This window comes from Pseudomonas sp. B414 (assembly GCF_055408445.1).
In genome coordinates this window covers 1-57671 of sequence record NZ_JBUZTQ010000026.1, presented here as the reverse complement: position 1 = coordinate 57671, position 57671 = coordinate 1, and the positions used below count along the sequence as shown (strand labels likewise).

Annotated in this window: 47 protein-coding genes and 10 tRNA genes (1 of these 57 running past the window's edge); 38 read left to right on the top strand and 19 right to left on the bottom strand. The window is 57.9% G+C overall.

Annotated elements, in window-relative coordinates; all coding sequences use genetic code 11:
• The 7 genes from cobT to ACZRMH_RS19450 form a co-directional block, all read left to right on the top strand.
• A protein-coding gene (cobT, locus tag ACZRMH_RS19480; RefSeq protein WP_464014816.1) for a nicotinate-nucleotide--dimethylbenzimidazole phosphoribosyltransferase crosses the window boundary here: on the top strand, positions 1-1003 show its 3' portion. Its footprint begins 53 nt before the window's first position; 1003 of the gene's 1056 nt are visible here — the last part of the coding sequence; its start codon lies beyond the left edge, outside the window; the stop codon is at positions 1001-1003.
• Positions 1000-1578: an alpha-ribazole phosphatase family protein gene (gene cobC / locus ACZRMH_RS19475; protein ID WP_464014815.1), complete on the top strand. Its 579-nt coding sequence runs from the start codon at positions 1000-1002 to the stop codon at positions 1576-1578. The genes cobT and cobC overlap by 4 nt, the downstream gene beginning before the upstream one ends.
• Positions 1578-2309, top strand: coding sequence for an adenosylcobinamide-GDP ribazoletransferase (locus ACZRMH_RS19470; protein ID WP_464014814.1), 732 nt, complete (start codon positions 1578-1580; stop codon positions 2307-2309). The genes cobC and ACZRMH_RS19470 overlap by 1 nt, the downstream gene beginning before the upstream one ends.
• Positions 2310-2476: 167 nt before the next feature.
• On the top strand, positions 2477-2890 hold the full coding sequence (locus ACZRMH_RS19465) for a MarR family winged helix-turn-helix transcriptional regulator (RefSeq protein ID WP_464014813.1): 414 nt from the start codon (positions 2477-2479) through the stop codon (positions 2888-2890).
• Between the two features lie 52 nt (positions 2891-2942).
• Entirely contained in the window at positions 2943-4151 is a 1209-nt protein-coding gene (locus ACZRMH_RS19460; RefSeq protein ID WP_464014812.1) for an MFS transporter, read from the top strand.
• Positions 4148-4273, top strand: coding sequence for a hypothetical protein (locus tag ACZRMH_RS19455; RefSeq protein ID WP_464014828.1), 126 nt, complete (start codon positions 4148-4150; stop codon positions 4271-4273). Before ACZRMH_RS19460 ends, ACZRMH_RS19455 begins: the two co-directional genes overlap by 4 nt.
• A gap of 54 nt (positions 4274-4327) precedes the next feature.
• Positions 4328-4879, top strand: a complete 552-nt coding sequence (locus ACZRMH_RS19450) for a glutathione peroxidase (protein ID WP_464014811.1) — start codon at positions 4328-4330, stop codon at positions 4877-4879.
• Positions 4880-4965: 86 nt separating this feature from the next.
• Here the strand turns inward: ACZRMH_RS19450 and ACZRMH_RS19445 are convergent, their stop codons facing one another.
• The 3 genes from ACZRMH_RS19445 to ACZRMH_RS19435 form a co-directional block, all read right to left on the bottom strand.
• Positions 4966-6267 carry an OmpP1/FadL family transporter gene (locus ACZRMH_RS19445; RefSeq protein WP_464014810.1) on the bottom strand — a complete coding sequence of 434 codons (1302 nt, stop codon included), beginning with the start codon at positions 6265-6267 and terminating at the stop codon, positions 4966-4968.
• A 146-nt stretch (positions 6268-6413) separates the two neighbouring features.
• Positions 6414-6893, bottom strand: a complete 480-nt coding sequence (locus ACZRMH_RS19440; RefSeq protein ID WP_464014809.1) for a hypothetical protein — start codon at positions 6891-6893, stop codon at positions 6414-6416.
• Positions 6894-7160: 267 nt separating this feature from the next.
• On the bottom strand, positions 7161-7385 hold the full coding sequence (locus ACZRMH_RS19435; RefSeq protein WP_019407963.1) for a hypothetical protein: 225 nt from the start codon (positions 7383-7385) through the stop codon (positions 7161-7163).
• Positions 7386-8375: 990 nt separating this feature from the next.
• Here ACZRMH_RS19435 and ACZRMH_RS19430 point away from each other — a divergent pair.
• Both ACZRMH_RS19430 and ACZRMH_RS19425 read left to right on the top strand, forming a co-directional pair.
• Complete coding sequence (locus tag ACZRMH_RS19430; RefSeq protein WP_464014808.1) at positions 8376-8699, top strand: sel1 repeat family protein; 324 nt, start codon at positions 8376-8378, stop codon at positions 8697-8699.
• Positions 8700-8871: 172 nt separating this feature from the next.
• Complete coding sequence (locus ACZRMH_RS19425) at positions 8872-10236, top strand: DNA recombination protein RmuC (protein WP_464014827.1); 1365 nt, start codon at positions 8872-8874, stop codon at positions 10234-10236.
• 114 nt (positions 10237-10350) lie between these two features.
• On the opposite strand, the gene ACZRMH_RS19420 is transcribed toward ACZRMH_RS19425, so the two are convergent.
• Entirely contained in the window at positions 10351-13821 is a 3471-nt protein-coding gene (locus ACZRMH_RS19420; protein ID WP_464014807.1) for a PAS domain-containing hybrid sensor histidine kinase/response regulator, read from the bottom strand.
• Positions 13822-14061: 240 nt separating this feature from the next.
• Here ACZRMH_RS19420 and ACZRMH_RS19415 point away from each other — a divergent pair, with 240 nt between their 5' ends.
• On the top strand, positions 14062-15213 hold the full coding sequence (locus ACZRMH_RS19415; protein ID WP_464014806.1) for a TDT family transporter: 1152 nt from the start codon (positions 14062-14064) through the stop codon (positions 15211-15213).
• Positions 15214-15614: 401 nt separating this feature from the next.
• Entirely contained in the window at positions 15615-17489 is a 1875-nt protein-coding gene (locus ACZRMH_RS19410; RefSeq protein ID WP_464014826.1) for an MFS transporter, read from the top strand.
• Positions 17490-17674: 185 nt separating this feature from the next.
• Here ACZRMH_RS19410 and sugE read toward each other — a convergent pair whose 3' ends face one another.
• From sugE to rdgC, 3 genes are all read right to left on the bottom strand, one after another.
• The gene (gene sugE, locus ACZRMH_RS19405) at positions 17675-17989 is read right to left on the bottom strand and encodes a quaternary ammonium compound efflux SMR transporter SugE (RefSeq protein WP_464014805.1); all 315 of its coding nucleotides are present in this window, start codon (positions 17987-17989) and stop codon (positions 17675-17677) included.
• A gap of 117 nt (positions 17990-18106) precedes the next feature.
• Positions 18107-19072 (bottom strand): bile acid:sodium symporter family protein, encoded by a 966-nt coding sequence (locus ACZRMH_RS19400; protein ID WP_464014804.1) that lies wholly within the window; start codon positions 19070-19072, stop codon positions 18107-18109.
• Positions 19073-19239: 167 nt separating this feature from the next.
• Entirely contained in the window at positions 19240-20160 is a 921-nt protein-coding gene (gene rdgC, locus ACZRMH_RS19395; protein ID WP_464014803.1) for a recombination-associated protein RdgC, read from the bottom strand.
• Between the two features lie 160 nt (positions 20161-20320).
• On the opposite strand from rdgC, the gene ACZRMH_RS19390 reads away from it, so the two are divergent.
• The 6 genes from ACZRMH_RS19390 (at position 20321) to ACZRMH_RS19365 (ending at position 21224) form a co-directional block, all read left to right on the top strand.
• Positions 20321-20396, top strand: a tRNA-Val gene (locus ACZRMH_RS19390).
• A gap of 19 nt (positions 20397-20415) precedes the next feature.
• Positions 20416-20492: transfer RNA gene (locus ACZRMH_RS19385), tRNA-Asp, on the top strand.
• A gap of 216 nt (positions 20493-20708) precedes the next feature.
• Positions 20709-20784, top strand: a tRNA-Val gene (locus tag ACZRMH_RS19380).
• A 19-nt stretch (positions 20785-20803) separates the two neighbouring features.
• Positions 20804-20880: transfer RNA gene (locus tag ACZRMH_RS19375), tRNA-Asp, on the top strand.
• A gap of 172 nt (positions 20881-21052) precedes the next feature.
• Positions 21053-21128: transfer RNA gene (locus ACZRMH_RS19370), tRNA-Val, on the top strand.
• A 19-nt stretch (positions 21129-21147) separates the two neighbouring features.
• Positions 21148-21224: transfer RNA gene (locus ACZRMH_RS19365), tRNA-Asp, on the top strand.
• 247 nt (positions 21225-21471) lie between these two features.
• On the opposite strand, the gene ACZRMH_RS19360 is transcribed toward ACZRMH_RS19365, so the two are convergent.
• The 8 genes from ACZRMH_RS19360 to rloA all read right to left on the bottom strand — a co-directional run bounded on the left by ACZRMH_RS19360 (position 21472) and on the right by rloA (position 31190).
• The gene (locus ACZRMH_RS19360) at positions 21472-23877 is read right to left on the bottom strand and encodes a TonB-dependent siderophore receptor (RefSeq protein ID WP_464014802.1); all 2406 of its coding nucleotides are present in this window, start codon (positions 23875-23877) and stop codon (positions 21472-21474) included.
• A gap of 82 nt (positions 23878-23959) precedes the next feature.
• Positions 23960-24940, bottom strand: coding sequence for a FecR family protein (locus ACZRMH_RS19355; protein WP_464014801.1), 981 nt, complete (start codon positions 24938-24940; stop codon positions 23960-23962).
• A gap of 6 nt (positions 24941-24946) precedes the next feature.
• Positions 24947-25465, bottom strand: coding sequence for a sigma-70 family RNA polymerase sigma factor (locus ACZRMH_RS19350; RefSeq protein WP_464014800.1), 519 nt, complete (start codon positions 25463-25465; stop codon positions 24947-24949).
• A gap of 215 nt (positions 25466-25680) precedes the next feature.
• The gene (locus ACZRMH_RS19345; RefSeq protein ID WP_464014799.1) at positions 25681-26415 is read right to left on the bottom strand and encodes a phosphoadenylyl-sulfate reductase; all 735 of its coding nucleotides are present in this window, start codon (positions 26413-26415) and stop codon (positions 25681-25683) included.
• 68 nt (positions 26416-26483) lie between these two features.
• Positions 26484-27827 (bottom strand): aminodeoxychorismate synthase component I, encoded by a 1344-nt coding sequence (gene pabB, locus ACZRMH_RS19340; protein ID WP_464014798.1) that lies wholly within the window; start codon positions 27825-27827, stop codon positions 26484-26486.
• 305 nt (positions 27828-28132) lie between these two features.
• Positions 28133-29116, bottom strand: a complete 984-nt coding sequence (locus tag ACZRMH_RS19335) for an alpha-L-glutamate ligase-like protein (RefSeq protein WP_464014797.1) — start codon at positions 29114-29116, stop codon at positions 28133-28135.
• The gene (rloB, locus tag ACZRMH_RS19330) at positions 29116-30648 is read right to left on the bottom strand and encodes an osmotic stress tolerance membrane protein RloB (protein WP_019827686.1); all 1533 of its coding nucleotides are present in this window, start codon (positions 30646-30648) and stop codon (positions 29116-29118) included. Before rloB ends, ACZRMH_RS19335 begins: the two co-directional genes overlap by 1 nt.
• Positions 30649-30653: 5 nt before the next feature.
• Positions 30654-31190 (bottom strand): retropepsin-like aspartic peptidase RloA, encoded by a 537-nt coding sequence (gene rloA, locus ACZRMH_RS19325; protein WP_464014796.1) that lies wholly within the window; start codon positions 31188-31190, stop codon positions 30654-30656.
• A gap of 282 nt (positions 31191-31472) precedes the next feature.
• Between rloA and ACZRMH_RS19320 the strand changes: the two genes are divergently transcribed.
• The 6 genes from ACZRMH_RS19320 to prpD all read left to right on the top strand — a co-directional run bounded on the left by ACZRMH_RS19320 (position 31473) and on the right by prpD (position 40045).
• On the top strand, positions 31473-32192 hold the full coding sequence (locus ACZRMH_RS19320) for a GntR family transcriptional regulator (protein WP_464014795.1): 720 nt from the start codon (positions 31473-31475) through the stop codon (positions 32190-32192).
• Positions 32189-33076: a methylisocitrate lyase gene (prpB, locus tag ACZRMH_RS19315; protein WP_464014794.1), complete on the top strand. Its 888-nt coding sequence runs from the start codon at positions 32189-32191 to the stop codon at positions 33074-33076. The genes ACZRMH_RS19320 and prpB overlap by 4 nt, the downstream gene beginning before the upstream one ends.
• A gap of 152 nt (positions 33077-33228) precedes the next feature.
• On the top strand, positions 33229-34356 hold the full coding sequence (prpC, locus tag ACZRMH_RS19310) for a bifunctional 2-methylcitrate synthase/citrate synthase (RefSeq protein WP_464014793.1): 1128 nt from the start codon (positions 33229-33231) through the stop codon (positions 34354-34356).
• A gap of 172 nt (positions 34357-34528) precedes the next feature.
• A complete protein-coding gene (acnD, locus tag ACZRMH_RS19305) occupies positions 34529-37120 on the top strand; it encodes a Fe/S-dependent 2-methylisocitrate dehydratase AcnD (protein WP_464014792.1) in 2592 nt (863 codons plus the stop codon).
• A gap of 47 nt (positions 37121-37167) precedes the next feature.
• Positions 37168-38358, top strand: a complete 1191-nt coding sequence (gene prpF, locus ACZRMH_RS19300) for a 2-methylaconitate cis-trans isomerase PrpF (protein WP_464014791.1) — start codon at positions 37168-37170, stop codon at positions 38356-38358.
• A gap of 202 nt (positions 38359-38560) precedes the next feature.
• Complete coding sequence (gene prpD / locus ACZRMH_RS19295; RefSeq protein ID WP_464014790.1) at positions 38561-40045, top strand: 2-methylcitrate dehydratase; 1485 nt, start codon at positions 38561-38563, stop codon at positions 40043-40045.
• A 105-nt stretch (positions 40046-40150) separates the two neighbouring features.
• Here prpD and ppsR read toward each other — a convergent pair whose 3' ends face one another.
• A complete protein-coding gene (gene ppsR / locus ACZRMH_RS19290) occupies positions 40151-40969 on the bottom strand; it encodes a posphoenolpyruvate synthetase regulatory kinase/phosphorylase PpsR (protein WP_016779906.1) in 819 nt (272 codons plus the stop codon).
• 178 nt (positions 40970-41147) lie between these two features.
• On the opposite strand from ppsR, the gene ppsA reads away from it, so the two are divergent.
• The 9 genes from ppsA (at position 41148) to ACZRMH_RS19245 (ending at position 50343) form a co-directional block, all read left to right on the top strand.
• Positions 41148-43523, top strand: a complete 2376-nt coding sequence (gene ppsA, locus ACZRMH_RS19285; RefSeq protein WP_464014789.1) for a phosphoenolpyruvate synthase — start codon at positions 41148-41150, stop codon at positions 43521-43523.
• A gap of 104 nt (positions 43524-43627) precedes the next feature.
• Positions 43628-44605: an alpha/beta fold hydrolase gene (locus ACZRMH_RS19280; protein ID WP_464014788.1), complete on the top strand. Its 978-nt coding sequence runs from the start codon at positions 43628-43630 to the stop codon at positions 44603-44605.
• Positions 44606-44785: 180 nt separating this feature from the next.
• On the top strand, positions 44786-45277 hold the full coding sequence (gene rraA, locus ACZRMH_RS19275; protein ID WP_464014787.1) for a ribonuclease E activity regulator RraA: 492 nt from the start codon (positions 44786-44788) through the stop codon (positions 45275-45277).
• Between the two features lie 24 nt (positions 45278-45301).
• The gene (locus ACZRMH_RS19270; protein WP_464014786.1) at positions 45302-46297 is read left to right on the top strand and encodes a CorA family divalent cation transporter; all 996 of its coding nucleotides are present in this window, start codon (positions 45302-45304) and stop codon (positions 46295-46297) included.
• A 63-nt stretch (positions 46298-46360) separates the two neighbouring features.
• On the top strand, positions 46361-46606 hold the full coding sequence (locus tag ACZRMH_RS19265) for a hypothetical protein (RefSeq protein ID WP_016779912.1): 246 nt from the start codon (positions 46361-46363) through the stop codon (positions 46604-46606).
• A 2-nt stretch (positions 46607-46608) separates the two neighbouring features.
• Positions 46609-47433 carry a mechanosensitive ion channel family protein gene (locus ACZRMH_RS19260; protein WP_464014785.1) on the top strand — a complete coding sequence of 275 codons (825 nt, stop codon included), beginning with the start codon at positions 46609-46611 and terminating at the stop codon, positions 47431-47433.
• 91 nt (positions 47434-47524) lie between these two features.
• Positions 47525-48115 carry an RNA polymerase sigma factor SigX gene (sigX, locus tag ACZRMH_RS19255; protein WP_029611289.1) on the top strand — a complete coding sequence of 197 codons (591 nt, stop codon included), beginning with the start codon at positions 47525-47527 and terminating at the stop codon, positions 48113-48115.
• Between the two features lie 106 nt (positions 48116-48221).
• Positions 48222-49199: an OmpA family protein gene (locus ACZRMH_RS19250; RefSeq protein ID WP_464014784.1), complete on the top strand. Its 978-nt coding sequence runs from the start codon at positions 48222-48224 to the stop codon at positions 49197-49199.
• A gap of 121 nt (positions 49200-49320) precedes the next feature.
• Positions 49321-50343, top strand: a complete 1023-nt coding sequence (locus tag ACZRMH_RS19245; RefSeq protein ID WP_464014783.1) for a quinone-dependent dihydroorotate dehydrogenase — start codon at positions 49321-49323, stop codon at positions 50341-50343.
• 117 nt (positions 50344-50460) lie between these two features.
• Here ACZRMH_RS19245 and rmf read toward each other — a convergent pair whose 3' ends face one another.
• The gene (gene rmf / locus ACZRMH_RS19240; protein ID WP_081481023.1) at positions 50461-50676 is read right to left on the bottom strand and encodes a ribosome modulation factor; all 216 of its coding nucleotides are present in this window, start codon (positions 50674-50676) and stop codon (positions 50461-50463) included.
• A 541-nt stretch (positions 50677-51217) separates the two neighbouring features.
• Between rmf and rlmKL the strand changes: the two genes are divergently transcribed.
• Entirely contained in the window at positions 51218-53488 is a 2271-nt protein-coding gene (gene rlmKL / locus ACZRMH_RS19235; protein ID WP_464014782.1) for a bifunctional 23S rRNA (guanine(2069)-N(7))-methyltransferase RlmK/23S rRNA (guanine(2445)-N(2))-methyltransferase RlmL, read from the top strand.
• Positions 53489-53647: 159 nt separating this feature from the next.
• Here rlmKL and dacB read toward each other — a convergent pair whose 3' ends face one another.
• Positions 53648-55114: a D-alanyl-D-alanine carboxypeptidase/D-alanyl-D-alanine endopeptidase gene (gene dacB, locus ACZRMH_RS19230; RefSeq protein ID WP_464014781.1), complete on the bottom strand. Its 1467-nt coding sequence runs from the start codon at positions 55112-55114 to the stop codon at positions 53648-53650.
• A gap of 234 nt (positions 55115-55348) precedes the next feature.
• Here dacB and ACZRMH_RS19225 point away from each other — a divergent pair, with 234 nt between their 5' ends.
• Positions 55349-55693: a YggL family protein gene (locus tag ACZRMH_RS19225; RefSeq protein ID WP_095003129.1), complete on the top strand. Its 345-nt coding sequence runs from the start codon at positions 55349-55351 to the stop codon at positions 55691-55693.
• A gap of 355 nt (positions 55694-56048) precedes the next feature.
• On the opposite strand, the gene ACZRMH_RS19220 is transcribed toward ACZRMH_RS19225, so the two are convergent.
• The gene (locus tag ACZRMH_RS19220) at positions 56049-56807 is read right to left on the bottom strand and encodes a hypothetical protein (protein WP_464014780.1); all 759 of its coding nucleotides are present in this window, start codon (positions 56805-56807) and stop codon (positions 56049-56051) included.
• Positions 56808-57137: 330 nt separating this feature from the next.
• Here ACZRMH_RS19220 and ACZRMH_RS19215 point away from each other — a divergent pair.
• From ACZRMH_RS19215 to ACZRMH_RS19200, 4 genes are all read left to right on the top strand, one after another.
• A tRNA-Glu gene (locus ACZRMH_RS19215) sits at positions 57138-57213 on the top strand.
• Positions 57214-57215: 2 nt separating this feature from the next.
• Positions 57216-57291 (top strand) — tRNA-Gly (locus ACZRMH_RS19210).
• Positions 57292-57392: 101 nt separating this feature from the next.
• Positions 57393-57468 (top strand) — tRNA-Glu (locus ACZRMH_RS19205).
• A gap of 5 nt (positions 57469-57473) precedes the next feature.
• Positions 57474-57549, top strand: a tRNA-Gly gene (locus tag ACZRMH_RS19200).
• The last annotated feature ends 122 nt before the right edge of the window (positions 57550-57671 follow it).

Here is a 57671-nt window from a genome sequence, read left to right as displayed (position 1 = left end):
AAAGGCGGCTGGCGAGCGTCAACAGCAATTGACCAAGCCCGCAGGTTCCCTGGGCCAGCTTGAAGCGTTGGCGGTGCAACTGGCCGGGTTGCAAGGGCGGCTCAAGCCCCGGGTCGACCAATTGTGGATCGCGATTTTCGCTGGCGATCACGGCGTGGTCGCCGAAGGTGTCTCGGCTTACCCGCAGGCGGTTACCGGGCAAATGCTGCACAACTTTGTTAGCGGCGGTGCAGCGATCAGCGTGTTGGCCCGCCAGTTGGGCGCGCAGCTGGATGTGGTGGACCTGGGCACGGTCATGCCGATGCTGGAACTGGCCGGTGTGCGTCACTTGCAGCTGGGCGCAGGCACGGCCAATTTTGCCCAGGGCCCGGCGATGTCCGATAGCCAGGGTTTGAAAGCCCTGCAGGCAGGACGCGACAGTGTGTTGCGGGCGCAGGCGGTGGGCAGCGAGCTGTTTATTGGCGGTGAAATGGGTATCGGCAATACCGCGTCGGCCAGTGCTGTGGCCAGTGCGCTGCTGGATTGCCCGGCCTCGCAGTTGACCGGGCCGGGCACTGGCCTGGATGCCGCCGGGGTCAGCCACAAGGCGCGGGTGATCGATCGGGCACTGGAGCTGCATGCCGGTCACCTCGATGATCCGCTACAAACGCTGTTCCGTCTGGGGGGCTTTGAAATTGCAGCCCTGGCTGGTGCCTATGTGGCCTGTGCCCAGGAAGGCATCGTGGCGGTGGTCGACGGTTTTATCTGCAGCGTGGCGGCCATGGTCGCCGTGCGCTTGAACCCGCAATGTCGTGAGTGGCTGGTGTTCAGTCATCGCGGTGCCGAACTGGGCCATCGCCATGTGCTGCAAAGCCTGGAAGCCGAGCCGTTGCTGGATCTGGGCTTGCGCCTGGGCGAGGGCAGTGGTGCTGCGCTGGCGGTGCCGCTGATGCGTCTGGCCTGTGACCTGCACGGGCAGATGGCGACTTTCGCCGAAGCTGCCGTGGCGGATCGTCCGGCATGACCGTGCAGCTTGATTTGCTGCGCCATGGTGAAACCGAGCTGGGTGGCGGCTTGCGCGGCAGCCTGGATGATGCCTTGACCCCGCTGGGCTGGACGCAAATGCGCGATGCGGTCAAGGGGCGGGGGCCTTGGGATCGCATCGTCAGTTCGCCGCTGCAACGTTGCGCACTGTTTGCCCGGGAGTTGAGTGAGCAGCTCGATCTGCCGGTGTCGTTCGACAAGGACCTGCAAGAGCTGCATTTTGGCGCGTGGGAAGGGCGTAGCGCTGCGGCGCTGATGGACACCGATGAGCAGGCCTTGGGCCTGTTCTGGGCTGATCCCTACGCTTTTACCCCGCCAGAGGGGGAGCCTGTGCTGGCGTTCTCTGCGCGGGTGCTGACTGCCGTCAGCCGTTTGCAGCTACAGTTTGCCGGTGAGCGGGTGCTGGTGGTCTGCCATGGCGGGGTGATGAAGCTGCTGCTGGCGCGGGCTCGCGGATTGCCCCGCGAGCATTTGCTGCAAGTGCCGGTGGTCCACGGTGCGCTGTTTGGTATGCAGGTTGGCGCCGATGGGCAATTGAACGAGGTTGTCGGCTGATGCTGCCGTTCTGGATTGCCCTGCAGTTTTTAAGCAGTTTGCCGATTCGCTTGCCGGGTATGCCCAAGCCCCGGGAACTGGGGCAGTCGTTGCTGTTTTATCCGCTGGTGGGGTTGTTATTCGGTCTGCTGTTGTGGGGCGCAAATGCCCTGCTCGCGGGCGCGCCCTTGATGCTGCACGCGGCCTTGCTGCTGACGTTGTGGGTTTTGCTCAGTGGCGGGCTGCATCTTGACGGCCTGGCCGACAGTGCCGATGCCTGGCTGGGCGGCTTTGGCGATCGCGAACGCACCCTGACCATCATGAAAGACCCGCGCAGCGGGCCGATCGCGGTGGTGACTCTGGTGCTGGTGTTGTTGCTTAAGTTTTGTGCGCTGCTGGCATTGCTCGAACAGCACAATGGCGCTGTATTGCTGATTGTGCCGCTGATCGGACGCAGTGCCTTGCTGGCGGTGTTCCTGACTACGCCTTATGTACGGGCCGGTGGTTTGGGCCAGGCCCTGGCCGACCATCTGCCGCGTAAGGCGGGCTGGTGGGTGTTGGGGCTCAGTGCCCTGAGTTGTGTGCTGTTGGCCGGATCTGCCGGTTTGTGGGCATTGGTGCTGGCGGTTGTGGGCTTTGTCTGGCTGCGTCGGCTGATGATGCGCCGATTGGGCGGCACTACCGGCGATACGGCGGGGGCATTGCTGGAGTTGCTTGAAGTATTGGTGCTGGTGGGTGTGGCGCTGATGTAATGACGGGCCCGGCCCGGCTTTTGTGGGAGCGGGCTTGCTCGCGATGGCATCAGCTCGGTTTAACTGACAGAGCGCGCCGCCTGCATCGCGAGCAAGCCCGCTCCCACAATTAAGGCAGACCTCTTTTATATCTTGATTCTGTTTTATTGCGGGTATATACATACAAAATGTTACCAACTCAGTGTTTATGTACCAATCTGCGGCGTGCGGCACGAGGCGTGAGCAGGCATTACGACGGTGCCCTCGATGGCTTCGGAATCAACGTCGCCCAGTATTCCTTGCTGTGCAATCTCAAGCGTCTTGACCAGCCGAGCATTTCCACTCTGGCACAAGCCATGGGGCTGGATCGCAGTACCTTGGGGCGCAATGTGCGTGTGCTTGAGGGGGCAGGTCTGTTGAAGCTGAGCGAGGGCGCTGACCAGCGTAATCGGCTGGTGTGCCTGACTCCGGCTGGCGAAGAGTGCCTGAAGGCTGCCCTGCCGGCCTGGGAGGCCGCACAGCAGCGTTTGATGGATCGTTTGGGTGAAGCCAAGCGTACACAACTGTTGCAGCTGTTGGATGAGTTGGCGGGTGAAGACTGAAGGTCAGTCATTTGCATATAAATGGGTATATACCCGCATTCGGAGAATAATAATGACAGCGGTGTGGCGAAACAGCGGTTGGGTCCTTCTTGGCAGCGCGCTTATTCTGGCGCTGTCTTTGGGTGTCAGGCATGGATTCGGACTGTTTCTGCCGCCCATGAGTGCGCAGTTTGGCTGGGGGCGTGAGGTGTTTGCGTTTGCCATTGCCCTGCAGAACCTGATCTGGGGCCTGGCCCAGCCCTTTACCGGGGCGCTGGCGGATCGCTTTGGCGCGGCCAAAGTGGTGATCGTTGGCGGCGTGTTATATGCCGTGGGCCTGCTGCTGATGGGGATGTCGGATTCGCCGCTATCGCTGTCGTTGAGTGCCGGGTTGCTGATTGGTATCGGCCTGTCGGGCACCTCGTTCTCGGTGATCCTGGGTGTGGTGGGGCGCGCCTTGCCCGCAGAAAAACGCAGCATGGGCATGGGTATCGCCAGTGCGGCGGGGTCTTTCGGTCAATTCGCCATGTTGCCCGGCACCCTCGGTTTGATTGGCTGGCTCGGCTGGTCGACGGCGCTGCTGGTGCTGGGCGTGCTGGTGGCGTTGATCGTGCCCTTGGTCAGCATGCTCAAGGATCGCCCGATGCCAAGCCTGGGCGGGGAGCAGACCCTCAAGGAAGCTTTGCGTGAGGCTTGCTCGCATTCAGGTTTCTGGCTGCTGGCCTTTGGCTTTTTTGTCTGCGGCTTTCAGGTGGTGTTTATCGGTATCCACCTGCCTGCGTATCTGGTGGACCAGCATTTGCCCGCAACGGTCGGCACCACGGTGCTGGCGCTGATCGGCCTGTTCAATATCTTCGGTACTTATACCGCTGGCTGGCTCGGCGGGCGCATGTCCAAGCCGCGCTTGCTGACGGCGTTGTATCTGGCAAGGGCAGTGGTGATCGTATTGTTCCTGTGGGCGCCGGTGACGCAGTTCAGTGCCTACCTGTTTGGCATGGTCATGGGCTTTTTGTGGCTGTCGACGGTGCCGTTGACCAATGGCACGGTGGCGACCATGTTTGGCGTGCGTAACCTGTCGATGCTGGGCGGTATCGTGTTTCTGTTCCATCAGTTGGGGGCTTTTCTGGGCGGCTGGCTGGGGGGCGTGGTCTATGATCAGACCGGTAGCTACGACTTGATCTGGCAGGTCTCGATATTGTTGAGCCTGTTGGCGGCTGCCTTGAACTGGCCCGTGCGCGAGCGCCCGGTGGCCCGATTGCAGGCACAGGGGAGTATGGGGTGAATCTATCAAGCTTGATCTGGCTGGGAGCGGCCAGTGCCGGTGCCTTGCTGCTGGCCCTTGTCTGGTGGGGCTGGCATCGGGGCGGGCTGGCCTTGATGCAGTTGGGCATGGGCGCTTGCTAGTGTGCTGGCAGGTGAGTAAGTTTTAGACCTGCCTCTTTCTTAAGGACACTGATGATGCTTAAGCGCTGGATTGCGACGCCTGTATTGCTGTTGGCCTGCGCCGGTTCGGTCTGGGCGGCGGATTGCCCGCCCCTGCTGGAGGGCTCGTTGCCCAAGTTGCGCGCCAAGGAATCCATTGATTTGTGCCAGCGCTTTGCCGGTAAACCGCTGTTGATCGTCAATACCGCAAGTTTTTGCGGCTTTGCCCCGCAGTTCAAGGGCCTTGAAGCGTTGAATCAGCGTTATAAGGGCCAGGGGCTGGAACTGATCGGCGTGCCCTCGGATGACTTCAAGCAAGAGGCCAAAGATGGCGAGGAGACGGCCAAGGTGTGTTACGTCAACTATGGCGTGACCTTCACCATGATCGATCCGCAGCATGTGCGCGGGCCTGATGCGACACACCTGTTCAAGGTGCTGGCCGAGCAGAGCAATGCACCGAAATGGAACTTCTATAAGTATGTGGTGGATCGCCAGGGCAATGTGATTGCCAGTTTTTCCAGCCTGACCAAGCCGGATAGCCCGGAACTGATCGAGGCTATTGATAAGGCCATTGCTTCAAAACCCTGAATCGCAGCCATTAAAAATCCCCGCCTCGGTAACGAGAGCGGGGATTTTTTTGATTCAGCAGGCGAGGGGTTTAGCCTCGCGGAGAATCAGAACTTGTAGGTTGCACCTACAGCAAAACCATTAGCGCTGTTTTCGTACTTGGAGCTGTAGTAGCTGCCGAGCGCTGCTTTCTGGTCATCAACCTTGACGGACTCTTCCTTGAGGTAAGAGTAAGCCACGTCAATGCTCAGGTTGTCATTGACGGCATAACCGGCACCCAGGCTGAAAATCGTACGGTCGCCAGTCGGGATACGAGGCGAGCGATCTTCATTGTTGGTAGGCGACTGATCCCAGGTCAGACCGGTACGCAGTACCCACTGCTTGTTCAACTGATAGGAAGTACCGATGGCATAGGCCCAGGTATCGTGCCAGTTCTGGTCTTCCTTGATCGTGGTGAACAGTGCAGGGGCTGCGCCGCCGCCAGCGGCAGCAGTAACGCCTTCGTTATTGACGGTGATGTCTTTCAGGCGGCTCCAGCGAGTCCAGGTAGTACCTGCATAGAGCTTCCACGCATCATTCATTTGTTGAGTCACCGACAGGTCCCAGGATTCGGGGGTGTCGACTTTCAGCGTGGCATCATAGCGGTTGCTTTTCAGGCGGGCGGCAGTGAACGGGTCGCTGCTGGCTGTGACATTGGTGTGGCCTTCGAGCTTGTATTTGACCTTGGAGTGGTAAGTCAAACCAACACGGGTGGTGTCAGTGGCTTGTACCAGGATACCGGCGTTAAAACCAAGCGCCGTATCATCGCCCTTGATTTTTACGTTGCTGTCGCCTGCCCCGGCCAGTGGGTTGGGGGTCAGACGCAGTTCGGACTCAAGCGTACCAGCGATGCGGTTGATGGTCGGACCAAAACCGATCGACACGCGATCATTGAAGGCATAGCTGACGGTAGGTTGCAGGGTGACAACCTTCACTTCGCTTTTGCTGCCAAAGCCACGGCCCTGGAAGCTGCTTTCGTAGTCTGTAACCAGGCCGAACGGTGCATAGACACCGAAGCCTACAGCCCATTGGTCATCGAGCTTATTGGTATAGAAGCCCATAGGCACCGCGGTGAACGGAACCATGTCACCTTTGTTGGTACCCGAGATACTGCCGCGGGCATCCTTGATATCGGTCGAAGCATCGATGACAGCGATACCGCCAGTCACTTGCTGGCCGCTGAGGCGGGACATACCGGCAGGGTTACCAAAAACGGTGCTTGCATCATCGGCAGAAGATGAGCGACCTGCGAAACCGGTCCCCATACCGCTAACGCTTTGTTCGTTAAGTGCGAAGCCGCTGGCGAAAATCTGGCTGGAAGCCAAAGTGACGGCGAGGCCAAGTGTGGTCTTGAGCATTACTTTTTTCATTATTAGAACTCCTTTTGATCACCGAACGGAAACTACCAACATTTTTGTTGAAGCGCTATAGGCTAAATCGAAGAAGATAGCGATGTTTTGTAGGACAATCCGACCGGTTTTAGGCTGTTTGCAGATTATTGCAGGTGGTAGAAATCTCAAGCCACTTGGTTGAGAGGTGTAACAAAGGTGCGCCATGCAAGGGCGAAATCACGTAAACGCCCATGTGGTTCAAAGGCTTGGCGCCAGATTCTTGCCATGCCAAGCAGGTCGTCGGCTGCTGGGATGGCTATTTTTTGTTGCTCGACCAACAGCCAGGCAATGGCCGTGGCGTAACGCAAATTGACGGTAAGTTCTAGATGAGGGCTGCACAGGAACGCATGCTGACTGGCCAGCCCGCGAACCAGGCTGGCCAGATCCGGGTCGTGGGCCAGGTATTGATCCCACAGGGCGGCATGGCGTAACTCGCGGATGCAATAAAGGCCGTGACCATGACGATCGTGCAGGGCCGAGCCCAGATGCGACTGGCTCGCCGCAATACCCAGCAACAAAGCTTCTGCATCCGGGTTGTCTTGCCCCAGATACAGAAGCGTTGGCCGGATCACGTATTGGCTCAACTCCCTGGCAGCGATACCCATATAGTCCTCGAGGCCTGAAAATGACCAGCGATACCCGGGCGCTTGGCAGCAGTGAATCGAATGGGGTCGCTGGAAGCGGATCATGCCGCTTGAGTTGAAGTGTAGTGTCATATTCTTGCTGTAAAGGACTGTTTTTAAAACATTTACAGCTTCGGTCAGCGGGCTATATACCCACAAGTAATTAAACAATGCCGGATATTTCTTAAAGTGCAGGCAATAAAAAGCCCTGCTAATCAGGCAGGGCTTGGTATGTATCAGCTCAAGCTGTCAGGCAATCAGGGCCTGACGAGTACGCTCGATCACAGCTTGCAGAGGTTCTGCGCTGGAGTACTGGTCGGGGTACAGGCGTTCGCTGTGACGGGCGATACCGTGTTCGTTGACCAGGGTGAAGCTGAAGCATCCTTTGCGAGCGGCCATAATCAGGCAGTTCATTGGAGCAAAGGCGTTGGTTAGGGTGCGAATGGCATCCTGAGTATGGATTTGAGTAGACATAGTTATTAGGTGTTCCTACAAAAGACACGGATTCGATCCGTGCTGCATTAAAACGTTCCAGTGACGTCGAGCCATTCTTTAGCTGGACGAAGAACCTGACTGGAACAAAGCCGCCAGTTTGAAGCGCATTAAGTATGTGGCGCTTGGGCTGGCAGGTAGGTACTTAGGAGGGCAGGCAGTCACAACAGGAGCTAAGGTTCCGTGCTCCGGGTGAAGATCCTGATCAATTTGCAGGTTGGTTCGGTCAGAGTAAAAGAACTTCGCGATACCCTGTGCGTTTGTGCAAAGGCCGTATCGTCGCAAGATTTACCTGGAAACCATCGAGGGGGTCGATCCCGTTTTTCAGCACGTCTTCGCTTTAGGGAAGGTGGCTGGAGGGATTTGTTCGGCCCGAATTGACTTTCAGCTTGGTACTAACGCTGCGGATACTAACGGGTTGAAATTTTAAACGCAAGTATGCTAGCAAAAATACTTTATGTAGCCTCTGCGCGAGCGGTCATGAATCAGCAATCCAGCGGGTGGATTTTCCCTGTATTAGCGCAGTTCTGGCAATTTTCCAGTGTGCCCCCGTGTGTGTGTTGCCTCCTTGAAATCTCTTTAACGGCGCGCTGTAGAGGTGCGCTTGCCTACAAATCATGCCCGTTTTCGGCCCGAAATCCTGCTGTGAATGTGAACTTGTGCACATTTGCAGTGCTGTTGGCAAATCCCGCGCAGATACCCCTGTATCTGTCCTCCTAGCCTGCTCGGCAAATTTAAGTCAATGAAAAACATCGTTTTTTTTAATTGGTGAAAAAATCGACAGTTTGACTCTAGGCCCCGTAGGGTGGGGCTTTGCGGGGGTTAAACTTGGGTTGTCCACTGACTTATCCACAGGAACTGTGGATTGTCCCATGCGCTTGCTCTAGATCAAGGGTATCGACTTTTTTAGGCTTTACCCGAACGAAAAAAGGAGTAGAGTTGCGCGCCTTCTGTTCTGCCCTACAGTGTCGTATGAAGTTCCGCACAGCTACTTCCTCTGTTGCTCGCCCCACTACACCCAATGAAGCTCCCAAGCGCTTTTCTTTGCGGGTCGCTATCTGGCTGCTGGATAACCCGCGCCTGAATGCCAGCCCCAGCGTCAAGCACGTGGCTGGGCACCTGCTCAAACAACCCGCCCGTCAAGGTGTGGTACTGGCGCAAAGCCGTTTGGGCCAGTTGATGTGCCGTGAATGCGGCAGTGCCCGGGATCAGCGTATCGGCCATGAATTACTGCGTCAGGCGGCCCGTGCGGGTGATCGTGTTGCTCAGCAGGAATTAAGCAAGAGCGAAGACTGAACTGTCTTCGGCGCCCTCTGTTGGTTAACCTTGTTCTTTTACCTCGTGCGGAGGGGCTATGGCCCTGGATCTGAGCAGTCTGTTGCTTGGCCTGGCAGCAGCGGGCGTACCGTTGCTGGCGTTTATCTGGCAGTTGCAGCGCCGTGCCGGTGCCCATCATGCAGAACTTGCGCTGCTCAATGAGCGCCTGAATATGGCGCTGTTGGCTCAGGAAGGCCTGAGCGCCCAACTGGATGCCTGCCGCGATGAGGTCAGTGATCTGGGCCAGGCCAATGCCGCCAAGCAAGCAGAGCTGGCCGCATTGAGCCGTGAAGTCGAGTTGTTGCAGGTAGAGCGCGACAACGGGCGCGACGCGGCCCATGCCTGGAACCTGGAGCGCAATCAGAAAGAAGTCGAACTGCGCCGCCTGGATGCTCATGCATCTGCCCTGGCTGCCGAGTTGCGTGAGCAGCAGGACAGCCATCAGCAACGCCTGAACGATCTGCAGGGCTCCCGTGACGAGCTGAGGGCGCAGTTTGCCGAGCTGGCGGGCAAGATCTTCGATGAGCGCGAGCAGCGTTTTGCCGAAACCAGCAATGAACGGCTCGGGCAGTTGCTCGACCCTCTCAAGGAACGCATCCAGTCGTTTGAAAAGCGCGTCGAGGAGAGCTATCAGCAAGAATCACGCGAGCGTTTCTCCCTCGGTAAAGAGCTGGAGCGCCTGCAGCAGCTGAACCTGCGCCTGAGTGATGAGGCGACCAACCTGACCCGTGCCCTCAAAGGCCAGAAAACCCAGGGCAACTGGGGCGAATTGATTCTGGAGCGGGTGCTTGAGCACGCGGGCCTGGAGAAGGGCCGCGAATACCAGACCCAAGTCAGCCTCAAGGGCCCCGATGGCGAGCGCTTCCAGCCCGACGTATTGATCATGTTGCCGGGTGACAAACAGGTAGTGGTCGACTCCAAGGTCAGCCTGACGGCGTATCAGCAATATGTCGGTGCCGATGACGATGTGATCGGCCAGGCCGCGCTCAAGCAGCACGTGCTGTCGCTGCGCAATCATGTGAAGGGGCTCGCCAGCAAGGACTACAAGCGTCTGGAAGGGCTGCATAGCCTGGATTTCGTGTTGTTGTTCGTACCGATCGAGGCGGCCTTTTCGGCGGCATTGCAGGCCGAGCCGAATCTGTTTCAGGAGGCGTTTGACCGGCATATCGTGATCGTCAGCCCGACTACGCTGCTGGCCACCTTGCGGGTGATCGACAGCCTCTGGAAGCAAGAGCGCCAGGGGCAGAATGCCCGTGAAATCGCCGAGCGCGCCGGTTGGCTGTACGACAAGTTTGTACTGTTTATTCAGGATCTGGATGAGGTGGGCAATCGCCTGCAGCAACTGGACAAGGCTTACAGTTCAGCGCGTAACAAGCTGACAGAGGGCCGGGGCAACCTGGTCAGCCGCAGCGAACAGCTCAGGCTGTTGGGGGCCCGGGCCAGCAAAAGCTTGCCGGCCGACCTGCTGGAGCGGGCCATGACTGATGTCGATGGTGTGGCGCACCCGGCGGAGTAACACCGGATTTGTGTAGTCGCTGCCGCAGGCTGCGAAGGGTTGCGCAGCAACCCGTTTAATTGCAGGTCCTACGGACCTTATCGCAGCCTGCGGCAGCGACTACACAATGTTGAATCAAAGCGGCACATGCCTGCTCAGCAAAGCCCGCAGCACTGCAGGCTTGACCGGCTTGGGCAGGTATTCAAGGCCTGCTGCATGCACCTCGGCAATCATCTCCGGGCGGCCATCGGCGCTGATCACTACCCCCGGCACCGGCTCGCCCAATTGGGCCCTTAGCCAGCGCATCAGTTCGGTACCCACCTCGCCATCATCCAGATGGTAATCAACCAGCACCAATTGCGGGCGCACGCCTTCATTGAGCAGGGCGGCGCACTCCTCACGATTGCGTGCCGTCCACACTTGGCAGCCCCAGCGCGTCAGCAGGCTTTGCATGCCAATCAGGATGCTGTCTTCATTATCGATACACAGCACCCGCGCCCCTGTCAGTGGCTGACCATTTTGCTCGGCAACCACTGGCTGCGGCGCGGCCTGGCTCTTCGCCATCGGCACGCGGACGCTGAATACGCTGCCAAAGCCGGGCCATGAGCGAACTTGCAGGCTGTGCCCGAGCACATGACATAGGCCATCGGCGATCGCCAGCCCCAGGCCCAGGCCTTTTTCAGCGCGGGTCTGGTGGCTGTCGAGGCGTTTGAACTCTTCAAAAATCACCTGCAACTTGTCTTCAGGTATGCCCGGCCCGCGGTCCCACACTTCAAGGCACAACTCGCTGCCACGGCGGCGCACGCCCAGCAATACCGGGCCTTTGGCGTAGCGGAAGGCGTTGGTCAGGAAGTTCTGCAAGATCCGGCGCAGCAGCTTGATATCACTGTTGACCCGCGCCCGGCTGCCGCGAACCCTGAACTCCAGGCCTTGTTCCTGCGCCTGGGCGGTGAACTCATTACCCAGGGTTTCAAACAGATCATTAATAGCAAAAGGCTTGATGTCAGGGGTGATCTTGCCGTTCTCCAGGCGCGAAATATCCAGCAGGTCACTGATCAGGTCTTCGGCCGAGCGCAAGGAGCTGTCCAGATGCTGCACCAGCTTGCGGGCTTCCGCGCTCAAGCCTTCTTCCTGGTGGGAGAGGGCGGCCGAGAACAGGCGTGCGGCGTTCATGGGCTGCATCAGGTCGTGGCTGACCGCAGCCAAAAAGCGGGTTTTCGACTGGCTGGCCGTTTCGGCCACACCCTTGGCCTCGGTGAGTGCCTGGTTCAGTTGTGACAGTTCAAATGTTCGCTCCGCAACCCTCTGCTCAAGGCCTTCGTTAGCCTCGGTCAGGGCCTGTTCGGCTTCGCGGAACGCGGTAATGTCGGTGAAGCTCATAACGAAACCGCCGCCCGGCATGGGGTTGCCGATCAGCTCGATGACCCGGCCATTGGGGAACAGGCGCTCGGAGGTGTGCGCTCGGCCTTGACGCATCCAGTGCAGGCGGCGGGCTACATGCACTTCAGCTTCGCCGGGGCCGCACAGGCCGCGCTCGGCATTGTGGCGGATGATGTCGGCAATCGGCCGGCCGACACTGATCAGCCCTTCGGGGTAGTCGAACAGCTCCAGGTAGCGGCGATTCCAGGCCACCAGCTTGAGCGACTGATCGACCACGCTGATGCCCTGGGTGATGTTCTCGATCGCGCCCTGGAGCAATGCACGGTTGAACTGCAACACTTCCGAAGCTTCGTCGGCAATCCGTACTACGTCTTCCAGCTGCATTTCTCGGCCTTCAATGGCCGCTTTTACTACTGCGCGGGTAGAAGATGCGCCGAGAACACCGGCCAGAAGCCGCTCGGTGTGGGCGATCCACTCACCATTGGCGTTCTGGTTGGGGTTAAAGCCCTTGCCCTGGCGGTAGGCGAAACGAATAAAGCTCTGGTGGGCGCGCTCTTCACCGACAAAGCGTGCAGCCAGGGCCAAAAGGTCGTTGATTTGCACTGAGAGCATGGAACGGCCGCTAGGGTGGCTGCTCAGTTCCTGGCCGATAAAACGCCCGGCCTGCCAGTGCTCCGACACGCGGGTGCGCGACAGTACCGATACCCAGGCAAACAGCGTGAAGTTACCGGCCAGCGACAGCACCACGCCTTGGGTCAGCGGGGTAATCGACAGACCCAGCGGGTTGCTGTGCAGCCATGCCAGCCCCGGAAAGTGGCTCAAGTGCCAGCCAAAACTGTGGGCGATGATCGGCAGCACCAGGGTGTAGAACCAGATAAAGGTGCCCGTTGCCAGCCCGGCGAACACGCCGCGACGGTTGGCTTGCTTCCAGTACAGGGCGCCGATCATGGCCGGGGCCAACTGAGTAACCGCGGCAAAGGCAATCTGGCCAATGGTGGCCAGGCTGGCGGTAGAGCCGAGCAGGCGGTAGCTGACATAGGCCAGCAGCAAGATCACCACAATCGATACGCGGCGCACCGAGAGCATCCAGTGGCGGAACACTTCAAACGGGCGCTCGGCGTTCTTGTGGCGCAGCAGCCACGGCAGCAGCATGTCGTTGGAAACCATGGTCGACAGCGCAACACTGGCGACGATAACCATGCCGGTGGCCGCCGACGCACCGCCAATAAAGGCCAGCAAGGCCAGCGCCGGGTGCGCCTGGGCCAGTGGCAGGCTGATCACGAAGGAGTCGGGCAGTACCGAGCTGGGCAGCAACATTTGCCCGGCCAGGGCAATGGGTACCACAAACAGCCCGGCCAGAATCAGGTAGGCCGGAAACACCCATTTGGCCAGTTGCAGGTCCTGAGGCTCGATGTTTTCAACCACGGTGACATGGAACTGACGGGGCAGGCAGATAATCGCCATCATCGCCACGCCAGTCTGGACGATCATCGACGGCCAGTTGACGGTTTCTTTCCAGTACTCCTCAAGCCGCGGTGCGAGCATGGCTTGATTGAACAGATCGTCGAAACCGTCATAGAGCCCATAAGTCACAAAGGCGCCGACGGCGAGAAAGGCGAACAGCTTGACCAGTGACTCGAAGGCAATCGCCAGCACCATGCCCCTGTGGTGCTCGGTGGCATCGAGGTTGCGGGTGCCGAACAAAATGGTAAACAGCGCCAGGATCAGGGTCACGATCAGGGCCGTGTCCTCGACCCTGGAGCCGGTGGCATCGGCGCCGGCACCGATCAGCAGGTTGACCCCCAGCACAATGCCCTTGAGCTGCAGGGCGATATAAGGCAACACCCCCACCAGGCAGATCAGCGCGACCACAATGGCCAGTGACTGGGACTTGCCGTAGCGGGCGGCAATAAAGTCGGCAATCGAGGTGATGTTCTCCTGCTTGCTGATCATCACCATCTTTTGCAGCACCCAGGGCGCGCACACCAGCAGCAGCACCGGCCCCAGATAAATCGGCAGGAAGGCCCAGAGTTGCTCGGCGGCCTGACCAACGGCACCGAAGAACGTCCAGCTGGTGCAGTACACCGCCAGCGACAGGCTATACACCCACGCGCGAACCCGCGGCGGCAGCGGCTTGCTGCGCCGGTCACCATAAAAGGCAATGGCGAACATAATGGCCATATAGGCCAGGGCGACGGCGGCGATCAGCCCGCTGGACAACGACATGGACACTCCTGAAGGTATAAGACCGCTGCAATCCGGCAGCGGCCAGCTAGTCTCGCATGATGTTAAGGGCGCGTCAGTGTCGACCATGGTCGATGCGTGGTTTGGTGTCGCAGGGTTTGAAGTGAGTCGAAAAGGTCTTATATAGACTAAGTAGATAACAGTTAGAGAAATTACCCGTTATATAGATATTCGATTTGGTTCTACTCTATTTGCACCTCATACGAGGAACAGGAGGAACCCATGACTTGCCCTAACAAAGCCAAAGCCGGTATTCGGCCCTTGAGCCACTTGCAGCACCCCCGTGAAGTGATCCGCCAGTTCACTCCGAACTGGTTTGCCGCGACTATGGGGACGGGGGTTCTGGCCCTGGCCCTGGCTCAGTTGCCGGTGCATATCCCCGGTATACATGCCTTTGCCGAGGGGCTGTGGCTGTTCAATATCGGCCTGTTTATTCTATTCAGCGTGCTTTATGGCGCGCGCTGGGTGCTGTACTTCGACGAGGCGCGGCGCATTTTCGGGCACTCCACAGTGTCGATGTTCTTTGGCACCATCCCCATGGGCCTGGCGACCATCATCAACGGCTTTCTGGTGTTCGGCGTGCCGCGCTGGGGTGACGGTATGGTGCAGGTGGCCGAGGTGCTGTGGTGGCTCGATGTGGCCATGGCGCTGGGCTGCGGCGTGCTGATCCCCTATCTGATGTTTACCCGCCAGGACCACAGCATCGATCAGATGACCGCCGTCTGGCTGTTGCCGGTGGTGGCGGCGGAAGTCGCGGCGGCCAGTGGCGGGCTGTTGGCGCCGTACCTGAGCGATACCGTCGCGCAGTTCCATGTGCTGATTACCAGCTATGTACTGTGGGCGTTCTCGGTACCGGTGGCATTCAGCATCCTGACCATTCTGATCCTGCGCATGGCCCTGCATAAACTGCCCCACGAGAGCATGGCCGCCTCCAGCTGGCTGGCTTTGGGGCCTATCGGTACTGGCGCTCTGGGCCTGCTGTTGCTGGGTGCCGATGCGCCGGCGATCTTTGCGGCCAATGGCCTGGCACGGGTCGGTGAAATTGCCGAAGGCCTGGGCCTGATCTCGGGGGTTGTTTTGTGGGGTGTTGGCCTGTGGTGGATTGTGATGGCAGCGCTGATCACCCTTCGTTACTTCCGCGCAGGCATCCCGTTCAATCTGGGCTGGTGGGGCTTCACCTTCCCGTTGGGTGTCTACTCGCTGGCCACACTGCGCCTGGGCAGCATGTTGCACCTGAGTTTCTTTGATGTGGCCGGTTGTGTACTGGTGCTGGCGCTGACGCTGATGTGGCTGCTGGTGGGCAAGCGCACCGTGCAAGGCGCCTATCGCGGCGAGCTGTTTGTATCGCCCTGCATTGCCGGTTTGAAGAAGTAAGACGTCGGCTCGGGTTCTGTGCGAATACTCCGAATGAGGGGTGTTCGCCAACAGAACCCGAGCAAGGTTGTGTCCTGAGTGCTACAACGACCCTCCTAGGGTCTGTTGACGTTTCGTTGTGAGCCGCGTCGCTGGGTCAAATTTTGCCAGGCAAGGCGCGGGGCGCCGGGAATGGTTGTTCCCTTTCCAAGCCCTGCAACGCAGCCTGGCGAAATTTGACACGCGACCCGAAGGGCCGATAGCCCATGTGGCGCAGGGCGGTGTTGCTCGCAGCTCATTTGGAATAACCAAACCACGCTGCTCGCGCCTTGCCCTGCACCACATGGGCTATCGGCGCGGCCACAACGAAACGTCAACAGACCCTAGATAAAGCCCATCAGCGCAACCTGAGTACATGGATGATGAGTCACCCCTCGCAGTTCAGCTTGCTAAGCAAGCGCCGCTTCCTGCCTTTCTTCGTGACCCAGTCCCTGGGCGCGCTGAATGACAACCTGTTCAAGCAGTCGTTGATCCTGGCCATCCTTTATAAGCTGAGCATCGAGGGGGACCGAGGGATTTGGGTCAACCTCTGTGCGCTGCTGTTTATCGTGCCGTTCTTTCTGTTCTCGGCGCTGGCCGGTCAGTTCGGTGAAAAGTACGACAAGGATCGTCTGATTCGTCTGATCAAACTCGGCGAAATCGTGATCATGATCGTTGCCGCCATAGGCTTCGCCTTCGATCATCTGGCGTTGATGCTGGTGGCGCTGTTTGCGATGGGCACCCATTCGGCGCTATTCGGCCCGGTGAAGTACTCGATACTGCCGCAAACCCTGCGTGAAGAAGAGCTGGTCGGTGGTAATGGCCTGGTCGAGATGGGCACCTTTCTGTCGATTCTGGCGGGCACCATTGGTGCCGGGATCATGCTGTCGTCGAGCAACTACACGGTCGTTGTATCCGTGGTGATCATCGCGGTAGCGGTGCTGGGGTATTTGGCCAGTCGCGCCATTCCGGCGGCGCCGGCGGACACGCCGCAGCTGCGTTTGAACTGGAATATTTTCAGCGAATCCTGGGCCACCTTGCGCATGGGTCTGAATCAGACGCCGGCGGTATCACGCTCTGTCGTGGGCAACTCGTGGTTCTGGTTTGTCGGTGCGATTTACCTGACGCAAATCCCGGCCTATGCCAAAGACTGGCTGTATGGCGACGAGACCGTAGTGACGCTGATTCTTACCGTGTTCTCGGTGGGCATCGCACTGGGCTCGCTGCTGTGCGAGAAGCTCTCGGGACGCAAGGTCGAGATTGGCCTGGTGCCCTTTGGTTCGTTTGGCCTGACTGTCTTCGGTCTGCTGCTGTGGTGGCATTCAGGGCAGATGCCGCAAAATATCCAGGCCAACGACTGGCTGGGTGTGCTGGGCTTCAGTCAGGCCTGGTGGGTACTGTTGGATATTCTCGGCCTGGGGGTGTTTGGCGGCTTCTATATAGTGCCGCTGTATGCCCTGATCCAGTCGCGCACCTCGGAAAGTGAGCGGGCGCGGGTGATTGCCGCCAACAACATTCTCAATGCGCTGTTTATGGTGGTGTCGGCGCTGGTCACCATCCTGTTGCTGAGCATGGCCAAGCTGACGATTCCCGAGTTGTTCCTTGTGGTGTCGTTGATGAATATCGCGGTCAACGCCTACATCTTCAAAATCGTCCCTGAGTTCAGCATGCGCTTTATGATCTGGCTGCTCAGCCATTCCATGTATCGCGTGCAGCACAAAAATCTCGAACTGATTCCGGATGAAGGTGCGGCGCTATTGGTGTGCAACCATGTGTCGTTTGTGGATGCACTGCTGATTGGTGGTGCAGTACGTCGTCCGGTTCGTTTTGTGATGTATTACAAAATCTACAATCTGCCGGTGCTCAACTTTATCTTCCGCACGGCGGGTACGATTCCGATTGCGGGGCGTAATGAGGATGAGGCGATCTACGAACAGGCCTTTGAAAAGATTGCCCGCTATCTGAACGATGGCGAACTGGTGTGCATCTTCCCTGAAGGCAAGCTCACCACGGATGGGCAGGTCGACGAGTTCAAGGCGGGGGTGACGCGTATTCTGGAGCGCACGCCGGTACCGGTGATTCCGATGGCGTTGCAGGGGTTGTGGGGCAGTTTCTTCAGCAAGGACCCGAACAAGGGCTTTTTGCGTCGATTGTGGTCGCGGGTAACCCTGGTTGCAGGCGCACCCATCGCGGCTGATGAGGCTACGCAAAAGGTGTTGCGTGAGCGGGTGATGGCGTTGCGCGGGTCTGTGCAGTAATTAAGCAATGTGGCAAATGCAATTGTGGGAGCGAGCCTGCTCCCATATTTGCCCATGCAGGCATCAGAGTTGTGTACCACATAAAACCTGTGGGAGCTGGCTTGCCTGCGATAGCAGCAACGCGGTTTAACTGACAGGCCGCGCCGTCTGCATCGCGAGCAAGCCCGCTCCCACAGAGGATTGTGTTATGCGCTGATCTTCAGCCCCACCAAACCGGCAATGATCAGTGCAACGCTGGCCAACCGGAACAGCGCCATGGATTCACCAAACAGGATGATCCCGGCGATAACTGTGCCGATTGCGCCCACACCGGTCCAGATTGCATAGGCAGTGCCCAGTGGCAGATCTTTCATGGCCAGCCCGAGCAAACCAAGGCTGATTACCATGGCCCCTACGGTCAGGGTGGTAGGCAGCGGGCGGGTAAAGCCTTCGGTGTATTTCAGGCCGACGGCCCAGCCAACTTCAAACAGGCCTGCGAAAAACAGGATAATCCAGGGCATATCTATCTCCATCAACTGATGGGGTCGTCCCCGAATAATCACTCCATGAGTCGCAAGGTCGTCCTTGCAGTGCGCAGTATATTGCACATTATTCGTCTAAAAGGCAACCCTGAAGGTTCACTCTAGTACGGATTTGGCTGCTGCCAGGCGATCTTCTTTCTCGCTCATGCGCCGGAAATACGTCGACAGCAACGCCCCCGAAATGTTGTGCCAAACGCTGAACAGAGCGCTAGGCACCGCAGCCAGCGGCGAGAAGTGCGCACTGGCCAATGCGGCGCCCAGCCCCGAGTTCTGCATGCCGACTTCCAGTGCCAGGGATTTGCGCTGGGCCAGCGGCAGATTAAATAGACGGCCAGTAAAGTAACCGAGCAAATAGCCGAAGCTGTTGTGCAGCATCACCACAGCCATGATCAGCAGGCCGGACTTGGCAATCTGCGCCTGGCTGGCGGCCACTACGGCGGCAACGATAATCACGATGCTGACCACCGAGACCAGCGGCAGCACGTCGACGGCAAAGCGCACCCGTGCGCCAAGCAGGCGCTGGGCCAGTACGCCGAGCACAATTGGCAGCAGCACAACTTGCAGGATCGACCAGAACAGCTCCATAAACGAAACCGGCAGCCAGGCCGACGCCAGCAACCAGATCAGCGCCGGGGTCAGCAGTGGGGCGAGGAGGGTGGTCACGGCCGCAATGGCAACCGACAGCGCCAGATCGCCCCGTGCCAGCCAGGTCATCACATTGGACGAAGTGCCACTTGGGCAGCAGCCGACCAGAATCACGCCCACGGCGATTTCAGGTGGCAGGTGGAACACCTGGCAGAGCAACCACGCCACGCCGGGCATGATCACGAAATGAGCAACCACGCCCAGTGCCACGCGCCACGGGTGGCGTGCGACTTCAGCGAAGTCTTCGAGTTTGAGGGTCAGGCCCATGCCGAACATCACCACGCCCAGCAGCGGCACGATGTAGCCTTTGAGGCCGACAAACCAGGTGGGTTCGAAAAACGCCAGCACGGCGAAAATCAGCACCCAGTAAGCAAAGGTATTACCGACAAAGCGGCTTAAGGCAGCGAGTGCGCGCATGGTGTTCCTTTTTATGATTATGATGGTGGATATGAGTGTGGGAGCGGGCTTGCTCGCGATAGCAACAACTCGGTCATTGTGAGTCACCGATTTTGTTGCTATCGCGAGCAAGCCCGCTCCCACAAAACCTGCTCCAACACAGGGCAGAAGCAGGGTTGCAGTGGCGTTTAGATCCCCTGCGGAATTTCTTCGCCGCCCAGTGCTTCAAACAGCTGCGGCAAGAATTCGCCGAAGGTCAGCATCATCAAGGTGAAGCTGGCGTCTTGCTGGCCCAGATCATCGTCACCGCCGTTCTGTTCTGCTTCATCTTGCAGCAGGTCTTCGAACTTCAGGCGCTTGACCACCAGCTTGTCGTCGAGCACGAACGACAGTTTGTCCTGCCAGGCCAGAGACAGCTGAGTGACTACTTTGCCAGTGCTCAAGTGCAGCTGGATTTCGTCGCTGGTCAGGTCCTGGCGTTTGCAGCGGATGATGCCGCCGTCTTCGTGGGTGTCGCGCAGCTCGCATTCGTCGAGGACGAAGAAGTTGTCGGCGGCCTTTTGGGTTTTGACCCATTCGGTCATCACCGCGCTCGGCGCGATCTTGACTGCCAGCGGGCGAACCGGCAAAGAGCCGATCACTTCACGCAAGGTAGACAGCAAGTCTTCGGCGCGTTTCGGGCTGGAGGCGTTAACCAGGATCAGGCCCTGTTTCGGCGCGATAGCGGCGAAGGTGGCCGAGCGACGGATAAAGGCGCGGGGCAGGAAGGCCTGGATGATTTCATCCTTGAGCTGGTCACGCTCCTTCTTGTACACCTTGCGCATTTGCTCGGCTTCGATCTCTTCGACCTTTTCCTTCAATGCATCACGCACCACGCTGCTTGGCAGGATGCGTTCTTCCTTGCGCGCCGCGATCAGCAGGAAATCCTGGCTGACGTGAACCAGCGGGGCGTCTTCGCCTTTGCCAAACGGGGCAACGAAACCGTAGGTGGCTACTTCCTGGCTTGAACACGGGCGTGCCAGTTTGGTAGCCAGTGCCGTTTCCAGCACCTGTGCATCAAAAGGCAGATCTTGGGTCAGGCGATAGATAAGCAGGTTTTTGAACCACATGGGGTGAATCACTCCTATATACAAAGACGCATTATTCGCTTGATAACCTTAATAGGCCAACCCTGCGCTAAGCCTTTGTAGTGCTTGGTAAAATTATTTTAAAAAGTGCTTGCCAGACTATAGGTCGCTCCGTAGAATGCGCGCCACACCGAGAGTGAAAGGGTGATTAGCTCAGCTGGGAGAGCATCTGCCTTACAAGCAGAGGGTCGGCGGTTCGATCCCGTCATCACCCACCATTCACTTGCAGTGTTACGCGCAGCGGTAGTTCAGTCGGTTAGAATACCGGCCTGTCACGCCGGGGGTCGCGGGTTCGAGTCCCGTCCGCTGCGCCATTTTTTGTACCACAAGCCCCTTGAACGCTTGTGGTTGGATAGGCCCGCTGAATGCAGGTTTATCTAAAAGGCTTCGGTTTGGCAGTTCGCTGCGAAATCAAAGATGCAGGGCTTCGGAAACGGTCGTTTTTATAAGTTTTGAAAAAAACTTAAATAAAAACAACCACTTACACTAAAAGTGTGAGAGAATTTGCCCTGCAATGAGAGTGAAGTAAAGGGTGATTAGCTCAGCTGGGAGAGCATCTGCCTTACAAGCAGAGGGTCGGCGGTTCGATCCCGTCATCACCCACCACTTGCTTTCAATGTTACGCGCAGCGGTAGTTCAGTCGGTTAGAATACCGGCCTGTCACGCCGGGGGTCGCGGGTTCGAGTCCCGTCCGCTGCGCCATATTCTGAACACAAGCCCCTTGAACGCTTGTGATCAACAAAAAGCCTGCCTTGTGCAGGCTTTTTTGTGCGTGTGTGTTTTGTAGCTGTGAATGCCTTTTTAATAAAACTTAAATAAAAACAAACACTTATATTAAAAGTGTGAGATGATGCGCCCCGCAATGAGAGTGAAAGGGTGATTAGCTCAGCTGGGAGAGCATCTGCCTTACAAGCAGAGGGTCGGCGGTTCGATCCCGTCATCACCCACCATTCACTTACAGTGTTACGCGCAGCGGTAGTTCAGTCGGTTAGAATACCGGCCTGTCACGCCGGGGGTCGCGGGTTCGAGTCCCGTCCGCTGCGCCATATTCAGAGCACAAGCCCCTTGAACGCTTGTGATCAACAAAAAAGCCTGCTTTGTGCAGGCTTTTTTGTGCGCGTGTGGTTTGTGGTTGAAAAGGTTTGATATGAATTTGCAGGGGCTGGCAAAACCTGTGGGAGCTGGCTTGCCTGCGATTCAGGCGCTGCGGCCTTTCAGGAAACCGCATTAAGGCTATCGCGAGCAAGCCCGCTCCCACAATGAAACAGCCACATAGAGGGATTTATGTGTGGTTTAGAAATCCCAGCGCGTGCTGACCATTACGTTGCGCGGGTCGCCATAGTACGACGAGTTGTAGAAACCGATATTGGTGTAGTACGACTTGTCGAATACGTTGTTGAGGTTGACGGTGGCCGACAGGTTTTTCGAAATCTGATAACGCGCCATCAGATCAACCAGCCAGTACGGGTCCTGGGAGAATTTCTCCACAGTGCCGCCCTTATTCCAATTGGTCAGCATCTGCCAGCCTGTGCTCTGCCAGCGCACGCCACCGCCCAGGGTCAGTTTGTCCAGATCACCGGTCAGCTTGTAGCGGGTGTACAGGTTGATCTGGTCTTCCGGTTCCCAGGTCGAGACCTTGGTGCCGCCTTGGTCACGACTGACCTTGTGGGTATAACCCGCCTGCAACTGCCAGCCCGGCATGATTTCACCGGAAATCTCCGCTTCGTAACCCTTGGTCGTGGCTTTGATACCTTTATAGGCGTAATCGATATCCGGGTTGGTCGGGTTGCCGTTGTAGGCAGTGTCCGCTTCCGGGCGGTTGTCCTGATGTACTTCAAAGTAGGCCAGGCTTGAATTCAGACGGCCATCAAAGAACTCGCCTTTCAGACCCAGCTCGTAGTTGGTGCCTTCATCGGGCTCAAGCATCTTGTTGTTGCGGTCGCGGTAGTACGACTGCGGCAGGAAAATCTCGGTGTAGCTGGTGTAGGCCGAGATAGTGTCGTTGATGTCGTAGATCAGGGCTGCGTACGGCAGCACTTTGCCCGTGTCCTTGGCCTGGCTGGTGCCAGTCAGGGTGTAATTGGCCACCCGGGTGCCCAGCATCAGTTTCAGATCATCCGTCAGGCTGAAGCGGCCAGTCACGTATGTACCGGTCTGGCGCGTCGTTTCATCGTTGTATGAAGTGACATTGCCCCAGTCCGGCTCAAGGCTGTCACCTTTCCAGTTGTAGTAGTCGTAAGCGTTGTTGACCATATTGGCATTGGTGTAGTCCTTGCCGGTCCAGTGCGATTTGGACACCGAGCCACCGATGACCAGTTCGTGTTCGCGCCCCAGCAGGCTGAACGGGCCGGTGGCAAACAGGTCGCCGCTGTCGCTGACGTATTCGCCGGTGTATTTGCGGGCGAGGATTTTCGCCTGCCCGGTGGTGGCGTCCGGGTCGAGCAGTGCGCCCAGCGGGGCGTTATAGCCGTTGATCTGGTGGTTGTACTGGCCTTTGACTACCCAGCCATTATCGAAATTGTGTTCAAGGGTCGAGAACACCGTGCGGGTGTATTGCTCCCAACTGCTCCACTTGGCGCCGTTGTTAAACGAGCGCGGGTTGCTGATGCGGTCGCCTTTGGAGTTGAACAGCGAAGCGCTGCCCGACCAGCTGGAGCCTTTGGGATTGTTGTCTTGATAATCAGCCCCCAGGGTGAGCAGGGTGTCCGGAGTCAGGTCCACTTCAAGAATGCCGTAGTAGACCTCGCTGTCGCGCTTGTAGTGGTCCATGAACGAGTGCTTGTCCTGGTAGGCCGCCACGGCCCGGCCGCGCACATTACCGCTCTCGGTCAATGGCCCGCTGACATCGATCTCGGAGCGGTAGTTTTCCCAGGAGCCTGCGCCTACATCGATATGCGCCTTGAATTCGCGGGTCGGTTTTTTGCGCACCATATTGATGGTGCCACCCGGCCCGCCAGCGCCGGTGAGCAGGCCGGTTGCGCCCTTGAGGATCTCGACCCGGTCATAGATCGCCGTGTCGGTCAGGGTGTGCCCGGCTGAATATTGCGGGTCTTGCAGGATTGGAATGCCGTCGTACTGAAAGTTCTTGATGGCAAAACCGCGGGAGTAGTAGCTGGTGCGGTCGCTGTCATAGGTGGCTACGGTGATGCCGGGGGTGTGGCGCATCACGTCATCGATCGAGTTGAGGCCGAAGTCGTCCATCGCCTGGCGCGTCACCACGGAAATCGACTGCGGAGTTTCCCGTGGTGTCAGCACCATGCGCGTTGCCGTAGCGATGGAACCGGGGGTGTAGGAGCCACTGCCTTCGGTAATGGTCCCCAGCTGGTTGGCGCTGACCTGGGTGGCGCCCAACTCCAGGGCCCCACCCGCTGCGGGCAGTGCGTCGAGCATGTAGCCGTTGGCGCTTTTCACTGCGGTGTAGCCGCTACCGCGCAACAATGCCTCGAAGCCACCCTGTTCGTTGTAGGCACCATGCAAGCCTGGTGTGGACAGGCCTTCCAAGTCACTTGACTGGAAAATAATCGCTACACCGGCCTGTTGCGCAAAGCGGTTCAGGGCACTGCTCAGCGGGCCTGCGGGGATGTCATAGCTTTGCACGGCCGCTGACTGCGCTAGGGCTGTGGAGGCATATGCCACGCCAGCCGCCGAAGCAACGATCAAGTGAATCGCCAGGGCGAGCGGTTTGTAGGAGGTGAGCATGGAAGACGTAATCCTTTTCGAGTCGTTGTATCTACCTTGACGGCCGACTCAAAAAAAGCGGAACGAATGGGAATTATTATTTTTAAGGTTTCTGTAACTGGCTGATCACAATTAACCAGGGGGTCCAGGTTTTGATCTGCAGGGGCAGGGTTTCGCCGATCAATTGCAGCGCCCGGTCGGTATCGTCCAGGGGCAGCACGGCCGAGACGCGCAAGTTGGCCAGGGCTGCGCGATCGAACTGCAGATGGCCGCGGCGATGACGGGATATTTCATCCAGCACCTGGGGCAGGGGCTGGTTTTCAACCACCAGTTGATGGCGCTCCCAGGCCTGATTGATGCTGGCCGGTGAGACTCTTCCGGAGAGCTCGACGGAGTCACTGCGGATCAGTGCTTGGGAGCCGGCATCCACTTCCAGAGTTTGTTGTTCGTTCGCGCTTTGCGCTGCCACGCGGGACTGCAGCATGCTCAGTACCGTGGTGTCGCCCTGGCGCTTGACCACAAAACGAGTGCCCAGCGCGCGCATGCGGCCTTGGGCCGTTTCGACGAAAAACGGGCGGGCGCTGTCGTGAGCGACGTCGACCAGTACTTCACCTTGGAGCAGTTCGATGCGGCGTTCCTGACCGTCAAAATGCACATTGAGGGCGCTGGTGCCGCTCAGGGTAATAGTTGAATGGTCGGCCAGGCGCCGGGTTTTCCAGTCAGTAGGGCCGGTGCTGATATCGGCCATCCACTGTTCTGGGTAATGGCTTTTCATCAGCAGTGTGAGCGGCACGGCCAGGCAACTGGCTATCAGTAGTGCACGCAGGATCTGCTTACGTTGGGTTGCTGTTTTGCGGCCGTTGAAGGCCGCGTTGAGCGCGGCTTTGGCCGGAACCGATTGCTGGCGAAGGGCTTGCAGGCGGTTGATCACATCCTGCATGCGCCGCGCCGCGCCGGCGTGTTGCGGGCTTTGCAGTTTCCAGCGCTCGAACTCCTGGCGCAAGCCATCGCTGCAGCCTTCTTCGTGCAGGCGAAGGATCCATTCGGCGGCTTGTTCGTCGATGCTCGGGGGCTGCTCGGACATATCGGCTCAGGTGTCCAGGCTGTGGCTGCAATGCAGCAGGGCCTGGATCAGGTACTTGCGTACCGTGCGGTCAGACAGGCCCAGTTGTCGGGCGATTTCGCACTGGGTCAGGCCGTCCAGGTAATACAGCACAAACGCCTGGCGGGCTTTTTCCTGCATGCCTTCAAGAATAAAGGCGATCTGTTCCAGGGCTTCCAGAGTGGTCAGGATCTGCTCCGGGGATTGAAAGCCTTCGAGTGCCTCGGCGGTAAGGGCAAGTTCTTGCAGGTAGGCGTTTTCAATCTGTTTGCGGCGCACTTGATCAATGATCAGTCGGCGTGCCGTGGTGCTCAGAAAGGCCCGGGGTTCACGCAGGGTAGCGACCGATTCGCGGGCATTGAGGATTCGGGCGAAGGTGTCCTGGGCCAGATCGGCAGCATTGTGGGCACAGCCAAGCTTTCTGCGCAGCCAGCCAAATAGCCAGCCGTGATGCTCGCAGTACAGCTCGGTAATGGCGGCCTGATAGGACGGTTCACCCGAAGACATAGGACATTGCCTAAATGTTATTGAGAATAATTACCAATTCTCAACGAAAGTCGTGGGTAAACGCAAGTTGGTCGAAGAAAGAGCAGGTGTATTCGGGGGTAGGAGCGGCGGTGCGACGATTCGACTTGCTCGCGATAGCAACACCTCGGTTTAACAGCCAGACCGCGGTGCTGCTATCGCGAGCAAGCCCGCTCCCACAAGGAGGGGGATTTTGCTTAGTTTTTGGCGATCAGATTGCCAGCATGCAGCCCGCATTCTTTTTGCGTGGCTTCTTCCCACCACCAGCGGCCTTCGCGTTCGTGCTGGTTGGGCAGGACCGGGCGGGTGCAGGGCTCGCAGCCGATGCTGATAAAACCGCGCTCATGCAGGCTGTTGTACGGCAACTCCAGCATGCGGATATAACCCCAGACTTCTTCGCTGGTCATCTGCGCCAACGGGTTGAACTTGTACAGGGGGCGTTCCGGAGTCGAGAACGCGCCGTCGATTTCCAATGCGGCTACCTGGCTGCGGGTGCCGGGGCTCTGGTCGCGGCGCTGGCCAGTGGCCCAGGCTTTGACTGTCGACAATTTGCGACGCAGCGGCTCGATCTTGCGGATGCCGCAGCATTCGCCATGGCCGTCTTTATAGAAGCTGAACAGGCCCTTTTCTTTGACGAAGGGTTCGAGCTTGCTTTGATCCGGCGAGATCAATTCGATCTGGATCTTGTAGTGCTCGCGTACCTGCTCGATAAACCGGTAGGTCTCGGGGTGCAGGCGGCCAGTGTCGAGGCTGAACACCTTGACGTTCTTGTTGAGTTTCCAGGCCATGTCCACCAGCACCACGTCTTCGGCGCCGCTGAAGGAGATCCAGAGTTCGTCGCCAAAATGTTCAAAGGCGAGTTTGAGAATATCTTGCGGGGACTTGCTGGCGTATGTCGCGGCGAGTTCAGCGACGTCGAACGGATGGCTCATCAGGCGGCTTCCTACAGTGAATGGCGCTGGGCGCTCTCTAATACCGCGATCTTAGCAAAAAGCGCGGGCTACAGGGTTTGCAGGGTATCGAGCAGGACCTTCACCTTGGTGATGGATTCCTGATACTCCTCCTGCCAGTGGGAGTCGGCCACAATACCGCCGCCGCCCCAGCAACTGACCCACCCGTCCTTGACCAGCAGGCTGCGGATGGCGATGGAACTGTCCATTTCGCCACGTACGTCGAGGTACAGCAGCGAGCCGCAGTAGATGCTGCGCCGGGTAGGCTCCAGCTCGTCGATGATCTGCATGGCGCGGATTTTCGGCGCGCCGGTGATCGAGCCACCGGGGAAGCTGTCGCCAATCAGGTCCAGGGCGTCTTTGCCCGCGGCCAGTTCGCCGATCACGCTGCTGACCAGATGATGGACGTTAGGGTAGCTTTCGAGGGTGAACAACTCCGGCACGCTCACCGAACCGGTGCGGCAGGTGCGCCCCAGATCATTGCGCAGCAGGTCGACGATCATCAGGTTTTCAGCGCGATCCTTGGGGCTGGCCAGCAGTTCGGCGGCGTTGGCTGCATCTTCGCTGCTGTCTTTGCCCCGTGGGCGGGTGCCTTTGATGGGCCGGGTTTCGACTTGATTCTGGCTCACCTGTACAAAGCGCTCAGGAGACAGGCTCAAGATTGCGTTGTTGCCCGTGAGGTTCATAAAGCCTGAGAAGGGTGTAGGGCAGGCGGCCCGTAATGCGCCATAGGCGCTCCAGGCATCGCCTTCGCACTGGGCGCTGAAACGCTGGGTGTAATTGACCTGATAGCAGTCGCCCGCCTGGATATAGCGATGAATCTGCTCCAGGGCCTGCTCATATTGGCTGGCACTGATATCCGGCTGCATCGGTTGCTTGAGGTTGAAAGGCTTGTTGTGCGATGGGCAAGGCTGGCTGAACAGCTGGATCAGGCGCTGGCGCTCTGCTGTTTCGAGGCTTGGGTGAAATACAAGCTGGCTGGTGGTTGCGTGATGGTCACTGATCAGTGCCCAGGCGTACAGGCCCAATTGCGCTTCGGGCAGTTGCAGGTCGTTGTTGGCCTGCGCTGGCAGATGCTCAAGCAGGCGGCCGAAGTCGTAACTGAGGTAACCGATCAGGCCACCGGCGAAGGGCAGCTCATACTGTGCGGGCAGTACGGCGTGGCCCAGTTGCCTCAGGTTATCGCGTAGGCGCTGTAGAAAACTGCGACCTGTTTCCCCGGCCTGAACCCGCAGTTCCTGAAGTGGCCATGCGCTTATCAGGTCATAGCGGCCACGCTCGGCAGTGGGGCGGCCGCTGTCCAGCAGCACGGCGCCGGGCGCATGGCGAATCGCCGAAAAATACGCGGCAGGGTTGGCGTGGTACGGCAGGGGGTGTACGGAGCAGGTCAACATGCGAAGCAAATCAGCCATCGGAGCGGGGGGGCTGATTGTAGTCCTCTGCGGGGTCGCAAATCTATGCGGTTGGATACTGGCTCAAACCTGTGGCAGCTGGCTTACCTGCGATGGCCTGATAGACCGCAGCGCCTGCATCGCAGGCAAGCCAGCTCCCACAGGGTTTGTGCTGCTCACATAATTCGGACCTTGCCAGGATCATTATGTGGGAGCGAGCCTGCTCGCGAAGGCATCACTGCGGTTCGCCTGACAGGCCGCAGCGCCTGCATCGCAGGCAAGCCAGCCACACACTTACAAGTGCGTGCTCAATCGTTCTGGTGGATATGCCCGAACAGTTCCTGGGCAAAGCGCACGCGCTCTTCCGGGGTTTCCTTGATGCCTTTGGCTGCCAGTTCTTCCAGGCGCGCTTCGACCGCGTGGGTACGCAAAGTCAGGCCGCAGTCGTTGGCAATCTGGATATTCAGGCCCGGGCGGGCGTTGAGTTCCAGAATCAGCGGGCCTTTGTCCTGGTCCAGCACCATATCCACGCCGATATAACCCAAACCGCACAACTCATAGCATCCGGCCGCCAGCTTCATAAAGCCGTCCCAGTTGGGCAGTTGCACGCCATCCACAGCGTTGGTGGTGTCCGGGTGCTTGCTGATGATGTTGTTCAGCCAGGTACCGCGCAGGGTCAGGCCGGTTGCCAGGTCGACACCCACGCCGATGGCGCCCTGGTGCAGGTTGGCCTTGCCGCCCGACTGGCGGGTCGGCAAGCGCAGCATGGCCATTACCGGGTAGCCCATCAGCACGATAATGCGGATATCAGGCACGCCTTCGTAGCTGATGCTCTTGAAGATCTGGTCCGGGGTCACCCGGTACTCGATCAGCGCCCGGTCACGGTGGCCACCCAGGGAATACAGGCCAGTAAGGATGCTGGAGATCTGATGTTCGATCTCTTCATGGCTGATGATCTTGCCCGAGACCGTGCGAAAACGGTCCTCAAAGCGATCGGCGATCACCAGAATGCCGTCACCACCCGCGCCTTGTGCGGGCTTGATCACGAAGTCGCTGCGACCACCGATGATTTCATCGAGCTTGTCGATTTCTTTCTCGGTGGAAATCACCCCGTACATTTCCGGCACATGAATGCCGGCCTTGATCGCGCGTTCTTTGGTGATGATCTTGTCATCCACGATCGGGTACAGGCTGCGTTTGTTGTACTTGAGTACGTAGTCCGCATTGCGCCGATTGATGCCCATGATGCCCCTGGCTTCCAGGGCCTTCCAGGTCTTCCAGAAGCCAAACATCAGGAGTCAGCCTTCAGGAACGCTTTGAAACGCACCAGCTCGGTCAGGCGATAGCCGCGATAGCGACCCATTGCCAGCATAAAGCCAACCATGATCAACAGGACTGCCGGGAAAGTGAACACGAAGTACACCAGTTCCGGGATGCTCATCACCAGGTAGGCCAAGGTGGCGGCGAACAGGGTGCCGATCGCGACTTTCATGGCGTGCCCGCCACCTCGCTCTTCCCAGGTGATCGACAGGCGTTCGATGGTCATGGTCAGAATCACCATCGGGAACAGTGCTACCGAGAGCCCGCGCTCCAGGCCCAGCTTATGGCTGAACAGGCTGATGGCCGCGATCAATATCACCACGAACGTCAGCACCACCGACAGGCGCGGCAGCATTTGCAATTTCAGGTGTTCAAGGTAGGAACGCAGCGTCAGCCCGAGTGCGGTAATCACCGTAAACAGGATGATGCCAAAGCCCAGCTGGGTTTCGCGGAACGCCAGGGCGATCAGTACCGGGGTGAAGGTACCCAGGGTTTGCAGGCCGATCAGGTTGCGCAGGATCAGGATCACCAGCACGCCAATCGGGATCATCACCATGATCATGAAGGTTTGCTGGGTCTGCAGCGGCAAGCCGTACAGCGAGTACTCAAGGAAATTGGCGTCGGTGTTTTCGTCCGTCAGCTTGGCCAGGCGAATGGCGTTCATTTCGCTGTTGTTCAGGCTGAACGTGACGTTGGGTTTTTTACCGCCATCGACCGTGACCATCGGCTCGTCACCGATCCACCACAGCAGGCGGTCAGACGGCAGGCCCTGCTCGCCGGTTTCCGGGTTGAAGTACAGCCAGTCGTTGCCGTTAAAGCTGCGCAGCCACAGTTCCGGGTTCTGCGGCTGATCGGCTACCAGGCGAATGGTGTGGACCTTTTCCATCGGCACATGGGCGATGGACAGCAGCAGTTCGATGACCTGCGCCTTGTGTGCGGTCGACGGGTCGCCCGCCAGCAGCAGTTTTACGTTGTCATCGTTGGGGTTGCTGACGCGCTTGATGGTTTCGCTGATAAAGGTTTCGACATCGGCCGAGTGCTGGCGGATCGGTGCGAGCAAAGCTTCGGCGGCGATTTTTTCCGGGCCTTCGACGGCGATACTGTCACGGAATACCGGGCCTTTGACCTTGGTCTTGTCACCGGAATAGCGCTTGGTCAGCACCAGGCGGTAGTAGAGGGTCTGCTTGCCGCTGACTCGACGTGCCGACCAGGTGACCTTGCGGTTGCCGTCAACCCGGTTGACGCTCACCCCGTAGTTATTGGAGATAAAGCTCTCGTTCAGGCTGACGTAGTCGCGGTTGAGCGGCGGTACGAACATCTGGATCTTGACCGGGTCCTTGGAGCTGGCGACGAATTCGACTTTGGCGTCGATGTTCCACAGGTCGTCAGTCGCGTCCTCGGTGACAGGAATGCCGAGGGCGAAAATCTGGTAGGCAGTAATCGAAATGCCCAGCACCACAAGGATGGTGATCAAGATTTTCAGGTGAAGGGTAAGAGCGCGCATTTCAATTACTCTGCGGTTTGAGCGTTGGCGGCGCAGGCAGGTTTGCCAGCAGCGTATTTAAGACTTGGGTCGACCAGCGCATCAAAGCGTTTCAGCGCTTCGGAGCCGATCAACAACGGGTATTGGAACGCACTTCTATCGGTCAAGTTCACTTCTATGGTGCGTAAAGCCTTGCCCATGCAAATTTCCAGGGAAATGACCGGGCGCGAGGTGTAGTTCTTGTCCGACTCGGGGTCGTAATCACCGGAGCGGCGCTTGATCTTGCTGACCCGTGCCAGCGGGCGCTCGATGGGGTGCGAGTGGGCATCATCGATGGCCAGGTAAAAGCGCACCCAGCTCTCGCCATCACGCTTGAAGCGCTTGATATCGCGGGCGCTGAGCGAAGCAGTCTTGGCGCCGGTGTCGAGTTTGGCCGCCACCTGCAAATCGATGCCTGCCAGTTCGGCGTATTCATTCAGGCCGTACACGGTTTTTTCGCCAGCAAGGCTCAAGCCCGGAACGCACAGCAGGCAAGCGAGGAGGTAGAGGGGGAAAAATTTCATAAATCGGAACGTGGTCTCTTGCAATCTTCAGTTCAAGGCACTGGCAGTACAGAGCAAGTTCCCTCGTGCGGCTGCCCGATGGAGGGGGGCAGGGCTGGTGCGGTCGGCATTCTAACATGATGGTTTTATGGCGCCAGCGCCGGGGCGTTTCAATACGGGCGCAAGGCTTGTCGATTCAACCAAGGTCGTATTAGTAGATTGTCGACAATATCGATTTATTCTTTGACTCTTTACGCTTAAATGGCTAATTTTGGCGCTATTGATTTACAAGGTGTCGACAATATGCTGCAAGCCCTGGAGCCAGCTGCAATCGCTCAAGACGATTCTGAAACCCTCTCCGAGAACGTGTTCCGGCGTATTCAGGCCGCTATTGTCAAAGGCGAAATCGCCCCCGGCAGCAAGATCTCCGAGCCTGAGCTGGCCCGTACCTACGGCATCAGCCGCGGGCCATTGCGGGAAGCCATCCATCGCCTTGAAGGCCAGCGCCTGCTGGTGCGTGTGCCCCATGTCGGGGCGCGGGTCGTGTCCTTGAGCCACGCCGAGCTGATCGAACTCTACGAAATCCGCGAGTCCCTGGAAGGCATGGCCTGCCGCCTGGCCGCCGAACGCATGAGCGATGAAGACATTGCCGAATTGCGCCAGGTGCTCGAAACCCATGAGCGCGATGAAGCGTTCCAGGCCGGTGTCGGTTACTACCAGCAGGAAGGCGACTTCGATTTTCATTACAAGATTATTCAGGGCAGCGGCAACCGCACCCTCACGCAAATGCTCTGCGGCGAGCTGTACCAATTGGTGCGCATGTACCGCATCCAGTTTTCCGCCACGCCCAACCGCCCGCATCAGGCGTTTGCCGAGCATCACCGTATTCTCGATGCCATAGCCGATCGCGACGGCGAACTGGCCGAGTTGTTGATGCGCCGACATATCGGCGCCTCGAAACGCAATATTGCGCGTCACTACCAAGACGCCCAGCAGACAGCCACTCCACGAGGTGAGTCATGAGCAATAAGAACAGTCCAGGCCAGCGTTTCCGTGATGCAGTTGCCAGCGAGCATCCCTTGCAAGTAGTGGGCGCGATCAATGCCAACCACGCGCTGCTGGCGCAACGTGCCGGTTTCAAGGCGATCTACCTGTCGGGTGGCGGTGTCGCTGCCGGTTCTCTGGGTGTGCCTGACCTGGGCATTACCGGTCTGGATGATGTGCTGACTGATGTACGACGCATTACCGACGTATGTGATCTGCCGCTGCTGGTGGATGTGGACACTGGCTTTGGTTCCTCGTTCTTCAACGTGTCGCGTACCGTCAAGTCGATGATCAAGTTCGGCGCCGCCGCGATTCATATTGAAGACCAGGTGGGCGCCAAGCGTTGCGGCCATCGTCCGAACAAGGAAATCGTTTCGCTGCAAGAGATGGTCGATCGCATCAAGGCCGCCGTCGATGCCCGCACCGATGACAGCTTTGTGATTATGGCGCGTACCGATGCGCTGGCGGTTGAAGGTCTGGAGTCGGCGCTGGAGCGTGCAGCAGCCTGTGTAGAGGCGGGCGCGGACATGGTCTTCCCGGAAGCCATTACCGAACTGGAAATGTACAAGCTGTTCGCCAACCGGGTGAAGTCGCCGATCCTGGCCAATATCACCGAGTTCGGCGCCACGCCGCTGTACACCACCGAACAACTGGCGGGCGCTGACGTTTCGCTGGTGCTGTACCCGCTGTCGGCATTCCGGGCGATGAACAAGGCGGCAGAAAACGTCTATGGCGCCATCCGCCGCGACGGTACCCAGCAAAACGTGATCGACACCATGCAAACCCGCATGGAACTGTACGACGCCATCAACTACCACGCGTTTGAGCAAAAGCTCGATGCGGTGTTTGCGAGCAAGAAGTAAACGTTGTGGGAGCGGGCTTGCTCGCGATGGAATCAGCGCAGTGATTCAGGCAAACCGTGTTGTCTGAATCGCGAGCAAGCCCGCTCCCACAAGGGAATGTATTGAATCAAGTAGTTGCCGAATCCCTAACAAATTCAAGATTGGAGAGCGCAATGGCCGAAGCAAAAGTATTGAGTGGTGCCGGATTACGCGGCCAGGTGGCTGGGCAAACTGCCCTGTCGACTGTAGGTCAGGAAGGCGCGGGCCTCACTTATCGTGGTTATGACGTACGTGAATTGGCAGCCGAAGCCCGCTTTGAAGAAGTGGCTTACCTGCTGCTGTACGGCGAACTGCCTACCCAAACCGAACTGGCGGCCTACACCGCCAAACTGCAAAAACTGCGTGACCTGCCGCAAGCACTGAAAGAAGTGCTGGAGCGCATCCCCGCTGACGCCCACCCGATGGACGTGATGCGCACCGGTTGTTCGTTCCTGGGCAATATCGAGCCGGAGAAAGACTTCTCCGAGCAGCACGACAAGACCGACCGCCTGCTGGCCGCCTTTCCGGCGATCATGTGCTACTGGTATCGCTTCAGCCACGACGGCAAGCGCATCAATTGTGTAACCGAGGAAGAGTCCATCGGTGGCCACTTTCTGCACTTGCTGCATGACAAGAAACCGAGCGAGTTGCATGTCAAAGTGATGAACGTGTCGCTGATCCTTTACGCCGAGCACGAATTCAACGCTTCGACCTTTACGGCTCGTGTGTGTGCCTCGACCCTGTCCGACCTGTTTTCGTGCATCACCGCCGCCATCGGTTCGTTGCGCGGCCCGCTGCACGGTGGCGCCAACGAAGCGGCGATGGAAATGATCGAGCGCTTCGGTTCGGCAGAAGAAGCGGTGCAAGGCACCCTCGGCATGCTGGCGCGCAAGGACAAGATCATGGGCTTTGGCCACGCGATCTACAAAGACAGCGACCCGCGTAATGAAGTGATCAAGGGCTGGTCGAAAAAACTGGCGGACGAAGTGGGCGACACCGTGCTGTTTCCGGTTTCCGAAGCGATCGACAAGACCATGTGGGAACAAAAGAAGCTGTTCCCCAACGCTGACTTCTACCATGCCTCGGCGTACCACTTTATGGGTATCCCGACCAAGCTGTTCACCCCAATCTTTGTTTGCTCACGCCTGACCGGCTGGGCTGCCCACGTGTTCGAACAGCGTGCCAATAACCGCATCATCCGCCCGAGCGCCGAGTATATCGGCGTAGAACAGCGCAAGTTCGTGCCAATCGAGCGTCGCTGAGCAAGCAGCAGGTCGTAACCCTCAAGTAATTGTGGGAGTGGGCTTGCTCGCGATGCAATCAACGCGGTTTGACTGAATAACCGCAGCGTCTGCATCGCGAGCAAGCCCGCTCCCACACTTGAAATCGTTGCCAACTGCCCTTTTGTAACCACCGTGATCGAGTCCTGCGCCAATGAATACTGAATTTCGCAAAACATTACCGGGCACCCGGCTGGATTATTTCGACACCCGCGCGGCAGTCGATGCGATCAAGCCCGGCGCTTACGACACCCTGCCTTACACCTCCCGCGTACTGGCCGAAAACCTGGTGCGCCGCTGTGATCCTGCCACCCTGAATGCTTCGCTGAGCCAGTTGATCGATCGCAAGCGCGATCTCGACTTCCCTTGGTTCCCGGCACGTGTGGTGTGCCACGATATTCTGGGGCAGACCGCACTGGTCGATCTGGCCGGCCTGCGTGATGCCATCGCCCAGCAAGGCGGTGATCCGGCCCAGGTCAACCCGGTGGTACCGACCCAACTGATCGTTGACCACTCTTTGGCAGTGGAATGCGGCGGTTATGACCCGGAGGCGTTCGAGAAAAACCGCGCCATCGAGGACCGTCGCAACGAAGACCGTTTCCACTTTATCGAGTGGACCAAAAAGGCGTTTAAAAACGTCGACGTGATCCCGCCGGGCAACGGCATCATGCACCAGATCAACCTGGAGAAAATGTCTCCGGTGATCCAGGTGCGCGACGGCGTGGCGTTCCCGGATACTTGCGTGGGCACGGACAGCCACACCCCGCACGTTGATTCATTGGGTGTAATTGCCATTGGCGTTGGCGGCCTGGAAGCCGAAAGCGTGATGCTTGGCCGTGCCTCGTGGATGCGCCTGCCGGAAATCGTCGGCGTTGAATTGACCGGCAAACTGCAACCGGGCATTACCGCTACCGATATGGTGCTGGCGCTGACCGAGTTCCTGCGCAAGCAGAAAGTGGTCGGGGCCTGGCTGGAGTTCTTCGGCGAAGGCGCAGCAGCATTGACCCTGGGCGACCGTGCCACCATCTCCAATATGGCCCCGGAATACGGCGCCACGGCAGCGATGTTCTATATCGACCAGCAAACCATCGACTACCTCAAGCTCACCGGTCGCGAAGACCAGCAAGTGCAGCTTGTAGAAAACTACGCCAAGGTCAGCGGCCTGTGGGGCGACAGCCTCAAGGGTGCGCAATACGAGCGTAACCTGAGCTTTGACCTGTCGTCTGTGGTGCGCAACATGGCCGGGCCGAGCAACCCGCACGCTCGCGTGGCAACCTCTGATCTGGCGGCCAAGGGTATTGCCGGGCAGTGGGACGACGTGCCGGGGCAAATGCCCGACGGCGCGGTGATCATCGCGGCCATCACCAGCTGCACCAACACCAGCAACCCGCGCAACGTGATTGCCGCAGGTCTGATGGCCCGCAACGCCAACAAACTCGGCCTGGCCCGCAAACCGTGGGTCAAGACCTCGCTGGCGCCGGGTTCAAAAACCGTTGCCCTGTACCTCGACGAGGCCGGTTTGACCCATGAGTTGGAGAAACTGGGCTTTGGCGTGGTGGCTTTTGCCTGCACCACCTGTAATGGCATGTCCGGCGCGCTGGACCCGGTTATCCAGCAGGAAATCATCGACCGCGACCTGTACGCCACCGCCGTACTGTCGGGCAACCGCAACTTTGATGGACGGATTCATCCGTACGCCAAACAGGCATTTTTGGCCTCGCCACCGCTGGTGGTGGCCTATGCGATTGCCGGCACCATCCGTTTCGATATCGAAAAAGACGTACTGGGCGTGGATGCCAACGGCAAGGAAATCCGCCTGAAAGATATCTGGCCGAGCGACGAAGAAATCGACGCCGTGGTCAAGGCAGCGGTCAAGCCCGAGCAGTTCCGCCAGGTCTACATTCCGATGTTTGCCATTCATGAAGACACTGGTCCGAAAGTCGAGCCGCTGTATGACTGGCGCCCGCAGAGCACCTATATCCGCCGTCCGCCGTACTGGGAAGGTGCGCTGGCCGGTGCCCGTCCACTTAAAGGCATGCGTCCTCTGGCAGTGCTGCCGGACAACATCACCACCGATCACCTGTCGCCGTCCAACGCCATCATGCTCGACAGCGCCGCTGGCGAATACCTGGCGAAAATGGGCTTGCCGGAAGTCGACTTCAACTCTTACGCGACCCACCGCGGCGACCATCTGACCGCCCAGCGCGCGACCTTCGCCAACCCGAAACTGTTTAACGAAATGGTGATCGAGGACGGCAAGGTCAAACAGGGTTCACTGACCCGCCTTGAGCCTGAAGGCAAGGTCATGCGTATGTGGGAAGCCATCGAAACCTATATGGACCGCAAGCAGCCGCTGATCATTATCGCCGGTGCCGACTACGGCCAAGGTTCGTCCCGAGACTGGGCGGCCAAGGGCGTGCGTCTGGCGGGTGTCGAAGCTATTGCGGCGGAAGGTTTTGAGCGTATTCACCGCACCAACCTGGTGGGCATGGGCGTGTTGCCGCTGGAGTTCCTGCCAGGCACCAATCGCAAAACCCTGCAGATCGACGGCAGCGAAACCTACGACGTGATCGGCGAACGTACCCCGCGTGCCATGCTGACCCTGGTGATTACCCGGAAAAATGGCGAGTGCATCGAAGTGCCGGTGACCTGCCGCCTGGACACCGCTGAAGAAGTTTCGATCTATGAAGCGGGCGGCGTATTGCAACGCTTTGCCCAGGACTTCCTGGAATCAGCCACTGCTTGATCACAGCGCCGGGGCCCTGCGCCCCGGCCTTAACAGGACTGTGTTTTATGGCCTATGCAGCGCAAATCCGAATTCCCGCGACTTATATGCGCGGCGGCACCAGCAAGGGTGTGTTTTTCAGCCTGCTTGACTTGCCGGCCGCAGCTCAGGTGCCGGGTGCGGCCCGAGATGCCTTGCTGTTACGGGTAATCGGCAGCCCCGACCCCTACGAAAAACAGATCGACGGCATGGGGGCGGCGACGTCCAGCACCAGCAAAACCGTGATCCTGAGCAAAAGCCTGCACGCCGATCACGACGTCGACTATCTGTTCGGTCAAGTCGCGATCGACAAGCCGTTTGTAGACTGGAGCGGCAACTGCGGCAACCTGTCGGCGGCCGTGGGCTCGTTCGCGGTCAGCAGCGGTCTGGTGGATGCCAGCCGTATCCCGCAAAACGGCACGGCGGTGGTGCGTATCTGGCAGGCCAATATCGGCAAGACCATCATTGCCCATGTACCGATCACAGACGGTGCCGTGCAGGAAACCGGTGACTTCGAACTGGATGGCGTGACTTTTCCGGCAGCCGAAGTGCAGTTGGAGTTTCTCAACCCGGCAGCGGATGAAGAGGGTGCAGGCGGTTCGATGTTCCCGACCGGCAACCTGGTGGACGATCTTGAAGTGCCGGGAGTGGGCACCTTGAACGTGACGATGATCAACGCCGGGATCCCGACGATTTTTGTCAATGCGCGGGATATTGGCTACACCGGTGCAGAGTTGCAAAACGACATCAACAGCGACCCCAAAGCCCTGGCCATGTTCGAAACCATCCGTGCTCACGGTGCATTGCGCATGGGCCTGATCGACAAGCTTGAAGATGCCGCCAAGCGTCAGCACACACCCAAGGTTGCCTTTGTTGCGCCGCCAGTGGCCTATGTGTCGTCCAGCGGCAAGCCGGTGGCTGCGCAGGATGTGGATTTGCTGGTGCGGGCCCTGTCGATGGGCAAGTTGCACCACGCCATGATGGGCACCGCTGCGGTAGCCATCGGCACGGCGGCGGCAATTCCGGGCACGCTGGTCAATCTGGCGGCGGGTGGTGAGTTGCGTAGCGCCGTGCGTTTTGGTCACCCGTCGGGCACCTTGCGTGTGGGCGCTGAAGCTCAGCAGGCTGGCGGGGAATGGACCGTGACCAAAGCCATCATGAGCCGCAGTGCGCGAGTATTGATGGAAGGCTGGGTGCGGGTGCCGGGCGATTCGTTCTAGAGGTTGTACGCATAAAGTGTGGGAGCGGGCTTGCTCGCGATGAGATTTACGCGGTTTCACTGAAGGATCGCGTCGCTGGATCGCGAGCAAGCCCTCTCCCACAGTCAACTCAAGTACTTCAAAGCAGGCATTCAGACCTGCTGTACAACGACCCTGAGCCTGAGGATGGACCACGACACTTACCCACTCTTTGGAGATACCCATGAGCGCCAACGTCGACCTCAACAACCGCCCCGACTATGACCAGGTTTTGCAGGATATCGCCGATTATGTCCTGACCTACCGCATCACTTCGCCCGAAGCCCTGGACACTGCGCGCAACTGCCTGATGGACACCCTGGGCTGCGGCCTGCTGGCCCTGCGTTTTCCGGAATGCACCAAGCATCTGGGGCCGATCGTCGAGGGTACTGTGGTGCCATTCGGTGCCCGCGTACCCGGCACTTCGTTTCGTCTCGATCCGGTCAAGGCCGCCTGGGACTTCGGTTGCATCGTGCGCTGGCTGGATTTCAACGACACCTGGCTGGCGGCGGAGTGGGGCCATCCTTCGGACAATCTGGGCGGCATTCTGGCAGTCGCCGATCATCTGTCGCAAAAGCGCGTAGCCAATGGCGAAGCGCCGCTAGCGGTGCGGGCAGTGCTTGAAGCCATGATCATGGCCCATGAGATTCAGGGTGTGATTGCCCTGGAAAACTCCTTCAATCGTGTCGGCCTGGACCATGTATTACTGGTAAAAGTCGCCTCGACGGCTGTCTGCGCCAAGCTTATGGGCGCCAGTCGCGAGCAGTTGCTGTCAGCCTTGTCCCACGCTTTTGTCGATGGTCAGGCGCTGCGTACCTATCGCCATGCACCGAATGCCGGGTCGCGTAAATCCTGGGCCGCAGGGGATGCGTCGAGCCGTGGCGTACGCCTTGCCGATATTGCCCTGCGTGGCGAGATGGGTATCCCCGGTGTCCTGACGGCGCCGCAGTGGGGCTTCTACGATGTGCTGTTCAGCCATACCAACAAGGATCTGGCGCTCAAGCCCGAGGGCCAGCGCCAGTTCAGCCTGAGCCAGCCCTACGGCACCTATGTGATGGAAAACGTGCTGTTCAAGATCAGCTTTCCGGCCGAATTCCATGCCCAGACGGCCTGTGAAGCGGCGGTAACACTGCATCCGCAGGTCAGGGAGCGCCTGCATGAAATCGAAAAAATCGTGATTACAACCCACGAATCGGCGATTCGGATCATTTCCAAGCAAGGCAAATTGGCCAACGCGGCGGACCGGGATCATTGCATTCAATATATGACCGCCGTGCCGCTGGCCTTTGGCAATCTTGTAGCTGAGCAATATGAAGACGACTTCCACGCCGCGCATCCGATCATCGATCAGTTGCGCGAGAAAATGGTGATTGTCGAAGATCCGCGCTACACCCGCGAGTACCTGGAAGCAGACAAGCGCTCGATCGCCAACGCGATTCAGGTGTTTTTCAGCGATGGCACCAGCACCGAACAAGTGGTGGTGGAGTACCCGATTGGCCATCGTCGGCGTCGGGCAGAGGGGATTCCATTACTGGAAGACAAGTTCAAGGCCAATCTGGCGACCCGTTTTGTGGGCCAGCGCTGTGCCGAAATTTTCGCGCTGTGCAAGGACCAGGCAGCGCTGGAGGCCACTCCGGTTAACCGATTTGTGGATTTGCTGGTGCTCTGAGCTGTGTGGGAGCGGGCTTGCTCGCGATGCAGGCGCCTCGGTGTGTCAGGCTGCCCGCGGTGATGCTATCGCGAGCAAGCCCGCTCCCACAAAGGCTATGGGTGGTTATTTGAACCGCCGCTCCACGCCTTTCTCCACCAGGATCTTGGCCGAGATTTCTTCAACCGAGAAATGTGTGGAGTTGATATGCGGGATGTTTTCGCGCTGGAACAGGCGTTCGACTTCGCGCACTTCAAATTCGCACTGGGCAAAACTGGAGTAACGGCTATTGGGTTTGCGCTCGTTGCGAATGGCGGTCAGGCGATCCGGGTCGATGGTCAGGCCGAACAGCTTGTGTTTGTGTTCGCGCAGGGCTGCAGGCAGTTTGAGGCTTTCCATATCGTCATCGGTCAGCGGGTAGTTGGCCGCACGGATGCCGAATTGCATGGCCATATAAAGGCAGGTCGGGGTTTTGCCGCAGCGCGACACGCCCACCAGAATCAGGTCGGCCTTGTCGTACTTGTGCGTGCGGGCGCCGTCATCGTTGTCGAGGGCGAAGTTCACCGCCTCGATACGTTCCATATAGTTGGAGTTGTGGCCAATGGAGTGGGATTTGCCCACCGAGTACGAGGAATGTTCACCCAGCGCCTGCTCCAGTGGTGCCAGGAAGCTGGAGAAGATGTCGATCATGAAACCATTGGACGTGGCGAGGATCTCGCGGATGTCCTGATTGACGATAGTGTCGAAAATTATCGGGCTGAAACCGTCTTTTTCGGCGGCGTTATCGATTTGTTGTACCATTGCCCGCGCTTTTTCCACGCTGTCTATATAAGGGCGCGTGAACTTGCTGAAGGTCACATTTTCGAATTGTGCCAACAAACTTTGGCCCAGGGTTTCGGCGGTAATGCCGGTGCCATCGGAGATAAAGAAAGCAGATCGTTTCATTTGCGCCTTGGGCCTTAAGCTGGTGACGATTCTTGGATATGATAGGCGCGATTTTGTCGCCCGATATGGCAGGCAGTGTCACTTATTTTCCAGGTCCAGGCCACAATCGCTGCGATGCCCCCTAGATGAGCATTCAGTGCCCCTGAGCTTTTCCAACACCGTTAGTGGAGAGATCACCTTGGTAGAGTACGTAGTTTCCCTCGATAAGCTCGGCGTCCATGATGTAGAGCACGTGGGGGGCAAGAACGCATCCCTCGGCGAGATGATCAGTAATCTTGCAGGCGCTGGTGTTTCAGTTCCCGGTGGCTTCGCCACTACTTCTCAGGCATATCGTGATTTTCTTGAGCTGAGCGGTTTGAACGACCAGATCCATGCTGCGCTGGATGCGCTAGATGTTGATGACGTTAATGCCCTGGCAAAAACCGGTGCCCAGATCCGTCAATGGATCATGGAAGCCGAGTTCCCGGAAAAGCTTAACGCCGAAATTCGTACCGCCTTTGCCACCCTGTCCCAGGGCAATCCGGACATGGCCGTTGCCGTGCGTTCCTCGGCTACTGCCGAAGACTTGCCGGACGCATCCTTTGCCGGTCAGCAAGAAACCTTCCTGAATATCCGTGGCGTGGAAAACGTGATTCGTGCGGCCAAGGAAGTATTTGCCTCTTTGTTCAACGACCGTGCGATTTCTTACCGCGTGCACCAGGGCTTTGACCACAAACTGGTCGCCCTGTCGGCAGGCGTGCAGCGCATGGTGCGCTCTGAAACCGGCACTGCTGGCGTCATGTTCACCCTGGACACCGAGTCGGGCTTCCGTGACGTGGTGTTTATCACCGGCGCCTACGGCCTGGGCGAAACCGTCGTACAAGGCGCGGTAAACCCGGACGAGTTCTATGTCCACAAACAGACTCTGGAAGCCGGCCGCCCTGCGATTTTGCGTCGCAACCTGGGCAGCAAAGCAATCAAGATGATCTACGGCGACGAAGCCAAGGCCGGTAAGTCGGTCAAGGTTATCGACGTTGAAAAAGCCGACCGTGCACGTTTCTGCCTGACCGACGCTGAAGTCAGCGAATTGGCCAAGCAAGCCATGATCATCGAGAAGCACTACAAGTGCCCGATGGACATTGAGTGGGCCAAAGACGGCGATGACGGCAAGCTGTATATCGTTCAGGCTCGCCCTGAAACCGTGAAAAGCCGCAGCGCCGGCAATGTCATGGAACGCTACCTGCTCAAGGAAACTGGCACCGTACTGGCCGAAGGCCGCGCCATTGGCCAGCGCATCGGCGCGGGCAAGGTGCGCATCATCAAGGACGTGTCCGAGATGGACAAGGTCCAGCCGGGCGACGTATTGGTTTCCGACATGACCGACCCGGACTGGGAACCGGTAATGAAGCGCGCCAGCGCCATCGTCACCAACCGTGGCGGCCGTACTTGCCACGCGGCGATCATCGCTCGCGAACTGGGCATACCGGCCGTGGTCGGTTGCGGCAACGCCACCCAGCTGTTGAAAGATGGCCAGGGCGTTACCGTGTCCTGTGCTGAAGGCGATACCGGTTTTATCTTCGAAGGCGAACTGGGCTTCGACATCAAGAAGAACTCCGTGGATGCCATGCCGGATCTGCCGTTCAAGATCATGATGAACGTCGGCAACCCGGACCGCGCCTTTGACTTCGCGCAATTGCCGAACGCCGGTGTGGGCCTGGCCCGTCTGGAGTTCATCATCAACCGCATGATTGGCGTACACCCTAAAGCGCTGTTGAACTACGACGGCCTGCCACAGGAAATCAAGGACAGCGTCGACAAGCGCATCGCAGGCTACAGCGATCCGGTTGGCTTCTATGTCGAAAAACTGGTTGAGGGCATCAGCACCCTGGCCGGCGCGTTTACCCCGAAAAAGGTCATCGTGCGTCTGTCGGACTTCAAGTCCAACGAATACGCCAACCTGATCGGCGGCAAGCTGTACGAGCCGGAAGAAGAAAACCCGATGTTGGGCTTCCGCGGTGCTTCGCGTTACATCAGCGAAAACTTCCGCGATTGCTTCGAGCTCGAGTGCCGTGCGCTCAAGCGTGTGCGCAATGAAATGGGCTTTACCAACGTCGAAATCATGGTGCCGTTTGTGCGTACCCTGGGCGAAGCGAGCCAGGTGATCGACCTGCTGGCTAAAAACGGCCTTAAACGTGGCGAAAACGGCCTGCGCATCATCATGATGTGCGAACTGCCGTCCAACGCGATTCTGGCTGAAGAGTTCCTTGAGTACTTCGACGGTTTCTCCATCGGTTCCAACGACCTGACCCAGCTGACTTTGGGCCTGGATCGTGACTCCGGTGTGATTGCGCACCTGTTTGACGAGCGCAACCCGGCCGTTAAAAAGCTGCTGTCCAACGCTATCCAGGCGTGCAACAAGGCTGGCAAGTACATCGGTATTTGCGGCCAGGGCCCGTCCGATCATCCGGACCTGGCGCTGTGGTTGATGGAGCAGGGGATCGAAAGCGTTTCCCTGAACCCGGACAGCGTTCTGGAAACCTGGTTCTTCCTGGCAGAAGGTCAGGCCAAGGCTTGAGTCGTTGAGAGAGGAGCAGGGTAGCCACATGGCTACCCTGCTCTTTATAGGCAGTGTCAGGGCGAGTTCTTGAAAGGAGTCGCCCTTTTTTGTGCAAGAGCATTATGCAAAGCAGCAGTCTCCTTTTTCCCGTTGCCCTGATCAGCGCTGAGCGTCGGGGCGACCTGAGCGAAGATGTCTATCGCTTGAAACCCGCCAACAGCCCGGATATTTCCGTAGAGCTGGTGGTGACTCGGCTGGGCATGGCCGACGACAGCCAGGTGCGCGGCGTGCCGGTCATCCTGTTGCATGGCAGTTTTTCCAACCGGCGCTTCTGGTACTCGCCCAAGGGCGCAGGGCTTGGGGCGTTTTTGGCTCGTGCCGGGTTTGATGTGTGGCTACCGGAAATGCGTGGCCACGGTCTTTCGTCACGAAATGTTTCCTGGGCTAAAAACCGTGTGGCGGATTATGCCCGCTATGACTTGCCGGCCATTGCTGCCTTTATTCGTGAGCAAAGCGGGCAGGTTCCGCACTGGATCGGCCATTCCCAGGGTGCTATCAGCGTGGCCGCGGCTTTGGGGGGCAAGTACCTGAGTGATCTGGATGTGGCGTCGGCGGCGTTCTTTGGCTGTCAGATCAATCGTCGATACTGGTCGCTGAAAATTCCTCCAGTGCAGTGGTGCGCTTATCTGCTGTTGAAGCGGTTCAAGCAGCTGTCGGGTACGCGACTCAAGCGTGGCCCGGAAGACGAACCCGTCAGCATTGCTCTGGAAACCCTGCGCTGGAATGGTTTTATGGGGCGCTTCAAGGATGCCGAGCGCGACTGGTGGGCCGGTTTGGCCGAAGTTCAGGTCCCGGCTTTGGTAGTGGCGGCGGTGGGTGATCGGCAAACGCCGGAGTGGGCGTGTCGCAAACTGTTCGATCAGTTGGGTTCAGAACAGCGCAAGTTCGTGTCCCTGGGGCGTGAGCATGGTTTCAGTTCTGACTTCAGTCACGTTGAAATGCTGGTCAGCGAGCCCGCGCGGCAAGAGGTTTGGCCATTGGTGCGTAATTGGCTGATAAAAGGCACTGTTACGGAATCTGTGTCGGCTGTGGGGGTTTGAGGTGGGCGGAGGATACTATGTGACTCGATTTATCGCGTGAGTCATAATTGGCTCTTGTGCTGGCAGTGAGTCCTTGCTTTTGGGGCGAGCGACTTTTAAAGCCAGCCGTCACCAAAGCGTCTATAACCATAGTGCTACGTTGTTTTCACTGTTGTGCCCACCCTGAACAGGAGCTTTCCCGTGAATCACTACATCACCCCCGATCTGTGCGATGCCTACCCTGAACTGGTACAGGTGCTTGAGCCCATGTTCAGCAATTTCGGCGGGCGCGACTCCTTTGGTGGCGAGATCGTGACCATCAAGTGCTTCGAGGACAATTCCCGGGTCAAGGAACAGGCCGAACTCGATGGTCAGGGTAAAGTGCTGGTGGTTGATGGTGGCGGCTCCCTGCGCCATGCCCTGCTGGGCGACATGATCGCTGACCGGGCGGCGAAAAATGGCTGGGAAGGTATTGTGATTTACGGCTGTATCCGCGACGTTGATGTGCTCGCGCAAACCGATCTCGGTGTGCAGGCTTTGGCCAGCCACCCGCTCAAAAGCGTCAGGCGCGGTGTTGGCGATGTCAACGTGCCGGTGACGTTTGCCGGTGTCACGTTCCGTCCCGGAGAATTTATTTATGCCGATAATAATGGCGTTATCATCTCGCCAACCGCTCTGAAAATGCCGGGCTAAACGCATTACCACTAAGGATCACGGATGTTCGAGGAAGAAAACGCTCAATGGGGGCTGGTGCATGCGCTGGTACTGGATGGTGAAGGCGGTGCGCGCTCGATTGCGCGTACCGAGCTGAACGATCTGCAGTTGCAGGCCCACGAAAGCCTCTGGTTGCACTGGGATCGCAGTCATCCGCAAACCCAGAGCTGGCTCCGTGATTCCAGTGGTTTGAGTGATTTCAATTGCGACCTGCTGCTTGAGGAAAATACCCGTCCGCGGCTGGTGCCTGTCCCCAACAATGAGCTGTTGCTGTTTATGCGTGGGGTCAACCTGAACCCGGGCGCAGAGCCCGAAGACATGGTTTCGCTGCGTATTTTTGGCAGTGCGCAGCGCTTGATCTCGCTGCGCATGCGGCCGCTGCGCGCCACTGATGAGTTGCTCAGTGAGTTTTCCCAGGGCGAAGGCCCGAAAAACCCCTCTGAATTGATCCTTTATCTCGCCCAGCACCTGACGTTGAAAGTGCAGGATTTGATCAGCGAGCTGTCAGAAATCGTCGATGACGAAGAAGATAAGATAGATGCCGACGAACGGTATACCCCGGATCACAACTCCCTTTTGCAGGTTCGTCGCCGGGCCGCAGCCTTGCGTCGATTTCTGGCACCCCAGCGGGATATTTTCGGTCAGCTGACGCGTATCAAACTACCCTGGTTCAGCGCCGATGATGCCGATTACTGGAACGAACTGAACAACAGTCTGACCCGCTATCTGGAAGAGCTCGAACTGACCCGCGAGCGCGTGGGGCTGGTGCTCGAGTCGGAAGACCGGCGTTTGAATGTGCGCATGAGTCGCATCATGTACCGCTTTGGCGTGCTGACGGGGATCTTTCTGCCGATCACCTTTATTACCGGTTTGCTGGGCATCAACGTGGGGGGCGTGCCGTTCTCCGATGACTCCTATGGCTTTGCCATAACCTGCGGCGTGATGCTGGTAATCGGGGCGGCGCAATGGTGGTTTTACCGCCGTTTGCAGTGGCTGTGACCGGGCCGAATGTGACCCCGATAAATATGCCTGCGTCTTTTACTGACTTACCGAGAGGTGCTTATGCACGATCCGTTTGAACAGTCCTTACGTGAAATGCTCAAGGCCGAGCCGTCCAACCGTGACGACGACGCTTGCCTGGGCCGCGTGCTGAAAACCGCCAACCGCCAGGTCGGTGCGGGAGACCTTTTCAGCCTGCTGGGCCGCTGGATGCAAGCACTGATGATTGCTTTGAATAGCGGTTCGGCTCATATTGCGCCCGTTTCGCGGCGCAAACCTGCTGCTCGCCCTGTTGATAAGGCTGATTGAACATGGAATTGAATGTCTGGACCCAAAGCCTGGTCGCAGCAATGACTGCCTTGTGGACCAAGATTGCGAACTTTATTCCCAACCTCTTCGGAGCGTTGGTGGTGGTGCTGCTGGGCTTCGTGGTTGCCAAACTGCTTGACGCCCTGCTGTCGAAACTGCTTGCCAAGCTGGGCCTTGATCGCCTGATGGGCGGCACGGGTCTGACCAAAATACTGGCGCGAGTCGGTATTCAGGTGCCCATTTCGACGTTGATCGGCAAGATCGTCTACTGGTTTGTATTGCTGGTGTTCCTGGTTTCGGCGGCGCAGTCGCTGGGCCTCGACCGTGTGTCTTCGGCGCTGGACCTGTTGACGGTGTATCTGCCCAAGGTCTTTGGTGCGCTGCTGGTTCTGCTGGCAGGTGTGTTGCTTGCCCAGGTGCTCAACGGCCTGGTGCGTGGTGCTGCCGAGAGTGTCGGTTTTGATTATGCCGGCGGTCTGGGGCGAGTCACCCAAGGGCTGGTCATCATCATCAGCATTTCCGTGGCTATCAGCCAGCTTGAGGTCAAGACCGACCTGCTGAACCACGTTATTGTGATTGTGTTGATTACCGTTGGTCTGGCAATTGCCCTGGCAATGGGGTTGGGCAGCCGCGAAATCGCGGGTCAGATACTGGCCGGGATTTATGTGCGTGAGTTGTATCAGGTTGGGCAGGAAGTGCGTGTGGGCGAGGTCGAAGGGCAGATCGAAGAGATCGGCACGGTTAAAACCACGTTGCTGACGGATAAGGGTGAGCTAGTCTCCCTCTCGAACCGGATCTTGTTGGAGCAGCACGTAACCAGCCGCTGAGGCGGTAAACCCTGCTAATGTACGCCGCCGCAAAAAAGCCGTGATTTAAAGGCTGCGGCGGACATTGACCTGACTGTTGGCACAACTTGTTTTGAATAAAGCCCAATCGCTATCCATGCGCTATGACCCCCGCGAACTCTCTGATGAGGAGCTGGTGGCGCGCTCGCATGATGAGTTGTTTCACGTGACGCGGGCTTACGAAGAGCTGATGCGCCGTTATCAACGCACTTTGTTCAACGTTTGTTCAAGGTATTTAGGGAACGATAGAGACGCTGATGATGTCTGTCAGGAAGTGATGCTGAAAGTGCTGTACGGTTTGAAAAATTTCGAAGGCAAATCGAAATTCAAGACATGGCTATATAGCATCACTTACAACGAATGCATTACGCAGTATCGCAAGGAACGGCGAAAGCGTCGCTTGATGGACGCATTAAGCATTGACCCCCTCGAGGAAGCGTCCGAAGAAAAGGCGCCGAAACCTGAGGAAAAGGGCGGGCTTGATCGCTGGCTGGTGCATGTGAACCCGATTGATCGGGAGATTTTGGTGCTGCGATTTGTCGCAGAACTGGAATTTCAGGAAATCGCAGACATAATGCACATGGGTTTGAGTGCGACGAAAATGCGTTACAAGCGCGCTCTAGATAAATTGCGTGAGAAATTTGCAGGCATTGCTGAAACTTAGTTCAGCGCAAATGGCTCTACGTTGTAGGCAAGGTCTGATAGACTTGCCGCCGAGTTGTCCCCCGGTTGTGGGACTGCTTTACAATCACCAGATGGGGATTTAACGGATGAAACTGAAAAACACCTTGGGCATTGCCATTGGTTCCTTTGTAGCCGCAACTTCGTTCGGTGCCCTGGCACAAGGCCAAGGCGCGGTCGAGGGTGAACTGTTCTACAAAAAACAGTACAACGACAGCGTCAAGCACGTAGAAGACGGCTACAACCCAGGCGCATCGATCGGTTACTTCCTGACCGACGACGTTTCGTTGAACCTGACCTACGACAAAACCAACCACACCCGTTCGAATGACGGCACTGGCAACCAGAAAATCAAAGGCGACAACTTTGGTCTGAACGCTCAGTACCACTTCGGCACCGTAGGCGACGCTCTGCGTCCATACGTTTCCGGCGGTGTTGCTCACAAGAGCATGACCAACGTGATCGCAGACGGCCACAGCGGTCGTGACCAGTCGACTTTCCTGACTGCAGGCGCTGGTGTTAAGTGGTACATCACTGACAACCTGTTCGCCCGTGCTGGCGTTGAAGCTGACTACAAACTGGACAACGGCAAGTGGGACTACGCTCCTACCGTTGGTCTGGGTGTGAACTTCGGCGGCAACGGCGGTAAAGTCGCTCCTGCTCCAGTTCCAGCTCCAGCACCAATCGCTGAGCCAGAACCAGAAGCTCCAATCGCTGAAGTTGTTCGCGTTGAACTTGACGTGAAATTCGACTTCGACAAGTCGGTTGTTAAATCGCAGTACATGCCTGATATCAACAACGTTGCTGATTTCATGAAGCAGTACCCTGCGACCACTACCACTGTTGCTGGTTACACTGACAGCATCGGTCCAGACGCCTACAACCAGAAACTGTCGCAGCGTCGTGCTGACGCTGTTCGTGCAGCCCTGGTTAACCAAGGTGTTGCAGCCAACCGTGTAGACGCAGTTGGCCACGGCGAAGCCAACCCAGTTGCAAGCAACGCAACTGAAGAAGGCCGTGCTCTGAACCGTCGCGTAGAAGCTACCGTTCAAGCAGAAGCTAAGTAATTTTTAGCTAGGCTGTTCAGAAAAACCCGGCTTCGGCCGGGTTTTTCTTTGCCTGTGATTTAGCGGGGCGCGCAGCTATAATCGCGCTCTCTTCAAACCACCCTTTGAGTCCAATCAGCCCATGTATAACCTGGCCCGCCAGTTGCTCTTCAAACTCTCCCCTGAAACCTCTCACGATCTGTCTCTGGACCTGATCGGTGCGGGTGGCCGTCTCGGGCTTAACGGTTTGTTGTGCAAGGCGCCGGCAAGGCTGCCAGTAAACGTGATGGGGCTCGATTTTCCGAACCCGGTCGGGTTGGCTGCGGGTCTGGATAAAAACGGTGCAGCCATTGATGGCTTTGCCCAGCTGGGTTTTGGCTTCGTTGAGATCGGCACCGTCACGCCGCGTCCTCAGCCAGGCAATCCAAAACCACGAATTTTCCGGTTGCCTGAAGCTCAGGCAATCATCAACCGCATGGGTTTCAACAACCTTGGGGTTGATCACTTGCTGACGCGGGTTCAGGCAGCCAGGTACAAAGGTATCCTGGGGATCAATATTGGCAAGAACTTCGATACGCCGGTTGAGCGTGCGGTCGATGACTACCTGATCTGCCTGGACAAGGTATATGCCCACGCCAGCTATGTGACCGTGAACGTGAGTTCGCCCAACACCCCAGGCTTGCGCAGCCTGCAATTTGGCGATTCGCTCAAGCAGTTGCTCGAAGCCCTGCAGTTGCGTCAGAACGAACTGACGCAGCGCCACGGCAAGCGCGTACCGCTGGCGATCAAGATCGCCCCTGACATGACCGACGAAGAAACCGTGCTCGTGGCTCAGGCGCTGCTGGAGACGGGTATGGACGCGGTCATCGCCACCAACACCACTCTGAGCCGTGTGGGCGTTGAAGGCATGGAGCATGGCGACGAGGCTGGCGGTTTGTCCGGCGCGCCGGTGCTTGAAAAAAGCACCCATACAGTCAAAGTGCTGGCAGGTGAGCTGGCAGGTCGTATGCCGATCATCGCGGCGGGCGGGATCACCGAAGGCAAGCACGCGGCTGAGAAGATCGCTGCAGGTGCGAGCCTGGTGCAGATCTACTCGGGCTTTATTTATAAGGGCCCGGCCTTGATTCGTGAGTCGGTCGACGCCATTTCTGCCTTGCCTCGTTAATCTGCAGGCATTAAAAAGGGCTCCCCTAAGGAGCCCTTGGGCCGAAGCCCGCCGCCTGGATAGGGCGGCAAGGTAGAGTCGGTACAGCTTCGAGGTGATGTCGGAATTTGCCCAGAGTTAGCCGACGGCGTGAAGTTCGTTGAGTCTGTGGATGCCCGCAGTGCCAGTCATACCGTCCCAGTTGTCGCCGCGTCCTTCGCGCCAGCCGTTAATCCAGGCTTGGCGTACCGACGGTAGAGTAAAAGGGCAAAGCTCGCGGGATTTTCCAGTAACACCGTATTGATATCCGCGTAAGAAAGCTTTTTCCAACGGATCACGCTTAAGTCTTCTCATAGGGTAATGCCCTCACTTGTTGACTGTTTTATTTAGCGTCGACCTTCCTGAGGTCGGGGCAGAGTGTTCTGCCGTTGGTGTGCTCGCTGCCGGCGTGGCGAGCATTTCGTTATGGCCTGTGCGGCGATAACCTGTGTTGAGTTCTAACCAATGCGCCAAGGCGTGTGAATGATCGTTTTGTCATAAGGACGTAACGATCTTGCTGTTATGGCCATAAGTAAGGTCGTTTTTTCTCCGCGAAATACGACCAAAGCCTGATAGGACGAGTGTTTGCAAAGCTGATGCGTTTCATTCTCTGGTGTGAATAACCGCCCGTTTTAATAGGGCACTATTCGACGAAGGGTCTGAATATGAGCAGTTGTTTCTCCATAAAAGACCTGCCCCTGCGTCTAAACTCTCCGTGCCTCAGGGCATGAATGAACGCTGGGGTGGAACGGCACAGTTTCGTGCCACACGAGCGCTCTTCAAGAAAAGCGCTTGATTGAAAACGGAGCAGGCAATGCGTTGCCTCTTCACTGATAGCTTAAAGCTCAGGAATCCCATGTCGGATCGTTACGAACTCTTCCTTACCTGCCCTAAAGGCCTTGAAGGCCTGCTCCTCGAAGAGGCCACCGGCCTTGGCCTGGAGGAAGCTCGCGAGCATACCTCGGCCATTCGAGGCATGGCAGATATGGAAACTGCCTACCGCTTGTGTCTGTGGTCGCGTCTTGCCAACCGTGTGTTGCTGGTGCTCAAGCGCTTCCCGATGAAGGATGCCGAAGACCTGTACCACGGCGTTCTGGACATTGACTGGCATGACCACATGGTCCCGGATGGCACCCTGGCTGTTGAATTCAGCGGTCACGGTTCGGGTATCGACAATACTCACTTTGGCGCCCTGAAAGTTAAAGACGCCATTGTCGACAAGCTGCGTACGCCGTCTGGCGAGCGCCCGTCCATCGACAAGATCAGCCCCGACATGCGCATCCACCTGCGTCTGGATCGCGGCGAAGCGATCCTGTCCCTGGACTTGTCGGGCCACAGCCTGCACCAGCGCGGTTATCGTCTGCAGCAGGGTGCTGCACCGCTGAAGGAAAACCTTGCCGCCGCCATTCTGATTCGTGCCGGCTGGCCGCGTATGGCTGCCGAAGGCGCAGCCCTGGCTGACCCGATGTGCGGTGTGGGGACGTTCCTGGTTGAAGGCGCGATGATCGCTGCTGATATGGCCCCCAACCTCAATCGTATCCACTGGGGTTTCGATGCTTGGCTCGGTCACGTGCCGGCAATCTGGAAGAAGCTGCACCAGGAGGCTACAGAGCGTGCTGAAGCTGGTATGGCCAAGCCGCCGCTGTGGATTCGTGGCTATGAAGCCGATCCGCGCCTGATCCAGCCAGCGCGCAACAACATCGAACGTGCCGGCCTGAGCCACTGGATCAAGATTTACCAGGGTGAAGTTGCGACCTTCGAGCCGCGACCGGACCAGAACCAGAAAGGTCTGGTTATCTGCAACCCTCCGTACGGTGAGCGTCTGGGTGACGAGGCGAGCTTGCTCTACCTTTACCAGAACCTGGGTGAGCGTCTGCGTCAGGCCTGCCTGAATTGGGAGGCGGCGGTATTTACCGGTGCTCCGGATCTGGGCAAGCGCATGGGCATTCGCAGCCACAAGCAATATTCGTTCTGGAACGGCGCCTTGCCGTGCAAGCTGCTGTTGATCAAGGTTGTGCCGGATCAGTTCGTCACCGGCGAGCGTCGCACCCCTGAGCAGCGTCAGGCCGAGCGTGAGCAGGCAGAGTCCGATCTGCCGTCCAATATCGAAGCACCGACCAAGTACGAGAAATTCAACAAGAACGGCAACCCGATCAAGCCGGTCCCGGTAGTGATCGAGCAGCCGCGCTTGAGCGAAGGCGGGCAGATGTTTGCCAACCGTCTGCAAAAGAATCTCAAGGCGCTGGGCAAGTGGGTCAAGCGCGAAGGCATCGATTGCTACCGTGTCTACGATGCCGATATGCCTGAGTACGCAATGGCGATCGACCTGTACCACGACTGGGTTCACGTCCAGGAATACGTGGCACCGAAATCCATTGATCCGGTAAAGGCCTCGGAGCGTATGTTCGATGCGCTGGCGGCCATCCCGCAGGCGCTGAACATCGACAAGAGCCGGGTGATCGTCAAGCGCCGCGAGCGTCAGAGCGGCACCAAGCAGTACGAGCGGCAAAGTGCCCAGGGCAAGTTCACCGAGGTCAATGAAGGCGGTGTGAAACTGCTGGTGAACCTTACGGACTACCTCGACACCGGTCTGTTCCTGGACCACCGGCCAATGCGCATGCGCATTCAGAAAGAGGCGGCCGGCAAGCGCTTCCTCAACCTGTATTGCTACACCGCAACCGCCAGCGTACATGCGGCCAAGGGCGGCGCGCGCAGCACCACCAGCGTTGATTTGTCGAAAACCTACCTGGACTGGGCGCGTCGCAACCTGTCCCTGAACGGTTTCTCGGACAAGAACCGTCTGGAGCAGGGCGACGTGATGGTGTGGCTGGATGCCTGCCGTGAAGAGTACGACCTGATCTTTATCGATCCGCCGACCTTCTCCAACTCCAAGCGCATGGAAGGCATCTTCGATGTGCAGCGTGATCACGTACAGTTGCTGGATCTGGCCATGGCCCGATTGGCGCCGGGTGGCGTGCTGTATTTCTCCAACAACTTCCGCAAGTTCATCCTCGATGAAAATCTGGAAGCGCGTTATGCCGTTGAAGAAATCACCGCCAGCACCATCGATCCGGACTTTGCCCGCAACAGCAAAATCCACCGTGCCTGGAAAATCACAGCCCGCTAAGGGGCTGAGAGCTGATTGTGGGAGCGGGCTTGCTCGCGATGGCATCACCGCGGTTTTGCGCCTGAACGAGCCGCCTGCATCCCAAGCAGGCTCGCTCCCACAATAAAAAACGCCCCCGGCCTTGCGGTCGAGGGCGTTTTTTATTGCCTGACAAATGCCTTATTGAGCGATGGATACCGCGCTGTTAGGGACTTGTGGCTGGCGATACAGGTCGAGCAGCACCTGATCGAGAATCGCCGAGGCGCCCCAAGGGCGAGGGTCATTGAGGATGGCGACCACGGCCCAGGTGTTGCCATTGCTGTCGCGGCTAAAGCCGGAAATGGCCCGTACAGTATTGAGGGTGCCGGTCTTGATATGGGCCTGGCCGTTCATGGCCGTGGTTTTCAGGCGTTTGCGCATGGTGCCGTCCTTGCCGGCAATTGGCATGGAGCTGATGAACTCGGCAGCGTAGGGGCTTTTCCAGGCGGCCTGGAGCATTTGCGCCATTTCACGTGCGCTGACGCGCTCGGCACGGGACAGCCCGGAGCCGTTCTCCATTACCAGATGCGGTGCGGTAATGCCTTTTTTCGCCAGCCATTGACGTACTACACGCTGCGCGGCCTTGGCATCGTCACCGTCGGCATCGTTGCGAAACTGCGCGCCCAGGCTCAGGAACAACTGCTGGGCCATGGTGTTGTTGCTGTACTTGTTGATGTCGCGAATGATCTCGGCCAGATCCGGCGAGAAGGCTCGAGCCAGCAGCTTGGCGCCTTTTGGCACGCTGGCCTGGAGGTCCTGGCCCTGGATACTGCCGCCCAGTTCTTTCCAGATGGCGCGTACGGCCCCTGCGGTGTAGGTCGCGTGATCAAGCAGCGACAGATAGGTCTGTGAGTTACAGCCGTCAGCCAGTTGCCCGCTGACGGTGACATTCACTGAGCCATCAGGCTGGGTGACGGGGTTGTAGCGCACATCGCCGGTGCATTGTTTGGCGTTGATGGCTTTGACCTGATTGTCAATCTTGATGCTGGCAATCGGCGGCTCAACCGAGATCAGCACCTTGCCGCCATCGTTGCGGGCCACGAAGCGCAAGGCCTTGAGGTTGACCATCAACGAGTCGGGTTTGACCAGGAAGGGTTTGTTCTTGTCATTGCCGTCGTCATTGAACACCGGCAGTTGCGGTTGATCGAAGAAGTTGCGATCAAGCACCAGATTACCTGTGACCTGTTGCACGCCATTGGCACGCAGGTCGCGCATCAGCAGCCAGAGCTTTTCCATGTTCAGCTTGGGATCGCCGCCGCCCTTGAGGTACAGGTTGCCTTGCAGGATGCCGTTGTTGAGCGTGCCGTCAGTGTAGAACTCGGTTTTCCACTGATGGGTCGGGCCGAGCATTTCCAGGGCGGCGTAGGTGGTCACCAGTTTCATGGTGGAAGCCGGGTTCATGGAAACGTCAGCGTTGAATACGGTAGGGATGCCGGGGCCGTTGAGCGGCAGCAAAACCAGAGACAGGGCGTCGTCCTGCAGCTTGTTGGTCTTGAGGGCTTGCTGGACTTTAGGTGAAAGGGTGGTATTGACGGGGGCGGCGTTGGCGCCGAAGGCCAGTGGCAAAAAAACGCTGGCGAGAAACAATGGCCGTAAAGATTTGATCATATGAAGTAAAACCCTGCAGGCGAGGGAGAAAAATAAGAGGGCATGATAAGAAAGTTCCCTCAATGGTCATAAAAGTCTTGGCATTATGCCCCAAGGTTGTCGGGCTTGTGCATCCACCTGTTACAGGGTTTGCTCGATAAAGTATAGAAAACGATGAACCGTTCACACGGAACCGGGCGCCGGGCGGCCGAAGCTGCTAAAGTGCCGCCCGTTATTACTTAAGAGGATTGTTCAATGGCTACTAATCGTTCCCAGCGTCTGCGCAAAAAACTGTGCGTTGATGAATTTCAGGAGTTGGGTTTTGAGCTGAACCTGGATTTCAAAGAAGACCTGTCGGAAGAGGCTATCGATGCATTCCTGGCAGCTTTCCTGGCAGAAGCCATGGAAGCTAACGGTCTGGGTTATGTTGGCGGCGACGACTACGGTCTGGTATGCCTGCAGAAACGCGGCTCGGTCAGCGAAGAACAGCGTGCAGCTGTTGAAGCCTGGCTCAAAGCGCGTCCAGAGCTGACCACTGTTGAAGTTAGCCCGCTGTTGGACGTGTGGTACCCGGAAAAGCCAATCAATCCGGTAGCCTGACGTCAAATATAAAGGCAGCTCAAGGGCTGCCTTTATATGTTTTACCCTCTCTGGCCCGTCCTGGGTTTTACATCGAATTCCTAAGTAATTGTCACCCGCAATGAGTTGCGTGATTTTCTGCGTCAGTTCAGATGGACTGCGCCGCCTGAACGCAAAGTTCGAGCTTTGCAGGGACCATTGTGGGAGCGGGCTTGCTCGCGATGCAGGCGACTCGGTCAGGCAGACAAACCGCGTTGCTGCCATCGCAGGCAAGCCAGCTCCCACAAGTTTCGGTGTCGACCACACCATTTGTGTGTTGCTGCAGATCTGTGGGAGCGACGATTCGACTTGCTCGCGATTCGGGCAGCGCGGTGTGTCAGTCGTAAATCGACTTTTTCTTCCAGTCGGCATCGGCTTCGTCGGTCTTCAAGCCTTCAGTCAGTTCGTTGACTTCACCCGTGGTCGGTTCAAGAGCGCTCTGCACCTGTGCGTTGGCGTGTGCCAGTTGCGCCTCGAAATCCTTGATCTGGGCGTTGTACATGGCCGGCACCGGCTGTTTACGCAAATACTGCACGGCACGTTCAAAGGCCAGGCGTGCCTGTGCGGGCTGGTTTTTCTGCAAGGCGAGTTTGCCAAGGTTGTTGAAAAACTCGATATGCACCACTACCAGCAAGTGACGAATTTCCTTGAGCCATTGCTTGGCTTCATTAGTAGGCAGAAAACCATCTTGCGCCGCACGGGTAATCTGGCCGTGCAGGGTTTCCAGCAAGAAGCGTACGTCTTTGGCCTTGGCCTCAGTCAGGATGGGGTTGGGCGGATTATTGACGGGAATTGACTCGCCTTTGGCAATAAGGCCGGTGAGTTCTGCGACCTGTGCCTTTAGAGCTGCGCTGGATTTATCCAGCAGCAGCAGGCGCTGTGTCGCGTTCAGCTCGATGCGTGTCAGCAGCAGCTTGAGGGCAGGGGACATCAATTGGCCGGGAAACGTCTCGTTAACCTCGCTGCAGCGGCGTACGCGGTCATTGAGCTCAACCTTGAGGCGGGACTTTTCCAGCTTGTTGTTTTCCACTACATGGTTGATGTAGACGATGGCAATCAATAGGGCGATCCCGACGACGACAAGCAGGGCGATCATGGAGGGCGTCAACGTTAAAACCTCTTCTGGGTGTGGATGCGCTGTCTCGGTGGGGTCGGGTTGCCTGGCTATATAGAGGCTGAAAATCGACGGGCAGCAAACTGCCATCACTGAGCTCAGGCAATCATAACCCCTTGTAGGGTGCTGGAATATAGGCGTCAGGAGCTTGCCTTGAGACTCTGTAGGAAAATGCCTGATTAGGCTCGAAGTCATTGATTTCAATATATTTTCATATTGGGGTTGACGACCTTCCAATCCATCCCTAGAATGCGCGCCAATTGCAGCGTAAAGCAAACAGCCAAACGCATGTAACCAGTGAAGTTGTAGCGTGTCCCCTTCGTCTAGTGGCCTAGGACACCGCCCTTTCACGGCGGTAACAGGGGTTCGAGTCCCCTAGGGGACGCCATTGCGGGAATAGCTCAGTTGGTAGAGCACGACCTTGCCAAGGTCGGGGTCGCGAGTTCGAGTCTCGTTTCCCGCTCCATTTTTAAGCAGCTTTGCTTTCGGGCGAAGTTGAGTGAAAGCCAAGGCATCAGCTTTAGTTGATGACCTGGCACTGAAACATACGTGTATGTTTCGGGCAACGTCCCCTTCGTCTAGTGGCCTAGGACACCGCCCTTTCACGGCGGTAACAGGGGTTCGAGTCCCCTAGGGGACGCCATTATTGCGGGAATAGCTCAGTTGGTAGAGCACGACCTTGCCAAGGTCGGGGTCGCGAGTTCGAGTCTCGTTTCCCGCTCCATTTTTAAGCAACTTTGCTTTCGAGCGAAGTTGAGTGAAAGCCAAGGCATCAGCTTTAGTTGATGACCTGGCACTGAAACATACGTGTATGTTTCGGGCAACGTCCCCTTCGTCTAGTGGCCT

Coding starts and splice junctions, on each gene's coding strand:
- ACZRMH_RS19280 (WP_464014788.1), top strand. CDS start 43,628: ATGCAAAGCAGCAGTCTCCTTTTTCCCGTTGCCCTGATCAGCGCTGAG.
- ACZRMH_RS19355 (WP_464014801.1), bottom strand. CDS start 24,940: ATGTCCGAGCAGCCCCCGAGCATCGACGAACAAGCCGCCGAATGGATC.
- ACZRMH_RS19400 (WP_464014804.1), bottom strand. CDS start 19,072: ATGCGCGCACTCGCTGCCTTAAGCCGCTTTGTCGGTAATACCTTTGCT.
- rdgC (WP_464014803.1), bottom strand. CDS start 20,160: ATGTGGTTCAAAAACCTGCTTATCTATCGCCTGACCCAAGATCTGCCT.
- ACZRMH_RS19345 (WP_464014799.1), bottom strand. CDS start 26,415: ATGAGCCATCCGTTCGACGTCGCTGAACTCGCCGCGACATACGCCAGC.
- dacB (WP_464014781.1), bottom strand. CDS start 55,114: ATGATCAAATCTTTACGGCCATTGTTTCTCGCCAGCGTTTTTTTGCCA.
- ACZRMH_RS19270 (WP_464014786.1), top strand. CDS start 45,302: ATGTTCGAGGAAGAAAACGCTCAATGGGGGCTGGTGCATGCGCTGGTA.
- ACZRMH_RS19360 (WP_464014802.1), bottom strand. CDS start 23,877: ATGCTCACCTCCTACAAACCGCTCGCCCTGGCGATTCACTTGATCGTT.
- ACZRMH_RS19410 (WP_464014826.1), top strand. CDS start 15,615: ATGAGTCACCCCTCGCAGTTCAGCTTGCTAAGCAAGCGCCGCTTCCTG.
- ACZRMH_RS19465 (WP_464014813.1), top strand. CDS start 2,477: ATGTTACCAACTCAGTGTTTATGTACCAATCTGCGGCGTGCGGCACGA.
- sugE (WP_464014805.1), bottom strand. CDS start 17,989: ATGCCCTGGATTATCCTGTTTTTCGCAGGCCTGTTTGAAGTTGGCTGG.
- ACZRMH_RS19245 (WP_464014783.1), top strand. CDS start 49,321: ATGTATAACCTGGCCCGCCAGTTGCTCTTCAAACTCTCCCCTGAAACC.
- ACZRMH_RS19445 (WP_464014810.1), bottom strand. CDS start 6,267: ATGAAAAAAGTAATGCTCAAGACCACACTTGGCCTCGCCGTCACTTTG.
- ACZRMH_RS19435 (WP_019407963.1), bottom strand. CDS start 7,385: ATGTCTACTCAAATCCATACTCAGGATGCCATTCGCACCCTAACCAAC.
- ACZRMH_RS19415 (WP_464014806.1), top strand. CDS start 14,062: ATGACTTGCCCTAACAAAGCCAAAGCCGGTATTCGGCCCTTGAGCCAC.
- ACZRMH_RS19320 (WP_464014795.1), top strand. CDS start 31,473: ATGCTGCAAGCCCTGGAGCCAGCTGCAATCGCTCAAGACGATTCTGAA.
- ACZRMH_RS19450 (WP_464014811.1), top strand. CDS start 4,328: ATGCTTAAGCGCTGGATTGCGACGCCTGTATTGCTGTTGGCCTGCGCC.
- rmf (WP_081481023.1), bottom strand. CDS start 50,676: ATGAGAAGACTTAAGCGTGATCCGTTGGAAAAAGCTTTCTTACGCGGA.
- rlmKL (WP_464014782.1), top strand. CDS start 51,218: ATGTCGGATCGTTACGAACTCTTCCTTACCTGCCCTAAAGGCCTTGAA.
- pabB (WP_464014798.1), bottom strand. CDS start 27,827: ATGTTGACCTGCTCCGTACACCCCCTGCCGTACCACGCCAACCCTGCC.
- ppsR (WP_016779906.1), bottom strand. CDS start 40,969: ATGAAACGATCTGCTTTCTTTATCTCCGATGGCACCGGCATTACCGCC.
- ACZRMH_RS19430 (WP_464014808.1), top strand. CDS start 8,376: ATGAAGTTCCGCACAGCTACTTCCTCTGTTGCTCGCCCCACTACACCC.
- ACZRMH_RS19250 (WP_464014784.1), top strand. CDS start 48,222: ATGAAACTGAAAAACACCTTGGGCATTGCCATTGGTTCCTTTGTAGCC.
- ACZRMH_RS19335 (WP_464014797.1), bottom strand. CDS start 29,116: ATGTTTGGCTTCTGGAAGACCTGGAAGGCCCTGGAAGCCAGGGGCATC.
- prpD (WP_464014790.1), top strand. CDS start 38,561: ATGAGCGCCAACGTCGACCTCAACAACCGCCCCGACTATGACCAGGTT.
- ACZRMH_RS19220 (WP_464014780.1), bottom strand. CDS start 56,807: ATGATCGCCCTGCTTGTCGTCGTCGGGATCGCCCTATTGATTGCCATC.
- ACZRMH_RS19260 (WP_464014785.1), top strand. CDS start 46,609: ATGGAATTGAATGTCTGGACCCAAAGCCTGGTCGCAGCAATGACTGCC.
- ACZRMH_RS19470 (WP_464014814.1), top strand. CDS start 1,578: ATGCTGCCGTTCTGGATTGCCCTGCAGTTTTTAAGCAGTTTGCCGATT.
- rloB (WP_019827686.1), bottom strand. CDS start 30,648: ATGCGCGCTCTTACCCTTCACCTGAAAATCTTGATCACCATCCTTGTG.
- ACZRMH_RS19440 (WP_464014809.1), bottom strand. CDS start 6,893: ATGGGTATCGCTGCCAGGGAGTTGAGCCAATACGTGATCCGGCCAACG.
- ACZRMH_RS19350 (WP_464014800.1), bottom strand. CDS start 25,465: ATGTCTTCGGGTGAACCGTCCTATCAGGCCGCCATTACCGAGCTGTAC.
- acnD (WP_464014792.1), top strand. CDS start 34,529: ATGAATACTGAATTTCGCAAAACATTACCGGGCACCCGGCTGGATTAT.
- prpF (WP_464014791.1), top strand. CDS start 37,168: ATGGCCTATGCAGCGCAAATCCGAATTCCCGCGACTTATATGCGCGGC.
- ACZRMH_RS19265 (WP_016779912.1), top strand. CDS start 46,361: ATGCACGATCCGTTTGAACAGTCCTTACGTGAAATGCTCAAGGCCGAG.
- ACZRMH_RS19460 (WP_464014812.1), top strand. CDS start 2,943: ATGACAGCGGTGTGGCGAAACAGCGGTTGGGTCCTTCTTGGCAGCGCG.
- prpC (WP_464014793.1), top strand. CDS start 33,229: ATGGCCGAAGCAAAAGTATTGAGTGGTGCCGGATTACGCGGCCAGGTG.
- ACZRMH_RS19225 (WP_095003129.1), top strand. CDS start 55,349: ATGGCTACTAATCGTTCCCAGCGTCTGCGCAAAAAACTGTGCGTTGAT.
- cobC (WP_464014815.1), top strand. CDS start 1,000: ATGACCGTGCAGCTTGATTTGCTGCGCCATGGTGAAACCGAGCTGGGT.
- rloA (WP_464014796.1), bottom strand. CDS start 31,190: ATGAAATTTTTCCCCCTCTACCTCCTCGCTTGCCTGCTGTGCGTTCCG.
- prpB (WP_464014794.1), top strand. CDS start 32,189: ATGAGCAATAAGAACAGTCCAGGCCAGCGTTTCCGTGATGCAGTTGCC.
- ACZRMH_RS19420 (WP_464014807.1), bottom strand. CDS start 13,821: ATGTCGTTGTCCAGCGGGCTGATCGCCGCCGTCGCCCTGGCCTATATG.